68 protein-coding genes and 3 tRNA genes (2 of these 71 cut by a window edge) are annotated in these 54115 nt (G+C 65.3%); 48 read left to right on the top strand and 23 right to left on the bottom strand.

Annotated features, from left to right (window positions below; genetic code table 11):
- From HYG77_RS05140 to HYG77_RS05120, 5 genes are all read right to left on the bottom strand, one after another.
- Positions 1-145: the beginning of a DUF3817 domain-containing protein gene (locus HYG77_RS05140; protein WP_109328772.1), read on the bottom strand. Its footprint begins 221 nt before the window's first position; only the first 145 of its 366 coding nucleotides appear in the window; it begins with the start codon at positions 143-145; its stop codon lies off the left edge, out of view.
- Positions 142-543, bottom strand: coding sequence for a transcriptional regulator (locus tag HYG77_RS05135; protein WP_109328774.1), 402 nt, complete (start codon positions 541-543; stop codon positions 142-144). The genes HYG77_RS05140 and HYG77_RS05135 overlap by 4 nt, the downstream gene beginning before the upstream one ends.
- Positions 544-631: 88 nt before the next feature.
- Positions 632-714 (bottom strand) — tRNA-Leu (locus HYG77_RS05130).
- Between the two features lie 45 nt (positions 715-759).
- A complete protein-coding gene (locus HYG77_RS05125; protein WP_208962029.1) occupies positions 760-1242 on the bottom strand; it encodes an HNH endonuclease in 483 nt (160 codons plus the stop codon).
- The gene (locus HYG77_RS05120) at positions 1239-1898 is read right to left on the bottom strand and encodes a hypothetical protein (RefSeq protein ID WP_109328777.1); all 660 of its coding nucleotides are present in this window, start codon (positions 1896-1898) and stop codon (positions 1239-1241) included. The genes HYG77_RS05125 and HYG77_RS05120 overlap by 4 nt, the downstream gene beginning before the upstream one ends.
- 454 nt (positions 1899-2352) lie before the next feature.
- On the opposite strand from HYG77_RS05120, the gene HYG77_RS05115 reads away from it, so the two are divergent.
- Both HYG77_RS05115 and HYG77_RS05110 read left to right on the top strand, forming a co-directional pair.
- Positions 2353-11670 (top strand): type I polyketide synthase, encoded by a 9318-nt coding sequence (locus tag HYG77_RS05115; protein ID WP_208962028.1) that lies wholly within the window; start codon positions 2353-2355, stop codon positions 11668-11670.
- 11 nt (positions 11671-11681) lie between these two features.
- Complete coding sequence (locus HYG77_RS05110) at positions 11682-12074, top strand: holo-ACP synthase (protein ID WP_109328781.1); 393 nt, start codon at positions 11682-11684, stop codon at positions 12072-12074.
- A 66-nt stretch (positions 12075-12140) separates the two neighbouring features.
- Here HYG77_RS05110 and HYG77_RS05105 read toward each other — a convergent pair whose 3' ends face one another.
- Both HYG77_RS05105 and bcp read right to left on the bottom strand, forming a co-directional pair.
- Positions 12141-12842, bottom strand: coding sequence for a TetR family transcriptional regulator (locus tag HYG77_RS05105; RefSeq protein ID WP_109328783.1), 702 nt, complete (start codon positions 12840-12842; stop codon positions 12141-12143).
- Between the two features lie 277 nt (positions 12843-13119).
- Positions 13120-13593, bottom strand: a complete 474-nt coding sequence (bcp, locus tag HYG77_RS05100; protein WP_109328785.1) for a thioredoxin-dependent thiol peroxidase — start codon at positions 13591-13593, stop codon at positions 13120-13122.
- 160 nt (positions 13594-13753) lie between these two features.
- Here bcp and HYG77_RS05095 point away from each other — a divergent pair, with 160 nt between their 5' ends.
- Positions 13754-13975 carry a DUF3618 domain-containing protein gene (locus tag HYG77_RS05095; RefSeq protein ID WP_109334997.1) on the top strand — a complete coding sequence of 74 codons (222 nt, stop codon included), beginning with the start codon at positions 13754-13756 and terminating at the stop codon, positions 13973-13975.
- A 128-nt stretch (positions 13976-14103) separates the two neighbouring features.
- Here HYG77_RS05095 and HYG77_RS05090 read toward each other — a convergent pair.
- Positions 14104-14176: transfer RNA gene (locus HYG77_RS05090), tRNA-Lys, on the bottom strand.
- 289 nt (positions 14177-14465) lie between these two features.
- Here HYG77_RS05090 and HYG77_RS05085 point away from each other — a divergent pair.
- Positions 14466-15695, top strand: a complete 1230-nt coding sequence (locus HYG77_RS05085; RefSeq protein ID WP_208963284.1) for an Ig-like domain-containing protein — start codon at positions 14466-14468, stop codon at positions 15693-15695.
- Between the two features lie 57 nt (positions 15696-15752).
- Here the strand turns inward: HYG77_RS05085 and HYG77_RS05080 are convergent.
- A tRNA-His gene (locus HYG77_RS05080) sits at positions 15753-15828 on the bottom strand.
- 86 nt (positions 15829-15914) lie between these two features.
- Positions 15915-16514, bottom strand: coding sequence for an oligoribonuclease (orn, locus tag HYG77_RS05075; RefSeq protein ID WP_109334998.1), 600 nt, complete (start codon positions 16512-16514; stop codon positions 15915-15917).
- An 86-nt stretch (positions 16515-16600) separates the two neighbouring features.
- Between orn and HYG77_RS05070 the strand changes: the two genes are divergently transcribed.
- A complete protein-coding gene (locus HYG77_RS05070) occupies positions 16601-18325 on the top strand; it encodes a helicase HerA-like domain-containing protein (RefSeq protein ID WP_208962027.1) in 1725 nt (574 codons plus the stop codon).
- A 70-nt stretch (positions 18326-18395) separates the two neighbouring features.
- Here HYG77_RS05070 and cmrA read toward each other — a convergent pair whose 3' ends face one another.
- From cmrA to HYG77_RS05055, 3 genes are read right to left on the bottom strand one after another with little or no spacing between them, the layout of a single operon-like run.
- Positions 18396-19199 (bottom strand): mycolate reductase, encoded by an 804-nt coding sequence (gene cmrA / locus HYG77_RS05065; protein WP_208962026.1) that lies wholly within the window; start codon positions 19197-19199, stop codon positions 18396-18398.
- 19 nt (positions 19200-19218) lie between these two features.
- On the bottom strand, positions 19219-21243 hold the full coding sequence (locus tag HYG77_RS05060; RefSeq protein ID WP_208962025.1) for an NADPH-dependent 2,4-dienoyl-CoA reductase: 2025 nt from the start codon (positions 21241-21243) through the stop codon (positions 19219-19221).
- Between the two features lie 11 nt (positions 21244-21254).
- Positions 21255-21788 (bottom strand): PadR family transcriptional regulator, encoded by a 534-nt coding sequence (locus tag HYG77_RS05055; RefSeq protein WP_109328795.1) that lies wholly within the window; start codon positions 21786-21788, stop codon positions 21255-21257.
- 117 nt (positions 21789-21905) lie between these two features.
- Here HYG77_RS05055 and HYG77_RS05050 point away from each other — a divergent pair, with 117 nt between their 5' ends.
- Positions 21906-23231, top strand: a complete 1326-nt coding sequence (locus tag HYG77_RS05050; protein WP_208962024.1) for an MFS transporter — start codon at positions 21906-21908, stop codon at positions 23229-23231.
- Between the two features lie 9 nt (positions 23232-23240).
- Here the strand turns inward: HYG77_RS05050 and HYG77_RS05045 are convergent, their stop codons facing one another.
- Together HYG77_RS05045 and HYG77_RS05040 are read right to left on the bottom strand one after the other, a co-directional pair.
- The gene (locus HYG77_RS05045; RefSeq protein ID WP_208962023.1) at positions 23241-24092 is read right to left on the bottom strand and encodes an alpha/beta hydrolase; all 852 of its coding nucleotides are present in this window, start codon (positions 24090-24092) and stop codon (positions 23241-23243) included.
- A 23-nt stretch (positions 24093-24115) separates the two neighbouring features.
- Entirely contained in the window at positions 24116-24856 is a 741-nt protein-coding gene (locus HYG77_RS05040) for a TetR family transcriptional regulator (protein WP_208962022.1), read from the bottom strand.
- 132 nt (positions 24857-24988) lie between these two features.
- Between HYG77_RS05040 and HYG77_RS05035 the strand changes: the two genes are divergently transcribed.
- The 3 genes from HYG77_RS05035 to HYG77_RS05025 are packed head-to-tail and all read left to right on the top strand — an operon-like array spanning position 24989 to position 27527.
- The gene (locus HYG77_RS05035; RefSeq protein WP_109334999.1) at positions 24989-26098 is read left to right on the top strand and encodes an FAD-binding oxidoreductase; all 1110 of its coding nucleotides are present in this window, start codon (positions 24989-24991) and stop codon (positions 26096-26098) included.
- A gap of 31 nt (positions 26099-26129) precedes the next feature.
- Complete coding sequence (locus tag HYG77_RS05030; RefSeq protein WP_109328803.1) at positions 26130-27302, top strand: acyl-CoA desaturase; 1173 nt, start codon at positions 26130-26132, stop codon at positions 27300-27302.
- A 12-nt stretch (positions 27303-27314) separates the two neighbouring features.
- Positions 27315-27527: a hypothetical protein gene (locus HYG77_RS05025; protein ID WP_109328805.1), complete on the top strand. Its 213-nt coding sequence runs from the start codon at positions 27315-27317 to the stop codon at positions 27525-27527.
- A 62-nt stretch (positions 27528-27589) separates the two neighbouring features.
- On the opposite strand, the gene gdhA is transcribed toward HYG77_RS05025, so the two are convergent.
- Together gdhA and HYG77_RS05015 are read right to left on the bottom strand one after the other, a co-directional pair.
- Entirely contained in the window at positions 27590-28933 is a 1344-nt protein-coding gene (gene gdhA, locus HYG77_RS05020) for an NADP-specific glutamate dehydrogenase (RefSeq protein WP_208962021.1), read from the bottom strand.
- A 95-nt stretch (positions 28934-29028) separates the two neighbouring features.
- Entirely contained in the window at positions 29029-29520 is a 492-nt protein-coding gene (locus tag HYG77_RS05015; protein ID WP_208962020.1) for a helix-turn-helix domain-containing protein, read from the bottom strand.
- A gap of 95 nt (positions 29521-29615) precedes the next feature.
- On the opposite strand from HYG77_RS05015, the gene HYG77_RS05010 reads away from it, so the two are divergent.
- Positions 29616-30332, top strand: coding sequence for an SDR family oxidoreductase (locus HYG77_RS05010; RefSeq protein ID WP_208962019.1), 717 nt, complete (start codon positions 29616-29618; stop codon positions 30330-30332).
- A 436-nt stretch (positions 30333-30768) separates the two neighbouring features.
- Here the strand turns inward: HYG77_RS05010 and HYG77_RS05005 are convergent, their stop codons facing one another.
- The 3 genes from HYG77_RS05005 to HYG77_RS04995 form a co-directional block, all read right to left on the bottom strand.
- The gene (locus HYG77_RS05005) at positions 30769-32034 is read right to left on the bottom strand and encodes a site-specific integrase (protein WP_208962018.1); all 1266 of its coding nucleotides are present in this window, start codon (positions 32032-32034) and stop codon (positions 30769-30771) included.
- Positions 32035-32150: 116 nt separating this feature from the next.
- Entirely contained in the window at positions 32151-32582 is a 432-nt protein-coding gene (locus tag HYG77_RS05000) for a hypothetical protein (RefSeq protein ID WP_208962017.1), read from the bottom strand.
- A gap of 129 nt (positions 32583-32711) precedes the next feature.
- Positions 32712-33875: a hypothetical protein gene (locus HYG77_RS04995; protein WP_208962016.1), complete on the bottom strand. Its 1164-nt coding sequence runs from the start codon at positions 33873-33875 to the stop codon at positions 32712-32714.
- 303 nt (positions 33876-34178) lie between these two features.
- On the opposite strand from HYG77_RS04995, the gene HYG77_RS04990 reads away from it, so the two are divergent.
- The 4 genes from HYG77_RS04990 to HYG77_RS04975 all read left to right on the top strand — a co-directional run bounded on the left by HYG77_RS04990 (position 34179) and on the right by HYG77_RS04975 (position 35775).
- Entirely contained in the window at positions 34179-34445 is a 267-nt protein-coding gene (locus tag HYG77_RS04990; RefSeq protein ID WP_208962015.1) for a helix-turn-helix transcriptional regulator, read from the top strand.
- A gap of 237 nt (positions 34446-34682) precedes the next feature.
- On the top strand, positions 34683-35267 hold the full coding sequence (locus HYG77_RS04985; protein ID WP_208962014.1) for a hypothetical protein: 585 nt from the start codon (positions 34683-34685) through the stop codon (positions 35265-35267).
- Positions 35264-35545 carry a hypothetical protein gene (locus tag HYG77_RS04980; protein WP_208962013.1) on the top strand — a complete coding sequence of 94 codons (282 nt, stop codon included), beginning with the start codon at positions 35264-35266 and terminating at the stop codon, positions 35543-35545. Before HYG77_RS04985 ends, HYG77_RS04980 begins: the two co-directional genes overlap by 4 nt.
- Complete coding sequence (locus HYG77_RS04975) at positions 35542-35775, top strand: hypothetical protein (protein WP_208962012.1); 234 nt, start codon at positions 35542-35544, stop codon at positions 35773-35775. The genes HYG77_RS04980 and HYG77_RS04975 overlap by 4 nt, the downstream gene beginning before the upstream one ends.
- A gap of 128 nt (positions 35776-35903) precedes the next feature.
- Here HYG77_RS04975 and HYG77_RS04970 read toward each other — a convergent pair whose 3' ends face one another.
- Entirely contained in the window at positions 35904-36089 is a 186-nt protein-coding gene (locus HYG77_RS04970) for a hypothetical protein (protein ID WP_208962011.1), read from the bottom strand.
- A 153-nt stretch (positions 36090-36242) separates the two neighbouring features.
- On the bottom strand, positions 36243-36455 hold the full coding sequence (locus HYG77_RS04965) for a hypothetical protein (RefSeq protein ID WP_208962010.1): 213 nt from the start codon (positions 36453-36455) through the stop codon (positions 36243-36245).
- Positions 36456-36513: 58 nt separating this feature from the next.
- Between HYG77_RS04965 and HYG77_RS04960 the strand changes: the two genes are divergently transcribed.
- From HYG77_RS04960 to HYG77_RS04880, 17 genes are all read left to right on the top strand, one after another.
- Positions 36514-36768, top strand: coding sequence for a hypothetical protein (locus tag HYG77_RS04960; protein WP_208962009.1), 255 nt, complete (start codon positions 36514-36516; stop codon positions 36766-36768).
- A complete protein-coding gene (locus tag HYG77_RS04955; RefSeq protein WP_208962008.1) occupies positions 36765-37136 on the top strand; it encodes a hypothetical protein in 372 nt (123 codons plus the stop codon). Before HYG77_RS04960 ends, HYG77_RS04955 begins: the two co-directional genes overlap by 4 nt.
- The gene (locus tag HYG77_RS04950) at positions 37133-37519 is read left to right on the top strand and encodes a hypothetical protein (RefSeq protein ID WP_208962007.1); all 387 of its coding nucleotides are present in this window, start codon (positions 37133-37135) and stop codon (positions 37517-37519) included. Before HYG77_RS04955 ends, HYG77_RS04950 begins: the two co-directional genes overlap by 4 nt.
- Positions 37519-38100 (top strand): hypothetical protein, encoded by a 582-nt coding sequence (locus HYG77_RS04945; RefSeq protein ID WP_208962006.1) that lies wholly within the window; start codon positions 37519-37521, stop codon positions 38098-38100. The genes HYG77_RS04950 and HYG77_RS04945 overlap by 1 nt, the downstream gene beginning before the upstream one ends.
- Positions 38090-38428 carry a hypothetical protein gene (locus HYG77_RS04940; RefSeq protein WP_208962005.1) on the top strand — a complete coding sequence of 113 codons (339 nt, stop codon included), beginning with the start codon at positions 38090-38092 and terminating at the stop codon, positions 38426-38428. Before HYG77_RS04945 ends, HYG77_RS04940 begins: the two co-directional genes overlap by 11 nt.
- Positions 38425-39315, top strand: coding sequence for a hypothetical protein (locus HYG77_RS04935; protein WP_244373470.1), 891 nt, complete (start codon positions 38425-38427; stop codon positions 39313-39315). Before HYG77_RS04940 ends, HYG77_RS04935 begins: the two co-directional genes overlap by 4 nt.
- The gene (locus HYG77_RS04930; RefSeq protein ID WP_208962004.1) at positions 39312-40292 is read left to right on the top strand and encodes a recombinase RecT; all 981 of its coding nucleotides are present in this window, start codon (positions 39312-39314) and stop codon (positions 40290-40292) included. The genes HYG77_RS04935 and HYG77_RS04930 overlap by 4 nt, the downstream gene beginning before the upstream one ends.
- Before the next feature lie 46 nt (positions 40293-40338).
- A complete protein-coding gene (locus tag HYG77_RS04925; RefSeq protein WP_208962003.1) occupies positions 40339-40824 on the top strand; it encodes a hypothetical protein in 486 nt (161 codons plus the stop codon).
- A 112-nt stretch (positions 40825-40936) separates the two neighbouring features.
- Complete coding sequence (locus tag HYG77_RS04920; protein WP_208962002.1) at positions 40937-41269, top strand: hypothetical protein; 333 nt, start codon at positions 40937-40939, stop codon at positions 41267-41269.
- On the top strand, positions 41266-41598 hold the full coding sequence (locus HYG77_RS04915) for a hypothetical protein (protein WP_208962001.1): 333 nt from the start codon (positions 41266-41268) through the stop codon (positions 41596-41598). Before HYG77_RS04920 ends, HYG77_RS04915 begins: the two co-directional genes overlap by 4 nt.
- Entirely contained in the window at positions 41595-42056 is a 462-nt protein-coding gene (locus HYG77_RS04910; RefSeq protein WP_208962000.1) for a hypothetical protein, read from the top strand. The genes HYG77_RS04915 and HYG77_RS04910 overlap by 4 nt, the downstream gene beginning before the upstream one ends.
- A complete protein-coding gene (locus HYG77_RS04905; RefSeq protein ID WP_208961999.1) occupies positions 42056-42403 on the top strand; it encodes a hypothetical protein in 348 nt (115 codons plus the stop codon). Before HYG77_RS04910 ends, HYG77_RS04905 begins: the two co-directional genes overlap by 1 nt.
- The gene (locus tag HYG77_RS04900; RefSeq protein WP_208961998.1) at positions 42403-42669 is read left to right on the top strand and encodes a hypothetical protein; all 267 of its coding nucleotides are present in this window, start codon (positions 42403-42405) and stop codon (positions 42667-42669) included. The genes HYG77_RS04905 and HYG77_RS04900 overlap by 1 nt, the downstream gene beginning before the upstream one ends.
- Positions 42666-43424: a hypothetical protein gene (locus HYG77_RS04895; RefSeq protein WP_208961997.1), complete on the top strand. Its 759-nt coding sequence runs from the start codon at positions 42666-42668 to the stop codon at positions 43422-43424. The genes HYG77_RS04900 and HYG77_RS04895 overlap by 4 nt, the downstream gene beginning before the upstream one ends.
- A 2-nt stretch (positions 43425-43426) precedes the next feature.
- Positions 43427-43741, top strand: a complete 315-nt coding sequence (locus tag HYG77_RS04890) for a hypothetical protein (protein WP_208961996.1) — start codon at positions 43427-43429, stop codon at positions 43739-43741.
- On the top strand, positions 43738-44100 hold the full coding sequence (locus tag HYG77_RS04885) for a hypothetical protein (protein WP_208961995.1): 363 nt from the start codon (positions 43738-43740) through the stop codon (positions 44098-44100). The genes HYG77_RS04890 and HYG77_RS04885 overlap by 4 nt, the downstream gene beginning before the upstream one ends.
- Positions 44097-44507, top strand: coding sequence for a hypothetical protein (locus HYG77_RS04880; protein ID WP_208961994.1), 411 nt, complete (start codon positions 44097-44099; stop codon positions 44505-44507). Before HYG77_RS04885 ends, HYG77_RS04880 begins: the two co-directional genes overlap by 4 nt.
- Positions 44508-44512: 5 nt before the next feature.
- Here HYG77_RS04880 and HYG77_RS04875 read toward each other — a convergent pair whose 3' ends face one another.
- On the bottom strand, positions 44513-44710 hold the full coding sequence (locus HYG77_RS04875) for a hypothetical protein (RefSeq protein WP_208961993.1): 198 nt from the start codon (positions 44708-44710) through the stop codon (positions 44513-44515).
- A 97-nt stretch (positions 44711-44807) separates the two neighbouring features.
- On the opposite strand from HYG77_RS04875, the gene HYG77_RS04870 reads away from it, so the two are divergent.
- From HYG77_RS04870 to HYG77_RS04790, 17 genes are all read left to right on the top strand, one after another.
- The gene (locus tag HYG77_RS04870; RefSeq protein ID WP_208961992.1) at positions 44808-45167 is read left to right on the top strand and encodes a hypothetical protein; all 360 of its coding nucleotides are present in this window, start codon (positions 44808-44810) and stop codon (positions 45165-45167) included.
- Between the two features lie 244 nt (positions 45168-45411).
- On the top strand, positions 45412-45651 hold the full coding sequence (locus HYG77_RS04865) for a hypothetical protein (RefSeq protein WP_208961991.1): 240 nt from the start codon (positions 45412-45414) through the stop codon (positions 45649-45651).
- Positions 45648-46046: a hypothetical protein gene (locus HYG77_RS04860; protein WP_208961990.1), complete on the top strand. Its 399-nt coding sequence runs from the start codon at positions 45648-45650 to the stop codon at positions 46044-46046. Before HYG77_RS04865 ends, HYG77_RS04860 begins: the two co-directional genes overlap by 4 nt.
- Positions 46043-46324, top strand: a complete 282-nt coding sequence (locus tag HYG77_RS04855) for a glutaredoxin domain-containing protein (protein WP_208961989.1) — start codon at positions 46043-46045, stop codon at positions 46322-46324. The genes HYG77_RS04860 and HYG77_RS04855 overlap by 4 nt, the downstream gene beginning before the upstream one ends.
- The gene (locus tag HYG77_RS04850) at positions 46321-47076 is read left to right on the top strand and encodes a hypothetical protein (protein ID WP_208961988.1); all 756 of its coding nucleotides are present in this window, start codon (positions 46321-46323) and stop codon (positions 47074-47076) included. The genes HYG77_RS04855 and HYG77_RS04850 overlap by 4 nt, the downstream gene beginning before the upstream one ends.
- Positions 47073-47441 (top strand): DUF6221 family protein, encoded by a 369-nt coding sequence (locus tag HYG77_RS04845; protein ID WP_208961987.1) that lies wholly within the window; start codon positions 47073-47075, stop codon positions 47439-47441. The genes HYG77_RS04850 and HYG77_RS04845 overlap by 4 nt, the downstream gene beginning before the upstream one ends.
- Before the next feature lie 212 nt (positions 47442-47653).
- The gene (locus tag HYG77_RS04840; RefSeq protein ID WP_208961986.1) at positions 47654-47944 is read left to right on the top strand and encodes a hypothetical protein; all 291 of its coding nucleotides are present in this window, start codon (positions 47654-47656) and stop codon (positions 47942-47944) included.
- On the top strand, positions 47941-48243 hold the full coding sequence (locus HYG77_RS04835; protein ID WP_208961985.1) for a hypothetical protein: 303 nt from the start codon (positions 47941-47943) through the stop codon (positions 48241-48243). Before HYG77_RS04840 ends, HYG77_RS04835 begins: the two co-directional genes overlap by 4 nt.
- Positions 48244-48256: 13 nt before the next feature.
- The gene (locus tag HYG77_RS04830; protein ID WP_208961984.1) at positions 48257-48460 is read left to right on the top strand and encodes a hypothetical protein; all 204 of its coding nucleotides are present in this window, start codon (positions 48257-48259) and stop codon (positions 48458-48460) included.
- A gap of 1 nt (position 48461) precedes the next feature.
- Positions 48462-48605: a hypothetical protein gene (locus HYG77_RS04825; protein WP_208961983.1), complete on the top strand. Its 144-nt coding sequence runs from the start codon at positions 48462-48464 to the stop codon at positions 48603-48605.
- A complete protein-coding gene (locus HYG77_RS39440) occupies positions 48605-48949 on the top strand; it encodes an HNH endonuclease signature motif containing protein (protein WP_244373468.1) in 345 nt (114 codons plus the stop codon). The genes HYG77_RS04825 and HYG77_RS39440 overlap by 1 nt, the downstream gene beginning before the upstream one ends.
- 51 nt (positions 48950-49000) lie before the next feature.
- A complete protein-coding gene (locus tag HYG77_RS04815; RefSeq protein WP_244373466.1) occupies positions 49001-49522 on the top strand; it encodes a phage terminase small subunit P27 family in 522 nt (173 codons plus the stop codon).
- Complete coding sequence (locus HYG77_RS04810) at positions 49500-51236, top strand: terminase TerL endonuclease subunit (RefSeq protein ID WP_208961982.1); 1737 nt, start codon at positions 49500-49502, stop codon at positions 51234-51236. Before HYG77_RS04815 ends, HYG77_RS04810 begins: the two co-directional genes overlap by 23 nt.
- Positions 51233-51397 carry a hypothetical protein gene (locus HYG77_RS04805; RefSeq protein WP_208961981.1) on the top strand — a complete coding sequence of 55 codons (165 nt, stop codon included), beginning with the start codon at positions 51233-51235 and terminating at the stop codon, positions 51395-51397. Before HYG77_RS04810 ends, HYG77_RS04805 begins: the two co-directional genes overlap by 4 nt.
- Positions 51394-52794, top strand: coding sequence for a phage portal protein (locus tag HYG77_RS04800; protein ID WP_208961980.1), 1401 nt, complete (start codon positions 51394-51396; stop codon positions 52792-52794). The genes HYG77_RS04805 and HYG77_RS04800 overlap by 4 nt, the downstream gene beginning before the upstream one ends.
- A complete protein-coding gene (locus HYG77_RS04795; protein WP_208961979.1) occupies positions 52775-53701 on the top strand; it encodes an HK97 family phage prohead protease in 927 nt (308 codons plus the stop codon). Before HYG77_RS04800 ends, HYG77_RS04795 begins: the two co-directional genes overlap by 20 nt.
- Positions 53698-54115: the 5' portion of a phage major capsid protein gene (locus tag HYG77_RS04790; protein WP_208961978.1), read on the top strand. Its footprint extends 1220 nt past the window's final position; the window shows 418 of its 1638 coding nt (coding positions 1-418); it begins with the start codon at positions 53698-53700; the stop codon falls past the right edge of the window. The genes HYG77_RS04795 and HYG77_RS04790 overlap by 4 nt, the downstream gene beginning before the upstream one ends.

The raw sequence follows: 54115 nt of genomic DNA, 5'->3' as shown, positions 1-54115 counted from the left end.
CGACCATTTCCGCTGTGAGGACGAGCAGCCACACACCGGTGGCATAGGCAAGAACCCGGTAGCGCAGCAGCGCGGGAGCGATCTTCTTACGCTTGTCCGCGTCGACGACCGAACCGGACACAGTCTCGTCCTGACCCGTGCTCACGTGGTGCTCCTATCGTTCTCGCGAGCTGCCAGCTCGGCGAGATACTCGTTGTACTGCTGAACTTGGAGAATTTCGAGATCATCCGAAGCGTCTTCGGCGGCGACTGCGTCGACCGTGGGACGAGGAGGAAGCACGTCGGCCGGAATTTCCCGCACCTCGTCGGCTGCCTTCTCTGCCTCCGCCGGATCGGCGTCCTCGAGCTGAACGAAACGCCGATACGCATAGATGAAGAACACCGCGAACAATGGCCACTGGAACGCATACCCGAGGTTCTGACCGTTGCCCCCCACCGCCTCGAAGCGCTCCCACTGCCACCAACCCAGCGCGAGGCACGTCACAGCCCCGGCGACCACCAGCACGACGAGTGCGGGTCGGCTTCGTCTACGGTTTCCGGACACGATGACGACGGTACCCGAAACGGTGATTGCCCTGCTAGGAAAGGTGGGCGGTATGGGCGCGGTCACACGCCCACACCGACCCGAACCGTGCGCGAGGGGGGATTCGAACCCCCACGCCCTTTCGGACATCAGGACCTAAACCTGACGCGTCTTCCCTTCCGCCACTCGCGCGCGAACGACAGAGTACGCCATGGACAAGGCGTCCCCGCACACGCTTCAGCCGGCGCGCTCGCTCCTGTCGCGGCTTTTTCGTCCCGCCCACGTTGCAGTCTGTGTGTGACAGTTGGGACAGAGGAAGCGGACCTCCTCCGGACGGGAGTCGAGCGAGTCCCCACGGATGTGGTCGACGTGCAGAGTTAAAGGGCTTCCGCACCACTCCGCGTCCAGCCCGCAGATTGCGCACTTGTAGGGGACTCCGGCTTCGATCAAGGCGCGGCGCAGAAGATGTGGCTTAACCCGTGCGCTGCCCGGAGGGCGGCGAATCAGGATCTCCTCCCACGTCATTCGGTTCTTTGCCGGTTTGCCTTTCGTGTGTGCGCTACCGGTGAAGTGCGTTGTATCGATGCCGAACTTCCGGATTCGGCGACTCAAATGCGCCTGCATTCCGCCGGACGGGCGTAGCCCGAGAAAACGGATTGCGCCGGCCACGCTCGTCGATTCTGCGACCGCCTGCTCGAGAACCTCCCGGGTGTACTTCACCGTGCACCCGTAAGCCGTCGCTGAGCTCGCTGGTACCGCCAGATCGCGTGGGAGAGGGTGGCCGCGGTGACATCGAAACGGACTGCGGCGGCCGCGAGGAGTTCCTCGGCCATCGCATTCGTCACCTCCACCTCCGGCGCAACAGCGTCGATGACGAAATCCTGGAGGAGGCAACGGCTTTCGGGAGTGTGTAGGCCGAGTTGCACCACGAAGCACTCCCATGTGGCGCTGCCGAAGCCGGCGATCTGGACGAGTGCGGAGCGGAGCACGTCGTCGTCCCGCAACTCGGATGACCGCCTGCATCCGGCGGCGACCAACGAGCGGGCGGCAAGTGCGACGGCCTCCGCCTTGGTGGTGTAGTTGCCCGGGACCCGCTGCCGGTTGCCCAGCACGGCGATCAGCTCCGCTGGGTCGTCGGCGTACTCGGACAGGGCGCCCAGATCGTCGAGCGGCACGCCTCGGTGCGCGCGCCAGCGGCCTATGACGGCACGCACCCCGGAAGCCGGCGTGCCGTAGGTGGCGCGGGCGGAGAACGCCGCGTCGAGCAGACCGGCCTCGATCTCGCGTGGCCAGCCCTCCGTCCAGTGTGGCCATGCGTCCCGAGGTAGTTCCGCGGCGATGTAGTCGATCAGGTCACGAACGTGTGCGGTGCTCATTGTTTCCCCCGGAGAACGATGTGTGTGCGTCGATGGTTCGAACGTTAGTTCGAGGGTCCGACACGGTTCGGGACCGAGTCGATCGGACACGGTGACGTCACGGCGGACGGGCACGACCTAGGCACTTCGTCAAGGTGGTAACAGATTGATAACGATTAATGTGAGGCTTTCCTCAGGTTCTAGGACGTCCTTGCACCGCCGCGTCCAGCGACGACGCGACCTACTCGAGAGTCACTTTTCGAACGCTCTGTGATCGACATCACGCGCATGTGGCGCCATGTCGAGCTCGTGTCGCTGCACTCTCCGTGAACGTGAGGAATTCCTCATGATTCTGTGTCAACCTTGTACAGCCCGGAAGTGCTGATCAGAGCCGATGCAGCAGGCACACGATGCCGAGGGCGGCAGACCAGCAATCCCCACCTCCCCGTAGAGGTGACCAGGAGAGGACTTACGCGTGACGATTGACGACACGACACCCGCAGGAAATGGAAGAAACTCGAAGGGTTCGCGGCGCATCGGCGTAGACCGGGACGACACTCGGTCGTCGAGCAAGACCACACTCGCCGACCGTCTGGTCGGCGGCGAACCGTATGCCCTCGCCTTCGGTGGCCAGGGTGCGCCCTGGCTGAGCTCGCTCGAGGAGCTGAGCCGCGACAACGGTCTCGAGCCGGCTTTGACCAAGCTCGTGAACGAGGCCGCCGAGTACCTCGCCCCGGTGGCGCAGGAGCTGCTCGTCGTGCGTCCGGTCGGATTCGACCCCATCGCGTGGATCCTCGAGCAGGAACTCGCCGACGAAGAAGACGGTGCCCCGGCGGCCGGACCTTCTGCCGCTGCTCTCACGTCTGCAGCAGTCTCCCTTCCCGGTGTCTTCCTGACACAGATCGCCGCGCTGCGTGCGCTGGCGGCTCAGGGCCTCGATCCCACCGTGACGGCACCCGTGTCGGTGATCGGCCACTCCCAAGGACTTCTCGCTGCGGAGGCCGTTGCGACCTCCGGCAACAAGGACGGCGAACTTCTCGCCCTCGCTCAGCTGATCGGTGCCGCTGCCGGACTGGTGGGTCGTCGTCGCGGAGTGATCTCTGCGGCCGACTCCACCCCGATGCTTGCCGTGTCCAACGTCGACCCGGCGCGCCTGCATCAGATCGTCGAGGAGCTCGCCGAGGGCCTCGAGCCCGAGCGCGCCGCTGTACTCGGCATCCGTAACGCCCGGCGCCGCGTCGTGCTGTCCGGCCCGCCGGCCCAGCTGGCGCGGGTGCAGCAGCGCTGCGAGCAGATCGAGGCCGACGAAGCCCGTGAGCGCGACGCCAAGAAGCGTGGCGGCTCCATCTTCTCGCCCGTGTTCGAGCCGCTCCCGGTCGAGATCGGCTTCCACCACCCGGCTCTCGCGGAGACCGTCGATATCGTCGGCCAGTGGGCCGCCCGTTGCGGTCTCGACGAAGACAAGGCTCGCGCCCTCACAAGTGCCTGCCTCGTCGACCCCGTCGACTGGGTCGAGGCCGTCGACAGCACCATCGACGCCGGCGCATCCTGGATCCTCGATCTCGGACCCGGTGACCTTCTCACCCGTATGACGTCGGCCAGCGTGCGCGGGCAGGGCGTCGGCATCGTCGCCGCTGCCACCCGCGGCGGCCACCGCAACCTGCTCACTCCGGGTGCGGCACCCGAGGTGCCCGCTGCGTGGACCGAATTCCTTCCGAAGCCGGTCGCGCTGCCCGGCGGACGTATCGGCGTCGAGACCGCATTCACCAAGCTGACCGGTCGTTCGCCGATCCTGCTCGCCGGCATGACCCCCACCACGGTCGACCCGAAGATCGTCGCCGCAGCTGCCAACGCAGGCCACTGGGCCGAGCTCGCCGGTGGTGGCCAGGTGACCGAGCAGATCTTCGCCGACCACGTCGAGGAGCTCACGGGGCTGCTCGAGCCGGGTCGGGCCGTGCAGTTCAACTCGATGTTCCTCGACCCCTACCTGTGGAAGCTCCACGTCGGTGGCAAGCGCCTCGTCCCCAAGGCCCGCGCCGCCGGTGCCCCGTTCGACGGCGTCGTCGTCACCGCCGGCATCCCGGAGCTCGAGGATGCCGTCTCGATCATCGAGGACCTCACCGAGGCCGGATTCAGCTACGTCGCGTTCAAGCCGGGCACGGTCGCGCAGATCCGTTCGGTGATCCGCATCGCCAACGAGGTTCCCTCGTTCCCCGTCATCGCCCACATCGAGGGCGGCCGCGCCGGTGGTCACCACTCGTGGGAAGACCTCGACGACCTGCTCCTCGACACCTACGCCGAGCTGCGTACCCGACCGAACCTGGTCCTCTGCGTAGGTGGCGGCATCGGCACGCCGGAGCGGGCTGCCGACTACCTGACAGGCCGCTGGTCCGTCGCGCACGGCTTCCCGGCGATGCCGCTGGACGGCATCCTGGTCGGTACCGCCGCCATGGCCACCCTCGAGGCGACCACGTCTCCCGAGGTGAAGCAGCTCCTCGTCGACACCCCCGGTACCGCGGACTGGGTCGGTGCGGGCACCGCCGAGGGCGGTATGGCCTCCGGTCGTAGCCAGCTCGGCGCCGACATCCACGAGATCGACAACGCCGCGTCCCGCACGGGCCGCCTGCTGGACGAGGTCGCCGGTGACGCCGACGCCGTTGCCGCGCGTCGCGACGAGATCATCGAGGCACTGAACGTCACGGCGAAGCCGTATTTCGGCGACGTCGAGACGATGACGTACGAGCAGTGGCTGCGCCGCTACCTCGAACTGGCCGTCGGCATCGACGCCGCGAAGGCATTCGACTGCGGTTCCGACCTGCAGGACGCCATCGACGAGGCCACCACCAGCCCCTGGCTCGACATCACCTGGCGCAAGCGTTTCGGTGAGATGCTGCAGCGCACCGAGTCGCGTCTGCACCCGGTCGACCGCGGACCGATCCCCACCCTGTTCGCCGAAGACGCGATCCTGGAGCGTCCCGAGGCTGCTATCTGCGCACTGCAGGCTCAGTACCCGGACTACGCGACCACGGTTCTGCACCCCGCCGACGTGTCGTTCTTCGTCTCGCTGTGCAAGACGCCCGGCAAGCCGGTCAACTTCGTTCCCGTGGTGGATGGTGACGTCCGCCGCTGGTGGCGCTCCGATTCGCTGTGGCAGGCACACGACCCCCGCTACACCGCGGACCAGGTCTGCGTCATCCCCGGCACCGTCGCCGTCGCCGGCATCACGCGCGTCGACGAGCCCGTCGGTGAGCTGCTCGACCGCTTCGAGAAGGCCACCTACGACGAGCTGGTCACCGCCGGTGCGTCGCCGCTGTCGCTGCTCGCGCGCCGTCACGCCGACATCGCGCGGGGCCTCCTCGACACAGTCCTGTCGGCTCCCGACATCCAGTGGGCCTCGCGTCTGACTCTGAACCCGGTTCGCCGGCTCGGTGACCTCGACAAGTGGTCGGTCGAATCCGACACCCGCGCGGTGCACGAGACCACCGGTGCCGAGCTCTCCGTGATCGGCGACCAGCAGGTGCTCCTCACTGTTCCGCTGGTGACAGGCAAGTCCGTCCAGATCACCATCACCGTTCCGGCCTCCGTCGCGGACGGTGGCGCACCCCTGGTCACCGAGGCCGATGCCGAGAAATCGATGACCGCACTCCTCGCGGTCGCGGCCGGTCAGGAACTGCCGGCCGTCAAGAACGGTGTCGCTCGCCTCAACCTGGCCTGGACCCCGGATTTGATCGCCGACCACGCCGGTGTCACCGGTTCGGGCCTGCCCACGACGCTGAGCGTCAGTGGCAAGGCGGTCCCGGACGTGGTCGTCGGCGCCTGCTGGCCGGCCGTGTTCGCCGTGCTCGGTGCCGCGAAGACCGAAGACTCGCTCTCGGTCATCGAAGGCATGCTCGACTTGGTCCACCTCGATCACAGCGTCGACTTCGTGGGTGAATTGCCTTCGGAGACCAGCATTCTCGTCGTCAAGGCCGAGGTCGCCTCGGTGCTCGACACCGACCTGGGTCGCGTCGTCGAGGTCAAAGCCGAGGTCGGCGCGATGCTCGGTGAGGGCCTCGACGCCCCCGCCGTCGTCACCCTCTCGGAGCGCTTCGCCATCCGCGGCCGCACCGGCAAGGGCGAGCTGTCCGATCCGGCCCGCGCCGGTGGTTCGCTCAGTGACGAGGTCGTGGACACCCCGCGTCGTCGTCGCCGCGACACCACCATCGTCGCGCCCCGCAACATGGGCTCCTTCGCTCAGGTGTCGGGTGACCACAACCCGATCCACACCTCCGACAACGCCGCGCTCCTCGCCGGACTCGGCAGCCCGATCGTGCACGGCATGTGGCTCTCGGCCGCAGCCCAGCAGGTCGTCGCCGCCGTGGACCCGGGCGAGACCAAGACGCCGCCGCGCCGTCTCACCGCCTGGACCGCCCGCTTCCTCGGGATGGTCCGCCCCGGCGCCGAGATCGACGTCCGCGTCGACCGCGTCGCCGTGGACCGTGGCGCCGAGATCGTCGAGGTCGGGTGCCGCATCGACGGTGAACTGGTGATGGTCGCAACGGGTCGCACCGCGGCTCCGAAGACCGTCTACGCGTTCCCCGGACAGGGCATCCAGCGTCCCGGCATGGGCCTCGACGCCCGCGCCCGCTCCAAGGCCGCCCGCGAGATCTGGGACCGCGCCGACAAGCACACCCGCAAGGCTCTCGGCTTCTCGATCCTCGCCGTGGTCCGCGACAACCCGACGGTCGTCAAGGCCCGGGGCGTCGAGCACAAGCACCCGGACGGTGTCCTGCACCTGACCCAGTTCACCCAGGTCGCGATGGCGACGCTCGGTGTGGCTCAGGTCGCCGAGCTCCGCGAGTCCGGTGCCTTCGTCGAGGGTGCCTTGCTCGCCGGCCACTCGGTAGGTGAATACAACGCCCTCGCGGCGGTTGCCGGTGTACTTCCCCTGGAAGCCGTTCTCGAGGTGGTCTTCCAGCGTGGTTCCGCCATGCACGCCCTCGTGCCGCGCGACGAGGCCGGGCGCTCCGACTACCGGATGGCCGCTATCCGGCCGTCGCAGATCGGTCTCGCGGACGAGGACGTCGAGTCGTTCATCGGTGAGATCGCCGCGGCAACAGGCGAATTCCTGCAGGTTGTGAACCTGAACCTGCGTGGCTCGCAGTACGCCATCGCGGGCACGGTGGCCGGACTCGACGCGCTCGAGAAGGAAATCGACGTCCGCCGTGAGGCTTTCGGCGGCAAGCGCGCCTACATCATGGTCCCGGGCATCGACGTCCCGTTCCACTCGACGGTTCTGCGCGGCGGTGTCGACGACTTCCGTGGTCGCCTCGAAGAACTGCTTCCGCAGGACATCGACCCGGCCATCCTGATCGGGCGTTACATTCCGAACCTCGTGCCGAAGCCGTTCTCGCTGAAGCGTGAGTTCGTGCAGGAGATCGCGGACCTCGTGCCGTCGAAGCCGCTGCAGAAGGTCTTGAAGGACTTCGACTCGTGGGCCGCACAGCCGTCGCAGCTCACGCGCATCGTGCTCACCGAGCTTCTGGCCTGGCAGTTCGCGAGCCCGGTCCGGTGGATCGAGACGCAGGACCTGCTGTTCGCCGACGAGTCCGAAGGTGGACTGGGTGTCGAGCGCTTCGTCGAGATCGGTCTGGGCTCCGTCCCGACCGTCGCGAACCTCGCCTCGCAGACCCTCAAATTGCCGGGACGCTTCGGCTACCCGGTCGAGGTCCTCAACATCGAGCGTGAAGCCGCCATCGTGTACTCCACCGACGTGGATCCGGCGCCGGTCGAAGACGACGAGCCGGCAGCACCGGCAGCCGAGGCGCCCGCCGCGTCGGCAGCCCCCGCTGCCGCTCCGGCCCCCGCGGCAGCCCCCTCGGGTGGTCCGCGTCCCGACGACATCGCCTTCAAGGCAGCCGACGCCACCAAGGTTCTGATCAGCCTGTGGACCAAGCTGCGTCCCGATCAGGTCGGCCCCGTCGACACGATCGAGGCTCTGTGCGACGGCGTGTCCTCGCGGCGTAACCAGCTGCTCGTCGACCTCGGTTCCGAGCTCTCGCTCGGCGCCATCGACGGTGCCGCCGACGCCGACATGGGTTCGCTGGCTGCCACGGTCGACTCGCTGGCCCGTACGTACAAGCCCTTCGGCCCGGTGCTGTCGGACTCGATCAACGATCACCTTCGCAAGGTCTTCGGCCCGTCGGGTCGACGTCCCGCGGCCATCGCGGACCGAGTCAAGAAGGTCTGGGAGCTGGGTGACGGCTGGGCGCACCACGTCACCGCGGAGGTGGCGCTCGGAACCCGCGACGGTTCCAGCATCCGCGGCGGTGACCTCGGTGGTCTCGCAGGCGGCGGTCTCGCCGACGGCGCCGCAGTAGACGCTGTCATCGACAGCGCAGTCGCCGCAGTGGCCTCGCGCCGTGGGATCAGCGTTTCGCTCCCGGCAACGGGTGGCGGAGCCGGTGGCACCGTCGACGCCGCGGCACTGGGTGAGTTCACCGAGCACATCACGGGCCGCGACGGCGTGCTGGCCTCGGCAGCCCGCCTCGTGCTCGAGCAGCTCGGTTTCGCCGGTGACACGGCGACGGCAGCGGCGCCGACCGACACCGAACTCGTCGACCTCGTGTCCGCGGAACTCGGTTCGGACTGGCCGCGACTGGTGGCTCCCGCATTCGACGGAAAGCGGGCGGTCCTGCTCGACGACCGCTGGGCATCCGCCCGGGAGGATCTGGCCCGACTGTGGATCGACGCGGCCGGCTCCGAATCGCTCGAGATCGAAAGCTTCGCCGGTGCAGGCAAGTCCGTTGCGGCGCAGGCCGCATGGTGGCAAGCCCGCGCAACCGACGAGGGTCGTGCGGCTCTGGCCGAGAAGTACGGGCGTATCGCCGCGGCGGCAGCTGTCGTCACCGACGAGACGCCGGAATGGGCAGACCAGGTCGCCGTCGTCACCGGTGCCAGCAAGGGGTCCATCGCGGCCGCGGTCGCAGGCAAGCTCCTCGCGGGCGGCGCGACGGTCTTCGTGACCACCTCGCGTCTCGACGACAAGCGACTCGGCTTCTACCGCGACCTCTACCGCCGCAATGCTCGCGCCGGTGCCGCCCTGTGGGTGGTTCCCGCGAACATGGCGTCGTACACGGACATCGACGCGCTCATCGAGTGGATCGGTGAGGCCCAGTACGAAACTGCCGGTGGATCGAAGAAGCTCGTCAAGGAAGCGGTCACCCCGACCTTGCTGTTCCCGTTCGCCGCGCCCCGCGTGGCCGGTGACCTGGCCGACGCCGGCGCCCGCGCCGAAATGGAGATGCGAGTTCTCCTGTGGTCGGTGGAACGCCTGATCGGCGGGCTGTCGAAGATCGGCTACGACCGTGACGTCGACACTCACCTGCACGTAGTTCTGCCCGGCTCCCCGAACCGCGGTCTGTTCGGTGGCGACGGCGCGTACGGCGAGGCCAAGGCCGCGCTCGACGCAGTGGTCGGCCGCTGGAAGGCCGAGCGCAACTGGGCCGAACGCGTCACCCTGGTGCACGCTCTCATCGGCTGGGTCCGCGGAACCGGACTGATGGGCGGCAACGACCCGCTCGTCGAGGCCGTCGAAGGTGCCGGAGTCCGTACCTGGTCCACCCAGGAAATGGCCACCGAGCTGCTGCAGTTGTGCGAGCCCGAGGCACGTCGCCTCGCGTCCGCCGAGCCGCTCGCCGCCGATCTGACCGGTGGACTCGCCCAGGCGAACCTGGACCTGCCCGCGCTGGCGAAGCAGGCTCAGGAAGCTGCTGCTGCCGAGGCCGAGGAGGACACGGCCGAGCTCGACACCATCGCGGCTCTGCCCGCCCCGCCGCGGGTCTCGGAGTCGGCGGCACCGGCCTGGTCGGGAGTCACTGCGGCCCCGGAGGACCTCGTGGTCATCGTCGGTGCCGGTGAGCTCGGACCGTTCGGCTCCTCGCGTACCCGCTTCGAGATGGAGGTCGACGAAGAACTTTCGGCGGCAGGCGTTCTCGAACTCGCGTGGAACACCGGACTGATCGTGTGGGAGACCACACCGTCGCCCGGGTGGTACGACGCCGAGACCGGGGAACTGGTTCCGGAAGCCGAGATCGCGGACCGGTACCACGACACCGTCGTCGAACGGTGCGGCATCCGCCGCTACGTGGACGAAGGCGCGATGGTCGATAACACCGCACCGCTGCTCACGTCGGTCTTCCTCGACAAGGACCTGAGCTTCGTCGTCGGCACCGAGGCGGAGGCACTGGCCTTCGTCGAGGCCGATCCGGACAACACGGTCGCGACGCCGGTCCCGGACAGTGGGGACTGGCAGGTCACCCGCCGGGCCGGTACCGAAATCCGCGTGCCGCGCAAGATGAAGCTCACGCGCAGCGTGGGCGGTCAGATCCCGACCGGATTCGACGTCACGAAGTGGGGCATCCCCGCCGACATGGCCGACTCCGTCGACCGGGTGGGCCTGTGGAACATCGTCGCCACGGTGGACGCGTTCCTCACCGGTGGATTCACGCCCAGCGAACTGCTGCGGTGGGTGCACCCCTCGCTGGTCGCCAACACCCAGGGCACCGGCATGGGCGGCATGAGCTCGATGAGGTCGCTGTACATCGACACGCTGCTCGGTGAGAACCGGCCGAACGACATCCTGCAGGAAGCTCTGCCGAATGTTATTGCGGCGCACGTCGTCCAGTCCTACGTCGGCGGTTACGGCGCCATGGTCCACCCAGTTGCGGCGTGCGCCACGGCTGCGGTGTCCGTCGAAGAGGGCGTCGACAAGATCAAGCTCGGCAAGGCGCAGCTGGTCGTTGCCGGTGGATACGACGACCTCGGCACGGAAGGCATCATCGGATTCGGTGACATGTCCGCCACTGCCAAGACCGACGACATGCGAGCCAAGGGCATCGAGGATCGCCGCTTCTCGCGGGCCAACGATCGTCGACGCGGCGGGTTCGTAGAGTCGGCCGGCGGTGGCACCATCCTCCTCGCTCGCGGTGACGTGGCACTCGAGATGGGTCTGCCCGTCCTCGGTGTGGTTGCCTACGCCAGCTCGTTCGCGGATGGTGTCCACACATCGATCCCGGCTCCCGGAATCGGTGCGCTCGGTGCAGGTCGTGGGGGAGCGGATTCGCAGCTCGCTCAGTCTCTCCGCCGGCTCGGTCTCGGTGCCGACGACATCTCGGTGATTTCCAAGCACGACACCTCCACCGCGGCCAACGATCCCAACGAGGCGGAGCTGCACGAGCGCCTCGCCGGGGCCCTCGGCCGCAGCGAAGGTGCGCCGCTCTTCATCGTCTCGCAGAAGAGCCTCACCGGACACTCCAAGGGTGGTGCCGCAGCATTCCAGCTGATCGGTCTCTGCCAGGTGCTGGATCAAGGTGTCGTCCCGCCTAACCGCAGCCTCGACTGCGTCGACGAGAAGATGGCCGAGTTCGAACACCTCGTGTGGGCTCGGGAGCCGCTGCGCTTCGGTGAGCAGTTCCCGCTGAAGGCTGGTCTGCTGACGAGCCTCGGCTTCGGTCACGTCTCCGGACTGATCGCGGTCGTCCACCCGCAGGCGTTCATCGAGTCGCTGCCGGCAGACAGGCGGGAGGCGTACCTCGCGCAGGCACGCAAGCGCACCGTCGAGGGTCAGCGTCGTCTGGTGAAGGCCATGGTCGGTGGCGGCAGCCTGTACGAGCGTCCGGCGGATCGTCGCTTCGGCGGCGACAGTGTGCCGGCCGCAGCGTCCCGTCAGCTGGAGGCGGACGTCCTGCTCACCGAGGCAGCACGCCTCGGAGCGGACGACGTATACAGCTCGGGTCTGCCCGGCTGCAAGTAGGAACAGGATCGATGGGAGTTCTGGGAATCGGCTTCGACCTCGTCACGGTGTCGGAGTTCGCCGAGCAGCTGGACCGGCCAGGTACGGCAATGCTCGACAACTTCACACCGGGCGAACGTCGAGACGCCGTGACCCGGAGCTCCGATCCGGCTCGGCATTTCGCGGCCCGATGGGCGGCGAAGGAGGCAGTGATCAAAGCATGGTCCACGGCCAACTTCGCCAGCCCGCCGGTGCTCCCCGAAATGATCCACCACCTGATCGAGGTGGTGACGGATGCGTGGGGACGGCCGAGCATCCGCCTACGCGGAGACGTCGCCGAGCATCTGACGGACGTGAAGATTCATATCTCGCTCACGCACGACGGCGACACCGCCGGTGCATTCGCGGTGATCGAAGCGGCGTAGGCGCTCCGCGCCCGTGCGCCTTTCTGGTAGCAGGAGCAACCAGAAAGGCGCACGGGACCGGAGGTCCTAGCCGGTGGTCGTAGTGGTGCGAGATTCCTTTTCGGCGACGAGCAGGTACGCCACCATCAACCGTTTCAGCTCTGCGACGGCATCGGCGTGGCTTTGGTCGTCCTGCACCGAGAAGTTCAGCATCGAGTAGACGACGTGAACGAGAACCTCGGCCATCATCGTGCGCCGCTCCCGCGTGGTTTGCGGGGTGAGCGGTGCGAGCATTCGTGAGACCTGCTCCGCGAACGCCTTCTCATGGATGGCCCCCGTGGCGCGGGTCGACGGGGTCGACTGCATCGCCAGCCACACCTCGCGTCGTGACGGATCCGACATCCACAAACCGGCCATGTGGTCGACGAAGGCGTTGAGGAAGCGTAGCCAGTCGAGAGACGGAACCTCACCGTTGAACTGCGCGAGCTCGTGTTGAACGCCGACGAGGTCCTGCCTGTTGAGCTCGCACACGATCACATACTTGTTCGCGAAGAATTGGTAGAGCGTGCCGATCGGCACATCGGCACGAGCGGCGACCTCCTCGCAGGTGAACGACTCGAATCCCACATCCACCAGCAATTCCCGCGACGCTGCGAGTAGCGCATCGAACTTGCGGCGACTACGTTCCTGGGTCGGACGTCGGCGGGGCAGGAGCTCCTGCGGGTCCGACTGCAGCTCCAGCGCCGGGTCCACACGGCGCGGTGCTTGCTTGCTGGCTGAAGACTCCACCGCCCCAGGCTATCGGTCTTTGCTCCGGATTCCGAAGACCCGTCCCGGTGGCTCGTCGGGTTTTGCCAGGACGTGGCCACCGATCGGGTGGTTTCCCGGGCGAACAATGTGATGGCCCACAAATAGCCGACGGCAGGAATTCCGCCACATCACCACCTGGCGACGAGAGCGGCTGAGACCGGTTGGTGGGCGGCGTTCGACGTCCCCTGAAAGTCGCACCCGGCCCGCGGAGGAGTTCGGGCGTACTGCGCCGAAGGCCGGGTGGGACGGAATGCGCTCAGACGGAAAGGTCCCGTCGCAGCTTGGCCACATGGCCGGTGGCGCGAACGTTGTACTGCGCGACCTCGATCTTGCCCTCCTCGTCGACGAGGAAGGTGGAACGGATGACGCCCTGAACGGTCTTGCCGTACATCTTCTTCTCCCCGAATGCGCCCCACGCCTCGAGTGTGGACTTGTCCGGGTCCGACAGGAGCGGGAACGTCAGTTCCTCGGTGTCGCGGAACTTGGCCAGCTTGGCCGGCTTGTCGGGGGAGATGCCGATCACGTCGATGCCGGCTCCGTTGAGTTCCGCCAGATTGTCGCGGAAGTCGCACGCCTGCTTGGTGCAACCGGGGGTGCTGGCGGCCGGGTAGAAGTACACGACGACCTTGCGTCCGCGGTAATCGGCGAGAGACACCTCGTTGCCGTCGGCATCGGGGAGGGTGAAGGCGGGTGGAGTGTCTCCGGGAGAGAGTCTGCTGTTGTCGGTCACGACACGTCACGCTACCGGGACGGCCCGACACCGGCGGTACATCCAATGGGGAGACGGAGTCGCGGGTGGCGTGTTCTCGGTTACGGTTGACGCAAGTGTGAGATCTTCGCGATAGCGTCGCTCTCGCTGATCGAACCATTCGAACAAGTTGGAGGATACGTTGCCCAGGGACACCGACAGCATCGAGCGTGAAATCGAGAACGCGCGCAATCAGCTCGCAAGCACACTCGACGAATTGACGGTCCGCACCAACCCGAAGCGTCTCGTGGAGAACACGAAGCAGACGCTGATCGCGAAGTTCAACGAGCCGGCGGTCAAGTACGGACTGATCGCCGTAGGTGCGGTGGTGGGGCTCCTGGTGCTCCGCAAGGCGCTGCGCTGACCGATTCGTGGTGACGCCGCCGGGACTGTGACCGCACATCCCGGCGGCTGTTCGCTGTTCGGGCGGAACGACAAGCGCAAGAAGAAAGGCCCTCACCTTCCAAAGAAGGTGAGGGCCTTTCCTGCAAGTGCGCCCACAGGGACTCGAACCCCGGACCCAGTGATTAAGAGTCACTTGCTCTACCAACTGAGCTATAGGCGCTCGCTCTTGCGAGACAGAACAGTAGCGGACCGCTTCTCGGGAATGCAAATCGCCTGGTCGACGCCTCGCTCACCTCCCCGGCAGGAGATACAACCCGTAACAACGGCACCGCTGGTCACGATTGATATTCGAACGTTACTGGCACGCCCGGCGCTTGGTTGGAACCGGTCTCCGGCGGCTGGCATCATTGGAGACCACACGGTCTCGACGTGCTGATTCGTCTCGCGATGGCGAGGGGCGTGCCGGCTTGAACGTGACATCGGAGCGAGGACGTGAAGTGGGGTTAACCATGGGTGTGGGGCGCGGTAGGCGCATGCGTGCGCGATCGGTCTCGAAGACCGCGACAATTGTGGCGGCATCACTCGTATTCGCATTGTCGATCGCGGGATGCACGGTGTCCGACGCCGGCACCGTCACCTCGGAAGGGGAGGCGCCGATCGACTCCAATCCGGTCACCGAGTTGATCAAACCGAAGGTGACCGCATCGGCCACCGACGGAGCTGTCGGCTTCTCGCCGGGCCAGCCGGTCATCGTGTCGGTCGCAGACGGGACGCTGGCCGAGGTCACGATGTACAACCCCGACGGTGTGCCGGTCGACGGCGCGATCGCACCCGACGGTCTGTCGTGGGTCAATACGGAACCACTGGGCTACGACAAGGAATACCGGCTCGAAGCCAAAGCGAACGGACTCGGCGGCGCGACCACGTCGACGTCGGTGTTCACCACCAGCGCGCCCGGTAACGTCACCAAGCCTTACGTGATGCCGGGCGATGGTGACGTGGTGGGCGTCGGCCAGCCGCTCGCCGTGCAGTTCGACGAAAACATCCCCGACCGACGGGCTGCCGAGGCTGCCATCACCGTCACGACGAATCCGCCCGTGGAGGGCGCGTTCTTCTGGGTCAACAACCGTGAAGTGCGGTGGCGTCCGGAAAACTTCTGGGCGCCCGGCACGACCGTCGATGTCAAGGTCGCCGTGTACGGCCGAGATCTCGGAGACGGACTGTTCGGACAGGAAGACGTCCACACCACGTTCACGATCGGTGACGCTCTGATCGCGACAGCCGATGACAACACCAAGCAGGTGACCTTCGAACGCAACGGTGAGGTGATCATGACGATGCCCACATCGATGGGTAAGGACGACACACCCACCGACAACGGCGTCTACATCATCGGCGACCGGTTCGCGAACCTCGTGATGGACTCGTCTACCTACGGAGTGCCCGTCAACTCTCCGCAGGGGTACAAGACGCCCGTCGACTGGGCCACGCGAATGTCCTACAGCGGCATCTTCTTCCACTCGGCGCCGTGGTCGGTGGGACAGCAGGGCTATTCCAACGTCAGTCACGGTTGCCTCAACCTCAGTCCCGCCAACGCGAAGTGGGTGTACGACAACACCAAGCGGGGAGACATCGTCGTCGTGAAGAACACGGTCGGCGGCACTCTGTCGGGCACCGACGGCCTCGGCGACTGGAACATTCCCTGGAACGTGTGGAAGGCAGGCAACGCCAGCGACTGAGTCCCTGGGACTGAACGCATACAAGAAAGCCCCCGGCCGAGGCCGGGGGCTTTCTGTTGGGGTGAGTGACGGGACTCGAACCCGCGACAGCCAGGATCACAACCTGGTGCTCTACCAACTGAACTACACTCACCATGCGCTTTCGGCAGCCACCCGGAGGCGGTTACTTCGGCGAGGAAGATACTAGCGCGTCCGATGCCCGAGAAGCCAATCGGTATGTCAGGCGGGCCCGAGTTCTTCGACGATGGCAGCGATGTCGCTGGTAGACGGGCCGGGGTCAGGCACGAAGGCCGTTTTCCGGTAGTACCGCAGTTCGCGGATCGACTCCTTGATGTCGGCAAGGGCCCGGTGGGCGAGACCCTTTTCGGGTTGCCCGAAGTAGATCCGGGGATACCAACGACGGCACAGCTCCTTGATGGAGCTCACATCGATCATCCGGTAGTGCAGGTAGGTGTCGAGGTCGGGCATGTCGCGCGCGATGAATCCGCGATCCGTCGCAATGGAGTTACCGGCGAGCGGTGCGGTGCCCGCCACGGGAACATGCTCGCGAATGTAGGCGAGCACCTGCTGCTCGGCGTCGGCGAGCGTGACCGTCGACTTACGGACTTCCTCGGTCAGTCCCGAAGTCTGATGCATCTTGGTCACGACATCCGGCATGGCGGCGAGCGCTTCGTCGTCGGCGTGGATGACGATGTCGACACCCTCACCGAGAACGTTCAGCTCGCTGTCCGTGACCAGAGCGGCGATCTCGATCAGCTTGTCGGTACCGAGCCGGAGGCCCGTCATTTCACAGTCGATCCACACAAGTTTGTCCTGCACCAGGAACACAGTAGTCACGTGGGTCACGGGCTAAGGTCTGCGGTGGACACTTTCTCCCGACGTTCGTGTATCCGAGGAGGGCTTCGATGACCCAGCAATCGCAGAACGGCGGGGCCGCCCCGACTCCCGCGCAGAAGGCGGAGGCGGCCAGAGCTGCCGCGGTCGAAGCGGCGAGGATTGCCGCCGAGGCCGCGGCCGCCGCGGAGGCGGCGGAGAAGGAAGCACGGGAGGCGGCGGCGCACGGCGCGACTGCCGCACCGCCTCTGTCGAGGCCTGCCGCAGAAATCGCGACGGGATACTCGTCGGCCGGTGTAGCGCTCGAGCTCGGTACCGTCCTCGTCGACGGAGTTGTCGATCCCGCGGCCAGGGTCCGGATACCGCTCGCGACGATCAACCGGCACGGCTTGGTGGCCGGTGCCACCGGGACCGGTAAGACCAAGACCCTGCAGGGAATAGCCGAGCAGCTGTCGGCGGCAGGGGTTCCCGTGGTGATGGCCGATGTGAAGGGCGACCTCTCCGGCTTGTCGAGGCCGGGAGAGACGAACGAGAAGATCACCGCGCGCGCCGCCGAAACCGGCGACGGTGACTGGGCGCCGGCGGGTTCGCCAGTGGAGTTCCTCTCCTTGGGTACGGAGGGTGTCGGCATCCCCGTGCGGGCCACCATCACTGCGTTCGGCCCGATCCTGCTCAGTAAGGTGCTGGGGCTCAACGCCACTCAGGAATCGACTCTCGGGCTCATCTTCCACTGGGCCGACACTCGGGGTCTGGCGTTGCTCGATCTCAAGGATTTGAGGTCGGTCATCGCTAACCTCACCAGCGACGACGGCAAGGCCGACCTGGCGGGCATCGGCGGAGTGTCGCCGGCCACGGCGGGTGTGATCCTCAGGGCGCTGGTCAATCTCGAGGCGGAGGGCGGTGACACCTTCTTCGGTGAACCCGAGTTCGCCACCGAAGATCTGCTCCGATTCGACAGTGACGGGCGAGGCGTCATCACGCTGTTCGAACTGGGCGCGCAGGCCGCCCGCCCCGCCCTCTTCTCCACCTTCCTGATGTGGGTACTGGCCGATCTGTTTCAAACGTTGCCCGAGGAAGGAGATCTGGACAAGCCGAAGCTCGTCTTCATCTTCGACGAGGCGCATCTCCTGTTCACCGACGCGTCGAAGGCATTCCTGCAGCAGGTGGAGCAGACGGTCAAGCTGATCCGCTCCAAAGGTGTCGGCGTCTTCTTCTGCACCCAACTACCGACGGACGTCCCCAATGCGGTGCTGTCCCAACTGGGTGCGCGCATCCAACATGCGTTGCGAGCGTTCACGCCGGACGATCAGAAGGCGCTGAACAAAACGGTACGCACGTACCCGAAGACGCAATTCTATGATCTGGAGAAGGCGCTCACATCCCTCGGGATCGGCGAGGCGATCGTGACGGTGCTCTCCGAGAAGGGTGCGCCGACGCCTGTGGCGTGGACCAGGATGCGGCCACCACGTTCACTCATGGACACCATTGGCAACGACGCCATTCGGGACGCGGCGGCGTCGAGCCCGCTGGCGCAGAGATACGGTCGGACCGTCGACCGGGAATCGGCGTACGAGCAGCTGACCGCGAAGGTTGCGGGAGCGCCTGCGACCGATGAGGACATCGATTTGCCATCGCTGCCGGACCTCACCCCGCCTGTGGAGCCCGACGGGCCGAACATGGCCGAGCAGATTCTGGGAAGTCCGGCGGTCAAGAGTTTCCTGAGGTCGGCGGCCTCGGCCGCAGGACGGGAGATCTCGCGCAGCATCTTCGGCACGGGGCGCCGCCGGCGGCGCTGACATCGGCTGCGCTCGGGGCGAATGTACCGTTCAGCGCGGTGGAAGCGTCGAACGGTACATTCGCCGCCGTCTAGTTGCCCAACTTCTTGTAGAAGCTTCCCACGATCGGCGCCACGACTGCGCGCGGACTGTACTGTCCCGCAACGGACATCGCCTTACTGATGACGCCCGGCACCACACGCATCTTGTTGTCGGCCAAGCCGTCGAGCGACACCTTGGCGGTGTATTCGCTGGAGATCCACAGGAAGTCGGGGACCAGCTTGTCGACGATGGACGCGTCCGCGGGGTCGGGTTCCTCGGTGCGGACCGGTCCCGGGGCGAGCAGAGTCACGCTGACCCCGGAGCCCTTGAGTTCGCCGCGCAGCGATTCGGAGAAGGTGTTGACGAAGGCCTTCGTAGCCGCGTAGGTGGCGTTGTGGGGGATGGGCATATTGCCTGCCGCTGATCCGACCATCAGGATCGCACCGGACTTGCGTTCCAGCATGCCCGGAAGTACGGCGAGGGTGAGATCATGAACGGCAACGGCATTCAGTTCGACCTGCGCCCGTTCGTAGGCGGGATCGAGGTCGGCGACCGAGCCGAACGTTGCGATGCCGGCGTTGTTGCACAGCACGCTGATCTCCCGACCGGCCATCTCGTCGAACAGGGCGGAACGTGCGTCACGATCGGACAGGTCGCACGCCCGCACGTCCACCTCGACACCGTGTTCGGCGCGGAGCGTCGCCGCCAACGACTCCATGACCTCGCCGCGCCGGGCGACGAGGATGAGGGAATGACCACGGGAGGCGAGATCCGTGGCCAGCGCCTCGCCGATACCGGACGAGGCGCCGGTGACGACGGCACGGGCACTGGGGGTGGGGTTCGGCAAACTCACGGTCAGTCAGCGTAGTGCGTCAGATGCGCGCCGCGAGCCGGGTGCCCTGTTCGATGGCGCGTTTGGCATCGAGTTCGGCTGCGACGTCGGCGCCGCCGATGACGTGGGTGCTGACCCCGGCGACGGTCAGCTCGTCGACCAGGTCGCGCACGGACTCCTGACCTGCGCAGATCACCACGTTGTCGACGGCAAGGGTGCGGGGCTTCTCGCGTTTGTCGCCGAAGGTGATGTGGAGTCCCTCGTCGTCGATGCGCTCGTAGTTGACGCCGGACAACTCGTGCACGCCCTTGTTCTTCAGGGCGGCGCGGTGCACCCAGCCCGTCGTTTTCGCGAGCCCCGCCCCGATCCGCCCGCTTTTACGCTGGAGGAGGTACACCTCACGAGGCGACGGCTCGGGGATGGGCGTGGTGAGGGCGCCGGCAGCGGCCTCGGGCTCGGTGACCCCCCACTCCTGCTTCCATTCCTTCAGGTCGAGGGTCGGTGAGTGCTCGTGGGTGAGAAACTCGCTGACGTCGACGCCGATGCCGCCGGCGCCGATCACGGCAACCGACTTTCCGACCGACTTACCGCCGCGCACCACCTCGGGGTACGTGAGCACTGTGGGATGGTCGATGCCGGGAATCGACGGAAGGCGCGGGGTGACGCCGGTGGCGATCACCACCTCGTCGTAGCGGCCGACGAGATCGACCGCTGCGACGCGAGTGTCGAGCCGGACATCCACACCGGCGAGTGCGAGTTGCCGGTTGTAGTAGCGAATGGTCTCCGCGAACTCCTCCTTGCCGGGGATCTTGCGGGCGATGCCGAACTGGCCACCGATTTCGGAGTCCGCCTCGAACAGCGTCACCGTGTGGCCCCGCTGCGCTAGGCCGAGCGCCGCGGACAATCCCGCGGGGCCGGCGCCCACGACCGCGACGCGCTTCGCGGTCCGGGTGGGGGAGAGCGTCAGTTCCGTTTCCCGGCCCGCACGCGGATTCAGCAGGCAGGACACGTGCTTGCGGACGAAGGCGTGGTCGAGGCACGCCTGGTTGCACGCGATACAGGTGTTGATCTCGTCCGAATTTCCGGCTTCGGCTTTGCGAACCCAGTCGGGGTCGGCGAGCATCGGGCGGGCCATCGAGATCAGCTGAGCATCACCGCGGGTGAGTATTTCCTCCGCGACCTCGGGCATGTTGATCCGGTTGGACGCGGCGACCGGAATGTTCACGTGCTTCTCGAGCTTGCCAGTGATGTCGGCGAACGCCGCGCGCGGCACCGACGTGACGATGGTGGGGACGCGGGATTCGTGCCAGCCGATGTCGGTGTTGATGATCGTGGCACCGGCAGCTTCCACGTCCTTGGCCAGAGCGACGATGTCGTCCCACGTCTGACCGCCTTCCACGAGATCAGCCATCGACAGGCGGAAGATGATGATGAAGTCGCGGCCCACGGCGGCCCGGGTGCGGCGAACTATCTCGACGGCGATCCGGCGGCGGTTCTCGGGCGTGCCACCCCACTCGTCGGTCCGCTTGTTGGTGCGTTCGCACAGGAACTGATTGATGAAGTATCCCTCACCCGCCATGATCTCGACGCCGTCGTAGTTCGCCCGCTGTGCCAGCCGCGCACACCGCACGAAGTTGCGGATCTGCCAGCGGACGCCCCGGCCGGTGAGTTTTCGGGGGCGGAACGGATTGATCGGGGCCTTGATGGAGGAGGCGGAGACGCTGAACGGCTGATAGCTGTAGCGGCCTGCGTGCAGGATCTGCAGGGCGATCATGCCGCCCTCGTCGTGCACGGCCTTGGTAATCGCACGGTGCCGCCGGGCCTCCACGCGGTTGGTGAGCTTGGCACCGAAAGGCAGCAGCCAGCCGGTGCGGTTGGGGGCGTACCCACCGGTGACGATCAGGGCGACACCACCGCGGGCGCGCTCGGCGAAGTACGCCGCCAGTCGAGGTACGTCCTTGGCGCGGTCTTCGAGACCGGTGTGAATCGAACCCATGATCACCCGGTTCTTCAAAGTCGTGAAGCCGAGGTCCAGCGGGGCGAGGAGCTGGGGAAACTGTGTCATGCGGCGTGTCCTTACTGCGAGAGGGCGTCGAGTACTTCTTGGCACCAGCCGGCGAACCCCTCTTCGACGCGGATGCCGCCGCGCAGGACGAGGTACTGGTGAAGGGCGGTGCCGGAGAGTTGGTCCGGCGCCGGGAAGTCACGTTTTTCGATCATGCGGTAGATCTCGAGCCGGGCAGCGTGGCCGTCGCGGTGCCGGGCGACTTCGGCGGCCAGTGCGGGAATATCGCCTTGCTGGGCGGCGCGGATCTTGACCGCAAGCTCGTTACGCAGGTGATTCGGTTCGGTGGGCTCGGCGATCCAACGCTGCAACTCGGCGCGACCTGCCGCGCTGACCCGATATACCTTCTTGTCCGGCCTGCTGTCCTGCGCTACGACTTCGGCATCCACCCACCCGGCTTCGTCCATGCGCTTGAGCAGCCGATAGATCTGCTGGTGGGTGGCGCTCTGGAAGAAGCCGATCGATTTGTCGAATCGGCGTGCCAATTCATACCCCGACCCGGAATGTTCGGTGAGGGAGACGAGAAGCGCATGTTCGAGTGCCACGCAGAAAGTATGTATGCAACGAAGTGCCTATGCAACTAAGTGCACATAATCCGCTCGGTGCGAGTGGGTCGTTGCGTCGGAGAGTACGAACGACCTTCGCTCACATAGGCTCGCGACATGAGCACCGAAGTTCGTCCGCCCGCCGGGATCGGTGAGGCTGCGACGCGCAAACAGGTCGTCGCGTGGGGTCTGTGGGACTGGGGGTCAGCCGCCTTCAATGCGGTGATCCTCACGTTCGTCTTTTCCGTTTACCTCACCGATGCAGTGGGGGAGGACCTCGAAGGATCGATCTCTGCGAGCACCTGGCTCGGGTGGTCGCTGGGGATCGCCGGATTCCTCATCGCGGTGCTGGCGCCGGTCACAGGGCAGCGATTCGACGCCGCAGGACGGCGCAAGCGCGCGCTCGGTGTTCTCACCTTCGCGACCGTGGCCTGCATGGCCAGCATGTTCTTCGTCCGCGACTCTGTCGAGTACCTCTGGCTCGGTCTGGCGTTGCTCGCTGCCGGTTCGGTGATCTTCGAGCTCGCCGGTGTGCCGTACAACGCGATGTTGCGGCAGGTGTCGACGCCGTCGAATATAGGTCGGGTGTCCGGCTTCGGTTGGGCAATGGGCTATTTCGGCGGGATCGTGCTTCTTCTGTTGTGCTACTTCGGCTTCATCGCCGGTGACGGGGACACCCGCGGAGCACTGGGGTTCACCACGGACGGTGGCCTGAACATCCGGATGGTGGCGCTGCTCGCGGCGATCTGGTTCGCCGTCTTCGCGATACCTGTGCTGCTGAAGGTTCCCGAACTGCCGCGGCCCCAGGTCGATCCGGGCGCCGACAAGGCCGGTTTCGTGGAGTCGTATCGGATTCTCTGGCGAGATCTGCGCAGCCTCTGGTCTGCCGACCGCCGCACCGTGTACTTTCTCGGCGCCAGTGCGCTCTTCCGCGACGGACTGGCCGGGGTCTTCACGTTCGGTGCTGTCCTCGCCGTCAATGTGTATGGCATCAGTGCCGGAGATGTGCTGCTGTTCGGTGTCGCGGCAAATATCGTCTCCGCCGTCGGTGCACTCACGGCAGGCCGCTTCGACGACCGGGTGGGTCCCAAGACGGTCATCGCGGCGTCGCTGGGGGCGATGATCGTCGTCGGCATCATCTTGACGGCTGTGTCCGGACCGGGAATGTTCTGGATCTTCGGTCTCCTGCTGTGCCTTTTCGTGGGACCCGCGCAGTCCTCGTCGCGCACGTTCCTTGCACGGATCACGCCGCCCGGCCGCGAAGGGCAGATGTTCGGTCTGTACGCGACGACCGGACGCGCGGTGTCGTTCCTGTCGCCGACGCTGTTCGGACTCTTCGCGTGGTGGTTCGGCGCGGACCGGGCCGGGATCCTCGGTCTCCTGATCGTGCTGGCCCTCGGACTCGCGGCCCTGACCGTGGTGCGTGCTCCGGAGCGAAGCTGACGCCGCTTATCAGCCAGTGGCCATTCCGGCCCGCCGAAGTATCGCCTTGGCGAGGTCGTCGGGGCACTGCTCGGGGATCCAGTGCGTCGCGTCGTCGAGGACGACGAACTCGTACGGTGCGTCGACGAATTCGGCGCACTTCTCGGCTCCGGCGCGGCCCAGCGCTGTGTCGCCGGTGCTCCAGACGTAGGTGGTGGGGACGGTGACGGCGGGGGTCTGGTCGAAATCTCGTGTCATTGCCCGGTACCAGTTCAGGGCCCCGGTGAGCGCCCCCGGTTCGGTGAGGAGCGCGACGTGCCGGTCGACGAGTTCCGGCGGGACCACATCGCCGAACATCGCCCGCAGCGACTGTGCGTTCTCGCGCAGGAGCACATGTTCGGCCTTGCCCTCCATCCGCAGCAGGCGAATGTAGGACGACCGTTCTTTCTGGTCGGCGTCCTCGCGCAGCGCCCAGCCGAAGGCGCCCGGATGGGGCACCGAAACGGTCGTGAGTGAGGTAATGCGGCCGGGGTGTCGCGCCGCCACGACCCACGCAACGATGGCGCCCCAGTCATGGCCTACGAGATGCGCCGTCTCGAGGCCGAATGCGTCCAGGAGAGCGATGACGTCCCCGACGAGGTGGTCGATGCGGTAGGCGTCGGTACCCTCTGGCCGCGCACCAGCCGAATATCCACGCTGATTCGGTGCATAGGTTCGCATACCGGACTGTGCCAGGAGGGCGGCGACAGGCGTCCACGACGCAGCGCTTTCCGGAAACCCGTGGAGGAGAACGGCTGCTTCGCCGTCGGAAGGGCCGTTGACGGTGACGTCGAAGGTCAGGTCGCCAATGGGGATGGACACGTGTTCGGAGGTTGGCAGCATGCCCCCACCGTACGGCGGGAGGGTCAGCTCCTCGGGGGATTCCACGCCGTCATGCCGAGCATGATGAGCCGTAGCTGACGTTCGGCGCGGGCGACCACCTCGGCTTCGGTACGCACGCCGGGACGGTCGGCTTCGAGGAGGTCGACGACGACGGCGAACATCGTGGAGACGATCAGGTCGGCCGCCATCTCGAGGTCGTCGGCGTCCCACGACTCGAGCCCGCCGATTCGCGTGAGATCCACGGTCAGCTCGCTGACGAACAATCGCATCTCGGTGGCGATGGCGCGGCGGATCTCGGGAACACCGCCGTAGCGCTCACGACTGAGGAAGCGGAACTGTGCCTCGTGAGTGCGGACTTGGCGGACGAGGATGTCGAGAGACGCGCCCGCGCTCTTGGTACTCGGGTTGCGGCGGGCATCGCGCAGCATTTGTCGCAGCATTCGCATGCTCTCCTCGACGAGAACGACGCCGAGTTCCTCGATGGACGCGAAGTGTCGATAGAACGCAGTGGGCACGATTCCTGCATGGCGGGCGATCTCCCGCAGGCTCACACCCGCGAAGCTCCGGTCCGCCATGAGGTCGAGGGTGCCGTCCAGGAGGGCCTTTCGGGTGCGCTCTTTACGTGCTGCCCTGCTCTCGGGTTCCGCTCCGGTCGACTGACTCACGGCACCGAGTCTATTCGTGGGGATGGGAGCGTCGATCACGAGGACGTCGGCTGCCGCACCGCCCGTAACCACGGGATGACCGTGCTGCTCGTCCGTCATGTGTTTCCGATCTGTGCGAGGTGACGGCACTCGCGTGTGTGCCTGCCGTCACATTTCGATTGACAACTACCTGTCTGCACCTGTCACACTATTGTCAGTGTACAACCGTGCACTCAAATGGAGGAGGCTGCCGTGTCAGTTGCTCACACCAGTCGTCCGGCGGAGGGACGCAGGTTCTCGCTGCTGTCGTTGTTCGAGGCGATGGCCACTCCGCATCAGCTCGACCGTTACCTCGAACTCGTCACGCCGATGGTCACCGTGCGTGATCTGCGGGCCGAGGTGCTCGCGGTCGATCGGTCGACCGCGGACACCGTCACGCTCACGCTGCGCCCGACCCGTCAGTGGCGCGGATTCCGCGCCGGACAGTTTGTGCAGGTAGGGGTAGTGATCGACGGAGTTCGCCACACTCGTTGCTACTCGCCGGCCAACGCTCAGTCGTCCCCGGACGGCACCATCGAGTTGACGATCAAGGCGCACCCCGACGGCCTCGTGTCGCAGTATCTTCACGAAAACGCCCGGCCCGGACTGATCCTCGACCTGTCGCAGGCGGCGGGGGAATTCGTTCTGCCGACCACCCGGCCGCGCCGAGTTCTCCTCGTGAGTGGTGGCAGCGGGATCACCCCGGTCCTCTCGATGCTTCGTACTCTCGTCGAGGAGAAGCATGCGGGAAGCGTGACTTTTCTGCACTACGCGTACACCGAAAACGACGTCGCCTATCTGGACGAGCTCCGCGAGCTTGCCGATGCCAACCCCAACGTCAACCTCGTGCTGGCGTACACCGATCAGGAGACCGGCGGACATCTGCACGGTTTCTTCGGGCAGAAGCATCTCGACGCGGTCGCGCCCTGGTACGCCGAGGCCGAGACCTTTCTCTGCGGTCCCCCCGGCCTGATGCGTGGTGTTCGGGAGGTGTACCGGGAACTCGGCATCGAGGACCGGCTCCACACCGAGGAGTTCGCTCCCGCCGCGACGCCGGTCGAGGGTGAGGCCGGTGGTGAGCTGTCCTTCACGGCCAGTCGAGTCACGGCCGACAACTCCGGTGGGACCCTGCTGGAACAGGCCGAGGCCGCCGGACTTCATCCCGAGTACGGCTGCCGGATGGGCATCTGCTTCTCCTGTACCGCGGTGAAGAAATCGGGATGCACCAAGAACGTACGTACCGGCGACACCGATACCGATCCGGACAAGGCCATTCAGTTGTGTGTCTCGGTCCCCGTCGGCGACGTCGCCCTCGACATCTGACTCACTCGACATCACACACTTGGAGACCGACATGTTTGGACTCTCACTCTCGTTCCTGCCCTTCGTCGACGGCTCGGACGACACACGATCGACAGCCCCCGTCGTGCTCACACACGACCAGGTCGAGGAAATCGGCCGGGAACTCGACGCACTTCGTGATCGCACCGTTGCCGATCTCGGCGCAGAGGACCGCGAGTACATCTACAAGATCATCAAAGCCCAGAGGGGCTTCGAGGTCGCCGGCCGCGGGCTGATGTACCTCGGATTCTTCCCGCCCGCCTGGATCGCGGGCGTCGGTGCCCTCGGGATCTCGAAGATCCTCGACAACATGGAAATCGGCCACAACGTCATGCACGGCCAGTACGACTGGATGCGTGAACCGGGACTGAACTCGCGGGTCTTCGAATGGGACACTGTGTGCCCGGCCGACCAGTGGAAGCACTCCCACAACTACATGCATCACACGTACACGAACATCCTGGGGCGCGACCGGGACATCGGTTACGGCATCTTGCGGATCGACGAGGCCCAGAAGTGGAATCCGTACTACCTCGGCAACCCCGTCTACGCCTTCCTGTTGATGATGCTGTTCGAGTGGGGCGTCATGTTGCATGACCTCGAGGCCGAGAACGTCATTCAGGGCAAGCGGAAGTGGCACGACGTCAAGCCGCTACTCAAAGGGTGGTGGAACAAGGCCGGGCGTCAGGTGCTCAAGGACTACGCGATCTTCCCTGCACTGACCGGACCGTTGTTCATTCCCACGCTGCTCGGCAACGTCACCGCCAACCTGATCCGCAACGTGTGGGCGTACTCGATCATCTTCTGCGGCCACTTCCCCAGCGGTGTGCAGAGTTTCACCGAGGACGAGACCGCGGAGGAGACACGCGGCGAGTGGTACGTGCGGCAGATGCTCGGCAGCGCCAATATCGAGGGCAGCCCGCTGTTCCACATCATGTCGGGCAACCTTTCTCACCAGATCGAGCATCACCTGTTCCCGGACCTGCCGGCCCACCGCTACCCGGAGCTGGCCCCCCAGGTGAAGGCGCTGTGCGAGAAGCACGGACTTCCCTACAACACCGGTGGCTTTTTCAAGCAGATCGGCTCCGTGTGGGGGAAGATCTTCAAGCTGGCGCTCCCGCCCGGCCTCCTCTCGTCCGACACCCCTCCCGGTGTTATCGTCGAGCGGCAGAAGACTGCAGCCTGAGAGGCGAAACACATGGTGGGGAAGTTCGAACGGCGCAAGGACACCGTGCAGGAACTGACGGAATCCGCGGCCACGCACGTGGGACACATCGCGACCATCATCGCCGGCGCGGTTCGCGATGTCACCCGGGAGATCGGTGACTGGGTGTCGGACGGAATCGAGATGCGGGAGGCCGCGAAGAAGGCCCGCGAGGATGAAGGCTTGGACGACAAGCCGATCGACTGATGACGAGGCAGGAGGGCACGGCCGATGCGGCCGTGCCCTCCTGTCGTCTCGGGACCGTTCGGTCAGATGACGCCGAGTGAGATCATCGCGTCGGCCACCTTGACGAAGCCGGCGATGTTCGCGCCGTGGACGTAATCGCCGGGCATCCCGTACTCGTCGGCGGTGGCGACGGTGCGGTCGTGGATGCCGCGCATGATCCCGGCCAGTCGCTCGTCGGTGTACTCGAAGCTCCACGAGTCGCGGGACGCGTTCTGCTGCATCTCGAGTGCCGACGTTGCGACACCGCCGGCGTTGGCGGCCTTGCCTGGTGCGAAGGCCACGCCGGCGTCGCGAAACACCTGTACTCCCTGAGGGGTGGTCGGCATGTTCGCGCCTTCGGCGACGGCCTGGACGCCATTGGCCACCAATGTTTTGGCAGCTGCTTCGTCGAGTTCGTTCTGGGTGGCGCACGGAAGTGCGACATCACATCGGACGTCCCAGATCGACCCGTTCGGAACGAATCTCGCGTGTGGCACGGTATCGGCGTATTCGCCGATGCGCCCGCGCTGCACCTCCTTGATCTCCTTCAGGAGACCGACGTCGAGGCCCTTGTCGTCGACGACATATCCCGACGAATCCGAGCACGCAACCGCAACGCCGCCGAGCTGGTGGATCTTCTCGATGGCATGGATGGCGACGTTTCCGGAGCCGGAGATCACCACCGTCTTCCCGTCCAACACGGTGCGTGCTGCGTGCAACATCTCGGTGACGAAGTAGGCCACTCCGTAACCGGTGGCCTCGCGCCGCACCTGTGAACCGCCCCAGGTGAGGCCTTTGCCGGTAAGTACACCGGACTCGTAGGAATTGGTCAGGCGTTTGTACTGACCGAACAGATAGCCGATCTCGCGTCCACCGACACCGATGTCACCGGCAGGGACGTCGATGTACTCGCCGATGTGGCGGTGCAGTTCGGTCATGAAGGACTGGCAGAAGCGCATGATCTCGGCGTCCGAACGGCCCTTGGGGTCGAAGTCGGACCCCCCTTTGCCACCGCCGATCGGGAGTCCGGTGAGTGCGTTCTTGAAGATTTGCTCGAAACCGAGGAATTTCACAATTCCGAGGTTCACGCTCGGGTGGAATCGGAGACCGCCCTTGTAGGGGCCGAGCACACTGTTGTACTGCACCCGAAATCCGCGATTGACGTGCACACTTCCGGCGTCGTCCACCCAGGGCACTCGGAAGATGATTTGTCGTTCGGGCTCGCACAGGCGCTCGATCAGCCCGGAATCCGCATAGTGCGGGTGATGATCGAGAACGATCTGAAGCGACTCGAACACTTCTGCCGCCGCCTGATGGAACTCCGGTTCGCCCGCATTGCGCAGGCGGACCTGTTCATAGATTTCGGCTACTCGGTCGCGCGTTGACACCCACATCCACCCATCTGCCGCTGTGAGGCTTTCTTTACCTTATATTTAGGCGAACTATAGACGTCGGTGAGAAAGTGCAGGTGCGGGCGCCGGGATCAGGTGGTTTGGGTGTGTGATCGAGCCCGCATCGCGACGGCGGCTTGGTCGACCTCGCCGCCGCAATGCCGGCAGCGATGTTCGAGTTCGAGCACATGTCCGCAGTCGTGCAGTAGCTCGGAGGCCGGCTCCTCCACCGCCCACTTGCTACCCCACTCGAACAGTGACAGCAGTAGCGGCCGAAGCTCCTCCCCGGCCTGGGTCAGGTGGTACTCGAACCTGGGAGGCCGCTCGGAATACTGCCGGCGTTCGATGACGCCTACCTCTTCAAGCTTGCGAAGGCGTGCGGTGAGGATGTCACGCGAGACGCCGATGTAGCCGGCGATCTTGTCGAAGCGATGCACTTCATAGCTCAGCTCGCGGATCACCAGCATGGACCAACGGTCGCCGATGAGTTCCATGGTGGCGGCGATCGCGCAGGGGCGCGGCGCCAGCGGCATGCGGTCCATGGCCGTCTTCGGCGTCGTTCGATCGGCTCGACCCTCGTTCATGTCTCCATCATAGAGGGTTGTGTTTTCCAACTCATGGCGAATACGCTGACCCGACACAGTCAGTTGGATATCCAGACTTACTCGAAGGGGTCGTCATGACCAAGATTCACGACCGATCTGTCCTCGTCACCGGAGCCAATCGCGGCCTCGGCCGCGCTTTCGTCGCCGAGGCGCTCTCGCGCGGGGCGCGAACTGTCTACGCGGCCGCACGCGATGCGTCGACGATTGTCGACCACCCTCAGGTGGTGCCGGTGACCCTGGATGTGACCGATCCCGAATCCGTCTACGCTGCAGCGCAATACGTGGGCGACGTTGGCGTGTTGATCAACAATGCCGGAATCTATCTCGGCGAGTCACCACTCACCGGTGACCTCGGCAAGATGCGCCGCGAACTCGAAACCAACCTCTTCGGCCCCCTGAATGTGACCAGGGCGTTCGCCCCCACCATCGCCGCCAACGGTGGCGGTGCGGTTCTCAACGTCCACTCGGTGCTGTCGTGGCTGGCGGTGGGTGGGTCGTACAGCGTCTCCAAGGCGGCGATGTGGAGTGCGACCAACGCGATGCGCCTGGAGCTTGCGGAGCAGAACATTCAGGTGGTCGGGCTGCATCTGGGGTACATGGACACCGACATGACCGCGGGCCTCGACGTCCCCAAGATCTCGGCACCCGAGGTTGCCCGGTTGGCGTTCGACGGCGTGGAGTCGGGTGCCACAGAGGTGCTGGCCGACGATGTCAGCCGTACTGTAAAGGCAGCACTCGCCGGGGAACTCGAGGCCCTGTATCCGCAGCTCGCGGCTCAGGTCGTTGGGTAGGACGTGAAGTAAGGAAACCCGCCACTCGCGGAGGCAGGTGACGGGTTCCCGAGCATCCGTCCTGTCGGGTGGGACGGTGCGACAACAGACTAGACGGTCTGTTTGCTACGCGCGAGTATCGGGCGCTGGGTTCGGAAGCGGGATGCAATACCTACCAGGCGCCTGCGGCCTTTCGGGTGAACAGAGACATCGATTCGCACCTGTTCCTACGGCGTCGCGCGCCTACTGCGCAGCGCGATCTGGACGGAAACGCCACGGATCGTGGGTTCGATCGTGCTCGGTGCACAAGCCACATCCGGTTTCCCGGACGGCGGGAAACCGGATGTGTGCTTATGCGGGTGGCGCACTTGTGTCATAAGTGCCCCCGGCAGGATTCGAACCTGCGACCAAGAGAGTCGCAGGTTCAAATCGTCGTTTGTGCAGGTGAGAATGAGCGCTACGACCCCGTCGAACCGTCCACTCTCCGCTTACTCTCCACTTTGACCGCGGCATCGAGGATCGCCGCCACCTCCGGCCGCACCTTCCCTCGGGACATGTACTTGTCCATCGTCATCGACGGGCTCGCGTGCCCCAGCTGGTCCGCCGTGATCCGCGGGCCCATCTTCGACTCGTCCAGCAGCGACGCCACCGTCCGCCGGAACGTGTGCGCCGTGACCCAGTCCAACCCCAGCGCTGCGCGCACCCGCCGCCACTGCACGTTCAGGGCGTCCGCGTCCCTGATCGTCCCCGTAGAGGACGGGAACAGCACCTGATGGGTGTTCGGTGGCATCGCTAGCTTCCGCGCCCGCAGCATCGTCACCGCGAAGTCCGGCAACGCCAACGTCCGGTTCGTGTTCTTCGGGTCGTCGTCGCGGCTGACCAACACCAGCCCCACGCCGGGCACCCTGGCCGCCTTCTCCGACAGCGAGATCGTCTTTGCCTGCAGATCCAGGCCCGGCCACGTCATGCCGATCAGCTCCGACATCCGCACGCCGGTCGCCGCGAACATCGTGATCACGTCGACCAGGTCCACACTCGCGCAGTACTCCGCCACGGTCGGCACCCGATACTTCGACGGCACAGGCACGCCGCCCTTCCCGACCGCGGGGCACGGGATCGTCGACTGCCGCAGATCCACGAGTAGCTTTGCCAGCTGCTCAGGTTCAAGCGACCGCGGCTGCTTCGTCGACTTCGACGTGGGCGGCTTCGTGTCCCGCACCGGATTCGCCTTCACCACACCCAGGCGAGTCGCCATCGAGAACATCCCCGACAGCACCGACCGGGTCGACTTCGCGTTGCCGGCGCCGTTCACCTCGGCCACCGACCGCAGAAAGGTCTCGAGCCGTTGCGTCGACACCTCCTGCAGGCGCAGCCCACCGAGCTGCGCCCCGATGAACTTCGCGACGTCGTCGTACCGCGTCAACGTGCGCGGCGCTCTGCCGCTCTCCACGAGTTCCACCCGGTAAGTCGTCCAGAGCTCGTCGATGGTGGTCGTACCGTCGAGGTCACCGGTCGACTCGCATGCCGCCTTTATCGCCTCGACAAGGACCCGCTCGGCGGCGGCCCCTTCGCGGTCGAAGACACCCTCGGGGGAGTAGCGGCGCATGCGGCGGGTCCGCCCGTTCTGCGCGCGGTACCGGCCGTCGGCGTACCACCGGCCTTTGTCCACCTTCGTGCGCTTGATGTGCCCCCACGTGCCGAGAGGCATAGGCGGGCGGGCCATCAGGCCACCACCGCGGGATCGTCGTTCGTCACGACTAGACTCCTTGCTGAAACTGTTCGGGTTTCGCCTCAACCCCCGCGCTCACCACCTATGAGCGCGGGGGTTTCTCGTGTTGATCATGCCCTGCGTTCGAGTTCCTGATCGATGTACCGGCGCTCGCCGTCCGTGAGATCGCGGACTCGGTGCTCCAGTGTGGGCAGATCGACCCAGAGTTCCTCGGCCAGCTCGTCGTCGACTCGCAGCCGATTCCACACCAGGGCGTCGATGAGCGTCTCGAGGCTGATCAGCCTACGCGCCGTGATGCATTCGACGACGCGTTCCTCCCGGACGGCGAGATGCGGATCGTTGGGCACAGGACCCCGTTCGATATGCACAATCTCGTGGGTAAGTGTGCACCGTCGCTCACGCTGGTTCGAGGTGCTGTCGATCTCGATGCCGGCGGCGGTCCATTCACCGAGGCAGCCGAACTTCAGGCAGCTCGGAAAGGTGACTTCGAGGTGCGGGTAGCACCGCTGAAGATGCCGCCATGGATGCCATCGGTGAGCCATACGCCCCGTCCAAACGTGTCGGTGTCCTGTGGTAGGCCCACAATCTACTCGAACATCAGTTCGAAAGACGAGTTACTGGTCGGTAATCGAGCGACCCACGTCACAGCAGAGGTTGACTGAAACCTGTTCTTACGCACCGGTCTCCGGCCCTTCGGGATCAGCGTGATCCCACGGCTCACCCTCAATCCTCCGCCGCCGGCGCTCCTCGGTCTCACCCTCGCGGCGCGCCAGGGCGTAATCGTCCTGCCGGTCGGATGACGAACGAGTACGGTCCTCGCCGTCCTCGTCCTCTGAATCAAGCTTTGGACCTTGATCCGAGGCAGTCAAGGAACCAGCCATGACGGCCATTGCTTCAGCGAGGAAGGAGCCTGAACCTGCGGATGGATCGGCGGGATCTGGGAAACTCCATTCTCCCAGTGAAACCACCTTCTCAAGTTCTGACGTGGCGTTCTGGAGCGCCAGCTCGCTCGCTCCATCTGTCGCGCCCTGGGTTCGCATTTTGCCGAAAAGCACCAGCTCTGCGAACTCGCGACGCCAGCGCCGATTAGCCATCCGCATGTCATCCTCGGAGAGTGGGGCTAGGGAACGGTCGCTGGCCCGACTGAGAAATCGACGCCAAGCGAGGTATTGCACGTATACCCCATCATCGATCTCCGGGGCGATGACCGAATCGATGTCCACCCCCGGATTGCCGGGCTCAGTCAGTAGTACGTTCCGCGCCTGCTCCGTCAACATGCGGAGCTGCGAGTGTTCAACTGCCTTCCCGCGTACCCACTCATAGTGTCCGATGAGCGATTCTCGCCGGATACGCCAAATCATGTCGTCGTCATTCATGGTGGGCGTTCGGACTTCCGAGCCGCTGCTTGTGCCGAGCTGCTTCTCGCTGCCCGTTTCCGTCCGCGATTCCGTGATTTGTGCATCTGCTTCTCCATCCGCCTCGTGTTGGGATGTGAGCTTGATGAACTCTCGTGCCACGGTCGTCAAGGTCTCCTTCGCCGAATCGGGAAGGGTTCCGGCACCGCCGATGGATAGTGCGCTCGGATCGTTGCCCGTATAGACGGGCAGGTCGAGGGAGCGCGCGGCTGCCATGACGATGTCGGTGACCGTAACGCCGAGTCCGTTCGCCATTCCCCGAATGCTGTCGGGGTCCGGGAAATTCTTCAGCGGTCGAGTTGCCATCTGATGAAGCCGGCCAGAGCTGGGCGTCCCGCCGCAGTCTTCGGCGAGACGGTCATAGGACCGCGTGCCCTTCCTGTCGGCGATCAGCGCTGCAAGGTTCAGTTCATCACTCACGGCAATCACCGTCTCGTGTCACTCGATGGCGTGTCCACTTCGCAATGTTAGGCACTGCGCAACCATACCGTTCGAACAAAGCCGCAGGTGGCAGGTAATGCCGCCTAACAACTGGTGCGAAATATTTCCGTCGTTGCGCGCAACCAGCGGGAAGTTGCGCATCTAGCCCTTGCCAGGGTGCCTAGCTTTACTGCATAATTCCCATTGTCTTGCTTGACGAAATGCCTAACCAGGGGTGAGGATATGGGTGCACGAACGGATACACGCCGACATCGCTCCAACCGAAGGAGGTGGCCCAGTGGCATGAGAATGCAACTCGTTGCTCGCGATGCCCTGATCGATCGAATGGACCGCAAGGGATTCTCGAATCGGCGGCTTGCGAAGTATGCGGAGTGCGCGCCGGGGACGGTTGACAACCTGATCTCCGGTCGCACGCAGGCGGTCAACAAGCCGCGCACAGCCGAACTGATCTGCGAGGCGCTGGATGTTCCATTGGACATCTTTTTTGTGCCCGAAATATCTCGCAAAGCAATGCATCATCCATCGCGTCGCAGGATTTCTGCGGCATGAAAAAGCCCCCAGCTGCACCACCAGCTGAGGGCCACGACACAGATTGGAGAACCAATGTCTGAGGTTCAGACTACGGCAGCCTCGCCAACGTTCGACGACGAGCGCCGGATCCGACCAGACGGATCAGAGTTCTGGTCGGCGCGCAGGCTCGCCCAGCTGACCGAGTATGAGACCTGGCGCAACTTCGCCGCCGCGATTGACCGAGCCAGAGTGGCGATCGCAAACAGCGGAGAGTCTGTGACCAGCCACGTTGTCGACGCCAGCAAGCTGGTCGAGCGACCTCAGGGCGGATCGGTCATGCAGGAAGACTTCGAGTTGTCCCGGTTCGGTGCCTACCTCACCGTTATGAATGGCGATCCCCGCAAGCCTGCAATCGCGGCGGCACAGGCATATTTCGCGATCCGCACGCGGCAGGCCGAGGTCGTCGAAAAGACGCTCTCACAGCTCGATCGCGCGAAAGGGCACCTCTCGCTGATCCAGATGGCGCAGGGCCTGATCGACCCGAAGCATCTCGAGGCGAAAGCCCGGCTCGTGCTCGCTCGTGGGCTCGGCGAGGCACCCGAACTCGACGCGTCCACCACGCCGCTTTACGCGCAGTCCTTCCTTGAGGAGAAGGGTCTGTCGAAGGCGGAGATCAAGTCGACATCGCCGGTCTTCGGCAAGCGCATCAAGGCCGCGTTTATCCTCGAGCACGGCGAAGAGCCGAAACAGTACCCCCTCGAAACCGGTTCAGGACAGATCAGGAACGTCAACGCGTACACCGAGTCCGACCGCCCGCTCTTCGACGACGTCTGGAACAAGTACTACGGCGGTGCCGCATGAGCCGCTTTCCTGTTCTCGACTTCGACCGTGATAGCCACCCCGAGATGAGCAACGGACGGCACGTCCTCCTCGAACGCGTCATCGAGCCGACAGTCGACGAGACCGATGAGTTCGTGACGATGCCGGTTCGCGTGATCATTAACTCGATGAGCCCGGCCGTCGAGATCGGGCCATACAGCCTGTGTGAAACGGACATCGCAGCGCTGCAACAGGCCCTGACTCACTTCATCTGCAACTTCCCCGAAGGCTTCAAGCGAGTCCCGGGTGGTGCAGCATGAGCGACCGGTCTCTCAACATTCGTGAGGTCTCGAACCTCACCGGGCATTCACCGCAAACGATCCGGAAGATGCGCACCCAGGGCTGGATGGCGTCGCACGGCCCGCACCCGTTGTATTCCAAGGGTTTCAAGGCGGGGGAGGGCATCACTTCCGCGCTGCACTGGCGGGCATCTGACGTCGACGAATTCATGGACAGCGTGATGGCCGACGCCGCGAGGTGGTCCGCGTGATCCTCTACGAATGCGAGCGTTGCAGCTTCGGAATCGGTGGCTCCCAACCGGAGACCGCTGAGGACGAGTACGAGCTACGGCAGGACATCGAGGCGCACGAGCAGTTTCACCGCCGCGAGGACGCTGCCCTACTCGATCAGCGTGATAGGCGCGCCCGGGGTGATGAACAGGTGGTGTCGTGCCCCGTCGTGGGCGAGGGACATGACGACACCCATGGTCTTGCCCTCGGCAAATCGCTGGAGCAGCTCGCGGGTCGCATCGAGCCTCGTTTGGCTGATGTCGTAAGTGACGCCATTGAAGATGATGCGGGCCACGATGCGCCTCCTCCTTCTGCTGGGGGAAGCGTAAACGACGCGTACCTGCGTCGACTGACAGAGGAGGGTCTGGCGGTTCTGCCGAACCGGTCGGGGCCGAAGCGACTCACGCGTGCCGACGTCCGTGCCATCGTGCGTGAGGAACTCGTGGTCCTACTTCGCGTCGCTCTCGCTGGAGGCGAGTCGCTCGTCGAGCTCGTCGAGCCCCTTGGTCATGGCGTCGATCATCTCGGCGGCAGTGGCGGGTCGAGAGTTGTTCGACGCGAGGGTATGGAAGGCCTGGTAGATCGACTTCACGCTGGGGAGCGAGTCAGGGACCGCGTCGATTCTGCGAGCGAGGTCATCAAGTCGAGCGTCGGCTGCCATTCAGTTTCCCCTCCGTGTGTTGATTCTGGCGTCACCACCCTAAGTGAAGGCGGCGGCAATGGCTGACCTGTATGAGGGCGACCTCGAATCAGTGCTCACCAACGTCGCGCACACCGAGCGGGCCCGCGTCCTGGTCGACACGCACTCCCGTGTCGCCGAGCGGTTTGTTGCCGAGTTCGAGGCAGGCCTGCTGACACACGCCGAAGCCCTCGAACCGGTCCGTGTCCCGGCTGATTCCGGTGATGTGCCTGCGGAACCCAGCCGTACGAACTCCAGCCATCCACAGCATGTGAATGAAACGAGACTGCCATGACAGCAACGTTCGACGCCCGCATCGACGGTGACGATCTCGGCGACCACTACTTGTCGACCCCGATTCACGACCAGCTCGACCGCGACCTCCGCGCGACCTGGCTCCAGCAGCCCGGGCCTCCGGTATCCGACGCCGACTTCGACCAGGCCGCCGCCGAGGCAGCGGAACTGACGAAGTCGTACCCGGCGACACCCGACCTGTTCGACGGGCTTGCCGCAGCGATCGACGAGGCACCCGAGCCAACGGTGTGGGACAAGCTCGAGGACTGGCTCACATTCGAGTGGCGATCCTGGATGGCGTGGGCGGTGTGCCTTCTCCTCGGAGGCGCCCTGAGTGTCATCGGCTGGCTGTCCCTGGTGAACGCGTGAAGGCGCCGCAAGGACTGATTGAGTCCATCAACTGGGAACGCTCTGCTGCGGCATCCGAGTACTTCGCGCAGGGCGACAACCTCCGCGAGTCGGTTACCGACATTCTCGAACAGGTAGACGAACTCGGTTACGCCGTCGTCAAACTCGCCGAGAAGCACACCACCGACCCTGACTGGCGGATGGATTTCCTCAATGAACTTTCCGACTACCAGGCGTGGTTCGTGTCCGGAATGTTCGCGGGGCGCTGGTCCGACGAGGAGTTCAAGAAGATCCTCGAACTCGCCAGGATCACGTTCCCGGACGAACCCGAGGAACCGGACGTTGGTGACGCTGCCGACCGTGCTCGTGACGCCGCAATCGATCAGCAGAACGGAGTGCTTTGATGAACGACCCGAAGGCCCAGTTCGACGCCGAGACCACCGAGCACGTCATGACCGTGCTCCGCGACGACGGCGTGTACCGGCACCTTGTTTTCGCCCGACCAGGGACGGGCATCTGGCGCTTCGACCTGATTACCTGGCCAGGCAACCTCGTAATTACTGGGGATCTCGAGTCGTACCACTTCGCCCGCGAGCACGACATGGTCGACTTCTTCGCCGCTGGCCGCGGCATCAACCCTGACTACTGGGGCGAGAAGGTCCGCGGCCGCACCAAGCTGAAGCGCTATTCGCCGGAGCAGTTCAAGCAGCAGGTGATCGCGCAATTCATGGAGGACCGCCATTACCTCCCCGGCCCGAACCTTCCGCTGTGGCAGGCGATCCGATCCGAGGTCCTGGCGTACGCAGATGACGGCGAGCACGAGGCCCGCCGCGCCCTCGACAACTTCCGGCGCCAGAACTACACGTTCTACGACGTGTGGGAGTGGGACTTCCGGGACTGGGACCACCACTACCTGCTGTGCTGCCACGCGATCCGTTGGGGTGTCGCGAAGTACCGGGCGGAGGTGACCGCTCGTGCCGCATGACGATGGTCAGGCCGCAATCCTCGACGTTGCGGACCCTGACAGTGCCGTTGCGCGGGCCATTGCGCAACGCGCCCGACTCACCGTGTGCAACGCCGCAACGGATGTCGACGACGCCCGCAATCTGCTGGCGATGCTCGGCCTGATCGACGTCGACACCGAGGTCGCGCAGCGTTGCGCCGTCTGCAACCACCAGATGGTGAACCGCAACGGATCCGACCTCCGACCCCGACCACCCGGTGTGAAGACCGTTGGCGCGAAGGGGATGTGCAACACCTGCTATCAGGTCACGTTGCGACCAGACCGACCACAGGTGGGTGGTGTTGCGTGAGTGACCCAGACCCATTGCGGCCGGGTGGGGAGGAGTGGCGTCGCATGCTCAGCCCGAGCAAGGGTGCCGCGGTCCTCAGGGTCTCGCGCTTCGACTCGGAGTATGCGCTGTGGCATCGCACGAAGGGGTTGATCGCACCCGAGCCGGACAAGGACATCTTCAAGGCTGGGCACGCGTACGAGCACACACTCGCCTACCTGTGGCGTGATGCCAACCCTGGTTGGCATCTGTCCCCGGGGGAGGTGCGGTTCCAGCGGGACGACCTCGGTGTGCCTGCGCTGGCGACGATCGACCGAAGGGCTTCACGTGGTCGGGCTCGCCGGGTGGTGGAGTTCAAGATCGCTCGCTCCCTGGAGGAGTGGGGCGACGACTTCACCGATGACGCGCCCGCCGACTATTTGGTGCAGGTGACGCTGCAGCAGTTGATCACGGGGTATACGAAATACCCCGCCCACCTGATGGTCATGGGCCCATATTTCAAGTCACACATCTACGAGATTCCCTTCAGCCGGGAACTCGCGGACGTCATCCTCGAGCGCTGCGTCTCGTTCTGGAAGTCGCTCGACTCCGATGTGCCACCGCCCCTCGACGATACGAAAGCGACGTACGAGTGCGTTCGTGAGCTTCACCCGGACATCGACGGGCGCGAGGTGCAACTCGACCCGGAGTTGGCGGCCGAGTATCTCACGGTCGACGGCCAGTACAAGGCGCTCGAGAAGCGCCTCCGCGGCTTGAAGTCCCGGGTCCTCGCAGCCATGGAGAAGGGCCAGCGGGCGGTGGTCGTCGACCAGAAGATCGCCGACCGGCGCCCGAACGGCAAGGGGAGCGTCTCGCTCTACGCCAACACCAAGCTCGACCCCACCACAATCGAAGGAATTGCAGCATGACCAACGAAATCGCAGTACGACCGGCAACCACCGACCTCGTCATCGAGCCTGAACAGGCCGGGTTCACTGACCAACAGCTCGCTGTACTGCGGCAGCTCGGCGTCGAGGACGCATCCCAGGGTGACCTCGACCTGTTCTTCCACCAGGCCAAGCGGACTGGCCTTGATCCGTTCGCGAAGCAGATCTACATGATCGGTCGCCGCACGAAGGTCAAGGAATGGAACCCGAACACCCGCAAGCAGGACGAGAAGTGGGTGATGAAGTGGACCATCCAGACCGGGATCGACGGGTATCGGCTCAACGGCCGGCGTGCAGCCGCGAGGTTGGGGGAGAAGATCCAAACCGAGGGCCCGTTCTGGCAGGGCGCGGATGGCGGCGGCTGGACTGACGTTTGGCTTGACCCGAAGAACCCGCCGGCGGCGGCGAAGTTCACCGTCATCCGCGATGGTGAGCCGTTCACCGGAATCGCGATGTACTCGGAGTACGTCCAGACGTACACAGTGGACAGCAAGCAGGTGCCGAACTCGATGTGGGCGAAGATGCCCGCGAACCAGATCGCGAAGTGCGCGGAGGCCGCGGCGTGGCGGCGCGCCTACCCGGAGGACTTCTCCGGCCTGGTCCTCGAGGACGCCGCACAGGGAGCGATCATTGACGGCGAGGTCGACCAGCCGCGGCGAGCGACCACCGAACGCGTCCGCGGTCCGCGCGGCACTGCAGGTCTCGCTGAGCACCTGGGCGTCACCGCCGGCAAGCCAGCCGATGAACCGGCGCAGCCGCAGAAGGCCAGCGCTGACGACGTCAATAGGGTCCTCGCCGCCCTCGACAAGCACAAGGTGGCGCTCGACGAACGACCATCGTTCTTCGCGACCCTCCTCGGCCGTCAGCTCAACGGCCTCGAAGACCTCACCCCCGATGAGGTCACCACCACCCTGAACCACCTCGAGGCGAACACTGCACCTGCCGGTGACCCCGCGTGACCCGCGCGATCGCAGCCAACATCACCAGCCAGAAGGGAACACACGAATGAAGCTCCGGGTCGCCGACCTCATCACCACCGCCGAGCAGGGCATCGAACGCGCCAAGCTGCAACAGATCGAGTGGGACACCAATGTCGATGCCGCGGAGCAGGAGTGGGAGCGGCGCTGGAAGGAAGAGATCGTCCCGAACTGGCGTCCCTTCCGTGACCACCTCACCCTCGCGCTGAAGAAGGGGCTGCCGATCACCAAGGATCAGCTCCCGGTCACGTTCGACCGCTACAACGACGAAAAGGCCACCGGGTTCTATCGACCGTTCAACCGCGGTCGCCGGCGGCACGGCTACGGCAACGAGTGGCAGGCCGATCATGAGTTCGGGCAGCGGCCCGTCTTGAAGATCACCGCGTTCGAAACGTTGATCGACTTCCTCGGCACCGTCGACGACGAGACGGTCACGACCGCGCAGCTCGAACGCGTCGGATTCCGCAGCCTCAACAAGCTGTTCGAGGCCGCAGCGAACGGCTACTGGGAGTGACCCGCACCCTCGCGTCCCTCGCCCTCGCCGTCGCCCTCACGGCGGCGGGGGCGGGGATGGGCGCGGTCCTCGCATTCGGCTGGCTGGCACACGGATTCGAAAAGAGGTTGGCATGAACAACCCGAAGAACATGCACGAAGTCAAGATCACAGGCACGCCGGACGCTCCGAAGATCGAGTTCGTCTGCCACGGAGACAACACCGCAATCTGCCACCAGTACCCCGATTGCGACTGCGAGAGCTGGTCGGAGGGGCATCCGCACCCCATGGCATCGCACGACCGCTGCTGGATGCAGGACTGGTTCGACAACGACGGCATCAGCCCGATGAGTGAGACGCTGGTCGACTGCGAATACACCGTCGGCATGTCCGGTCCGATCGAGACCGCCTTCTGCCATGACTACATCGAGTGGGAGTTCGCGCCAGCGGACGGAGCCGCCGCGTGAACCATCACATCATCGATCAGCGGTGGACGCGCACCGTCCAGGTACGTGTAGACGACGAACCGCCGATGCCCGACCCGAAGACCACGTACAGCATCTTCCCTGCGAGCCTCGTTCTCGAATACGCCAGCATCGACGGCAGTATCTGGAATCTCACCTCCGCCCGCGTCAGCGGCTCCCGGGTCCTCAAGACGGGGGAGGCCGGCAGCACCCTCGCCGTTCAGTACCTGCTTCGCGGCACCGACACCGTCGACCCGCAGCTGCACCCCGACACACCAGGCGCGGTGCTCGAGCTGGCGCAGCGGCACCAACCGCAGGAGGTCACAGCATGAGCGGCGACCGCAAACTGCACGTACTCGTGAAGAAGTTCGACCCGGAACTTGAGGGCGCTGACATCGAATTCGACTACGACCTCGAGTGCCCCGGGCAGCCGCACTGCAATGGCTGGATGGAGTGCGAAAAGCCGCACGAGTTCGACGGATTCGACGCCGCGAACGGGCCGGACGACTGCATCGACGGCTGCGGAGACGATGAGGACGCCCCGTGCGACTGCGAGAACCTCCCATGGTCAGGACTCTTCGAGTTCGAGTTCCACGGCGTCGTTCACACGTGGCGCCACGGCTACGGCTGGACCGTCCCCTATCGAGGCTGCGTCGTTCTCGACAACGACGGGCTGGAAACCGCGGACGAGATCACCATCGACCAGCCCCCGGGCCGCTACCTCGTCAATGACGACTGGCAGGACGAACACCACGTGTATCTCGAACTCGTTGGACCGGAGGTGAAGTGATGGGCACCGAACCGATCGACCTCGAAGACCTCCAGGCGCTCGCCGAGCTGTCACGGGTCTCGTGGGAACCGCAGCCGCAGTGGAGCCACCACTCCGGGAAGAACTGGTACACCCGCGACGATCTCCGCGAGCTGGGACACGACGTTGCCGACGCGGACTACTTGGTCGCGCTGCGTCCCCACGCCGTCCTCGCGCTCATCGCGGAGTTACGAGACGCCACCGAAGCGATCGCGCGGGCGCACGCTCTCGCCGACAGATGGGAGCACGGCGCACTGCGATGGGAAGACCCGTTGCCGGTCCCACCCGCGGTCGGACAGCTTCGCGATGCGCTCAAGGGTGGTCAGTGATGCCCGACCACACCCTGAGACCAACCGAGCCGTGCGGTTCGTGCCGCGCCCCGATCGTGTGGGCGAAGACGAAGCAGCCGACACCGATGCCGATCGACCCTGAGCCGAGCGAGAACGGCAACATCGCGCTCTACCTCGAAGGCGGTGTGCTGCACGCGAACGTCATCTTGAAGGCGCAACGGCAAGCGTTGAAGGCAGCAGGGAAGCCGCTCTACCTCGCACATTTCGTCAGTTGCCCGCACGCGGGCGATTGGAGGAAGCGGTGATCACCGTAGTGGAGTGCCGAGGCATAGGCGAACGTGTTCCGTCGCCGATGCTGTCGAACGTCACCAGACTGCTCGACCCGGCGCGGTTCCGTGTCGTCGGCGTGCCGTGGCTGGCGTCATATGGTCCGGTGCCCTTGCCGCTGGGTCCATCATTCGACGAGTCGCTGAGACATGGCCGACCGCTTGTCATCGACGCGATCCGGCGCGACCCGAACCCAGTTATCCTGCTCGGGTACTCGGGCGGGGCCGGTTTGGCCGGCGACGTTGCCGCGGAGATCGCGCGAGGGGAGCATCCCGATCTGGACGTGCGTGGTGTGGGACTGATCTCCGACCCATGTGCTCCCTGGTACGGGTCATCAGGCGAGATCGGCTCCCATGGCATTACGGGCCCGCGACCAATCCTTCGCGCGTTTCCCCGCTGGTGGATCTCGGACCCGGCAGATGTCATCTGCTGCTGCCCAGGGGATTCACCCCTCCGCACGATCGCCGACCAGACCGCGTCGATGAGCCTGGCCAACCTCATCGGCTGGGGTGCCGACCTCACCCGACGGTTGCTGGTGAAGGAGTGGCAGGACGTTGCCATCGACTGGCGTAACCGCGACGCCGTCAGGGCCCTCTACACCCAGGCACGCCACGACGCCGAGGGCTACCTCTCCCGCGGCGATCACACGTCGTACGCCACCCGCCTCTACCCCGGCAGCACTCGCACCTACTGCGAATGGCTCGCTGACCGAATCAACGAAATCAGGGAATGATCATGCCCAACCCCTACTCGAAATCTATTCACCGACAGACGATTCCGATCACCGACCAGATCGACCTCACCGCCCCCGGATTCATCCGCGTCCTTCATGTGGCCGCTTCTCGAGAAACGCCCAACACTGAGCTCGAGGTCTGGTACGAATGCGCACCTGACCTCGGCGAAGAGATCACCTTCCGAATCCACGTGGAGGGCACCGGGCATCGGTACCACCACCGCGGAACCTACGTCGGAACCGTCTCGACCAGTGGCGGAATGTTCATCTGGCACCTCTTCGCCGAGTACCCGATCGAGCGCGAGGCTCGACCATGAGCCTCGGAATCGAACGGGCCCGCGAGCAGTGTGACCGCGGCATCGCCCAGGCCGTCCGCGAGATCGACGAGATACGGGCCGAGAACACGAAGCTGCTCGGCATCGTCGACCGGTATCGGCGGGAACGGGACGCGGAGCGAGAGAAGGTCGCGGCTCTGACCAAGGAGCTGCACGACTACCGCTTGGAAGCGTCCTTCGATGAGGAGTGGAACCGGCGCCTCGCCGTCGACAACGTCCGGTGCCAGTACTGCGACCTCAGGTACGGCGAGCGAGAGCAGTACGGCTGCACCGACAGCAATAGCCCACACAGCTACTCGGAGGCCGAGCTGCGCGCCGCACGGGAAGGCGGTGCGTCATGACCGCCCTCTCGTCGGCCCAGCTGCGACTCCTGCGCGAGCTGGACCCGTGGATGATCCTCGGGCTCGCCGACGCGCCTGAGTACTGGTGCAAGAACATCCGCGACATGCAGGGTGTCGGCACCACCCTCGACCAGGAGTGGCGTGCCGCTGGCCTGTGGCGCACCACGTACCCCTGGGGTCTCGCGATGACCGCGGTCGGCGACTACATGCGTGAGCGCAAGCGGGACGACCCGGCGCACGTTGTAGCCCTCACGTGGGCGGAGATCACCCGATGGATCGAGTCCATGCCGCCCGAGCTGCGGGCCGAGGCGCGTCGCCAGCGCAAGGCTGGAGCTGTCTCTGTCTCGCTCGTCGTCGACCAGCTCCTGGCGCACGGCATCGCGGCCGAGCAGGGGGCGCTGTGGTGAACGAATCAATAGATCGCCAGTGCCTCGGCTGCGGTGGCGAACAGGGCGTGATGACGCCGTGGCGCGACGCAGATGGCGAGGGTCACTGGATGCACCCTCGGTGCCGACCGGACGGCGAGTGCGGGCACTGGGTCGGCCCGGTCTGGAAGGACGGCGGCGAGACGTGTGTATGCGTTCTCCCGACCGGCCACGACGGCGCGCATGAGTGCAGCTGCGGCGCATGGTTCGAGGGTTGCGGGCAACCGAAGGGGGTGGCGTGATGCCAGACGACCCATCCGGTCCACCAGTCAGGAGGAGTGTGTGAGCCTTTCATGGGCACGGACAGACACCAATTTGCCTACCCACGACAAGATTCTCGATCTCCTCGGAATGAGCCCGAAAGGTAAGGGAGCGGCGTTCGTTTACGTCGCTTCCTACCTTTACGCGGCCGATAACGGCACAGACGGATTGATCAAGAAAGCCGTTCTCCCGTTCATTCATTGCACACCGGCCGAGGCGAAATTGCTCGTCGCGGTGGGCCTGTGGGAGGTCGAACCACCCAGCAACTACCGCATCAAGAACTACGGCACGAAACAGGCAGTTGGGTTCGTTCAGCAGGCATTACACGAAACACGATCAGCGGCAGGCAGGAAGGGGGCGGAGTCCCGATGGAACGACTGAGGGCACTTTTGCCATATGGCAAAACTCATGGCAAATCGATGGCAAAAGTTCGTTTGCCATTTCGGTTTGACAATGGCATTACCCTACGTACGAACGTACGAACGGACGTAGATAACTACTTGCGGAAAATCTCTTCGTCTTACGTAAGCAACGTGCGCGAATTTCGGGCAGGATTCATCGCTCGGGGTCACCAGAATGCCGCCGCTTCGCGCGGCCGAACCCCAGTTATCCACAGGGGTCGACCATGAACCCATACGAATTCGCGGCCACCGTCGTGTGCCCTCACTGCCACGCAGAAATCGGGCGAAGGTGCGTCACCCCTGACGGGTACGAACGCAAGATGCCGTGCCTCGACCGCGTCCGACTCGTCGAATGGCCCGACACCGCCCAGCTGCACGACACCACACCGCCTGACGGTCGTCCACCACGCGCACCACGACCCGACTACGTGTCAGGCATCGACCGGCAGGTGGGGGAGCAGTGACCACCCACACCATCGTCCTCAGCGGGACCAAGCCGCCGCTATCGATGAACCAGCGCCTCCACCATCAGGTCAAGGCGCGAATCACCCGACAGCTCCGCGACGAGGTTCACATCGAAGCGAAGCGGCAGCGACTCCCACGCGGCGTCCCACACGTCACCGTCACGCTCCACTACCGGTCCGCCCGCAACGGAGTCCGCGACACCGACAACCTCGTCGCCACCCTCAAGCCCTGCTGCGACGCCCTCGCCAAAGGCACACCGAAATATCCCGGCTACGGACTCGTCGAAGACGACACCCCGCAGTGGATGACCAAACCCATGCCCGTGATCCACCCCGCCGAGAAGGGCGAACCCGGATCACTGTGGCTCGAAATCAAACTCCAGGAGCAACCATGAGCGTCACCGTCTACAGTTCACCGGCCTGCATGCCCTGCCGGGCCACCAAGCGGAAACTCGACGACCTCGGAGTCGAATACACCAGCGTCGACCTCGCCGAGGACCCGGACGCCGCCGACGACCTCAAGAAGCTCGGCCACCTCGAAACCCCCGTCGTCATCGTCCGACTCGCCACCGGCACCGAGCACTGGTCCGGACACAGGCCCGACCGGCTCACACAGCTCGCCGGCGACCTCGCCGCCATCGCCTACCTCGCCGAGAACGGAGACCCAGCGTGAGCGTCGACCACCTGTACATCCCACGCCACACCCTCAAGCTGATCAGCACCACCCTCCGCGAGATCCCCGAACTGTGCATCGACCTCGAGATCGCACTCACCAAGCAGGATCGGCTCAGCATGCGCGGCGGCAACCGACGACCGAAACGGCCATCCGAGCAACCACTTCCGTACAGCGAGGACGCCTCTGAGGCAGGGGAGACCCTTCACCACGTGCTCGGCACATGGGTCCGCGCCGTCTGCGAGCAACGCGACCTCGAATACATGCCCATCGGATACACACACTGGCACGGCGAGTTCTTCGGCCCACTCCGGCCGGACGAGAAGCGGATCCCCCCGGGATACAACCTCGATAACACACCCGACCTCTCGAAATGGCTCAACCGCCACCTCATCTCGCTCGGCATGACCGAAGGAGCCGACACAGCCGTCAACGACATCCTCGACGCCGTCGAAGTCATCCGACGCATCGTCTGGCCGAGATTCCGGGAGCCCGACAACACCGCGCGCACAGAAGCCGCCCGAGCAACCGTCCTCAACCAGGCCGGAATCACCGCAGTCGCCCGCGAACTCGGCGACGAATACCGGCACCTCGGCGCCCGACGGGTCAAGTACCTCTGCGAACAGGGCTACGCCCGACCAGCACCCGGTCCATGGCGACCAGACTGGCCAACCATGTACGTTGTCGGCGACGTCATGGACGCCCACCTCGCACACCCCATCCGGCCGCGACACACCAAGGAGAGCGCGTGAACGACCTCGTCGACTTCCTCAATGCACGACTCGACGAGGACGAAGCGATCGCGAAAGCCGTCTACGTCGACCCGACGTGGGAGTACGACGGGACCAGCGGTGTCGGCGGGATCGTGTTTGAGTGCAGCGACGGTGCATGGGTTGCCGACAAGGTCGGGCCGCGCAATGGAGCGCACATCACGCGCCACGATCCCGCCCACGTCCTCCGCGATGTCGCCGCAAAGCGATGCATCATCAGCACGCTCCAGCACTGGCCCAGCTGGGCAGTGCCTGGCGACGACGGGAACCTGCCCGTCCGGATCGCACTGCGCCACATGGCCGCCGTATACGCCGCCCACCCCGATTACGATCCGACCTGGGCTTAAGTCTCAGCACTCGAGTTTCGGCCTGGTTGTTTGATACGCTGCGCTTGCGCGCGTCGTGTGAATACTCCACGAGCGCAGCTCCCCAACTTCCCGCTCGTCAACGTCACCGCCCGCGATACGTACCCCAGCGGGACCACGGAATCGAAAGCGCGCAGCATGTTGTGTGTATTGGCGCAGCTGCGAGCGGGACTCAACCTCGTCGAGGAGGTCACATGCCTGACACCAACCCCCTCGACCAACGCACCGGCCACGGCCAATGGACCGCCATCATGCGCCCCGCTATCGGAATCCTCTGGGTCTCCGACAGCGGGGCCATCGGCTTCCAACCCACCAAGAACGTCGACCCCACACCAGTCACCACACTCATCGAGACCTACCAAGCCGCCGGCAAAGACGCAGCAGCCACGTTCGCCGATCTCGCCGTCGCCATCGGATCCCGCATCGAGACTGGACGACTCGACGACTGGCGAGCAGAACGCGGACGCTACCGGAGCAAAGCATGAGCGCCACCGACCAGATCGGCCGCACACTCTCGTTCATCCTCAAGGTCGCCGCGGCACGGCAAGACGCCACACCCGACCAGCTCCACCAACTGCAAACCCGCCTCGTACCCCGACTGCGTGAGTTCCAGGCCACCGGCGACACATCGCTGTGTGAGGCCATGCTCCGCGACATCATGGGCGCCCACTGGCAACCCAGCGGACAGTTCGCCCTCGGGCCCGGCGCAGCACTCGGCCACTTCACCGACGAGATGCGCGCACGCGGCCACGACCCCAACACCATCCTCGGCCCACCCCGCTGACACAGGAGCCGCAATGGACCTCTACCGCCACGTCGTCAAGTCCATCGCCAAGCTCACCGCCGGTGTCATGCACGAACTCGCCAACGGCATCGACAGCGAACAACAGCCGCAGCACACCACCATCCACATCGCAGCCGTGCACATCCACTGCGACCACAGCCAGCGCGACGACGTCACACCCCGCTTCCCAATCTGGTACCGCGGCAAGCGGGGATGAGATGCCCAGCCTCGAAGACCAGATCTACGACCTCGAGACCAAGCTCGCCGAAGCCCAACGCTCAGGCACCGAGGTCCAACGGGTACAGCTCACCACCATGCTCGCCAGGTTGCGAGAACAACGAGCCATGACCGTCGGCCGCTGATGCCGAGTAAACCGCCACGCATCTGCACCCGCTGCCGCAAGACCACACCCGTCGGGCAACGATGCCCCTGCACACCAGCCTGGGAAGGGTCGGCGTGGACCGGCGGCAGCGACCGACGCTGGCGCACACTGCGCGCCCAGCAGCTCGCCCGGCACCCGCTCTGCCAATGGCCCGGATGTCACCGCCTCGCCGTCACCGTCGACCACATCACCAACCTGGGCGCTGGTGGCCGCAAGTACGACCCCACCAACGTCCAATCGCTGTGCGAGCCACACCACCAGGAGAAGACGCAGGCGGAGGCAGCCGCACCCCGGGGGGTGGGGGGCCCGCGAGAGGCACCCTAGGGGCGGACACCGGCTGGGGAGCTTTGAATTTGCACGCTCAGAATCGGCCCCATGGGGGGTCGCCCGACCCAGGGGGAGGTGGTCGCGATGGGACGCACTGCGGCGCCGGCCACACTTCGCCTGCTCAACGGTCGCTCGGAGGGCCGTGATTCGGGCGGTCGGGTCGTCGCCCCGGCGCCGGACTTCCGACGGATCGCCCCGAATCCGCCGACGTGGCTATCGCGGGAGGCGAAGGCCGAGTGGAAGCGGGTTGTTCCGGGGCTCACCCGGCTCGACCTGCTCAAGTCGGAGGATCGTGCGGCGCTGACGGTGTACTGCGAGACGTGGGCCAGGTGGGTCGACGCGTCGCGGGATATTCAACGCAACGGGTTCACGGTGGAGAACACGTCGACCCGCAAGGACGGCACCGAGTCGACGTGGGTGACGAAGAACCCGGCGGTGGCTGTCGCGGAAACGGCGGCATCGCAGCTGCGGGCGTTCGCACAGGAATTCGGCCTGACGCCGTCTGCTGAGTCGAAGGTGACACGGCGGCCGGCAGACGAGCCTGGTGATGACAACCCCTTCGGAGACTGACGGTCTCACCTGGGATGACCTGGACGAGCACGATCTCGACCGGCTGAAGCTGAGTCCAGAGGTCGCCTGGTATTTGGAGGATCGCGGTTTCGCGGTCCCGGACTGCCCTCCACTGATCAAGACCCCTGAGCCGCGTGAGGTGTCGGGAGCCCGGTTCGACCCGGACCGCGTGGATCGGGCGCTGAAGGCGTTTCTGCATTTGCGGCACACCAAGGGCCGACTCGCTGGCCAGGCGCTGAAGCCGGATCCGTGGCAGATGGCGTACATCCTGGCGCCGACGTTCGGCTGGGTGGCGAAGGACCCGGACACCGGCGAGTACGCCCGGATCATCTCCACGTTGTATGTGGAGCTGCCCCGCAAGAACGGGAAGACGACGATCGCCGGCGGCATCGGCATGTACATGACCGCGGCCGACGGCGAGCCGGGCGCGCAGGTGGTTGCTGCTGCGACGAACAAGGATCAGGCCAGGTTCGCGTTCGACCCGATCCGTCAACTCGCAGAGTCGTCGCCGTCGCTGAAAGGTCACGTCAAGCCGTACAAGTCGCGGGTTGTGCATCCACGCAGCGGCTCGTACTTCCAGCCGGTCGCGAATGTCGGAGACGCCCAGCACGGTGCGGACCTGCATTGCGGGATCGTCGACGAGCTGCACCTACACAAGGACGGCGAGCTCGTCGAGGCACTGGAGACGGGTACGGGTTCGCGCCGGCAGCCGCTGATCGTGTTCATCACGACGGCGGACGCGGGCAAGCGGAACACCCCGTACGACCAGAAGCGGACTCGCGTCGAGCAGCTCGCCCGCGGGGCGCTGTCCGATCCGAGCATGTTCGGGGTGGTGTTCGCCGCCGAGGACGGCGACGACCCGTTCGTGGAGGCGACATGGCGGAAGGCGAACCCCGGGTTCGGGATCTCGCCGACGCGACGGTTCATGGTCAGTGCGGCGGCGAAAGCGAAGGACTCACCCGCCGAGCTGGCGTCGTTCCTGCGCCTGCACCTGGGCATCCGAACACGGCAGTTGACCCGCTACCTCGACCTGGACGCGTGGGACCGCAACGCGTCGATGGTGGATGAGACAAGGTTGGAAGGCCGCGACTGCTTCGGTGGCCTCGACCTGGGATCGACGAGCGACCTCACGGCACTGTGCTGGGTATTCCCGGACACAGAGCGTGGCGGCTTCGACATCCTGTGGCGGCTGTGGACGCCGGAGGACAACCTGCCCGCCCTCGACAAGCGCACCGCCGGTGCGGCAACCGCGTGGGTTCGGAACAGGTGGCTGTCGACGACACCGGGCAACGTCACCGACTACGACTTCATCGAGGCCGTCGTTGCAGCGGACCGAGAGAAGTTCGGTGTCCGGGAAGTCGCCTACGACCGGTGGAACGCGACACAGCTGGCGACGAACCTGACGAACGACGGCGCACCGATGGTGACGATGGGCCAAGGGTTCCGGTCCATGTCCGCGCCGACGAAGGAACTCCAGCGCCTCGTGCTGATGGGAACGGTCGAGACTCCGATCCTGCGGCACGGCGGCAACCCGGCCGCCCGGTGGATGGCCGACAACTTCGCGGTCGCGATGGACCCGGCCGGGAACGTCAAGCCGGACAAGGCGAACGCCGCAGACAAGATCGACGCAATCGCTGCCCTGATCATGGCCCTGTCCCGGGCGATCGAGGCAGCGCCGCAACAAGATACAGAGGTTTGGGGGTTCTGGACATGACATCGACACGCCTGTCCGCGTACGCCGCCATCGTGGGTGTCGTCGCACTGCTGAGTGGCACGACACTGTTGTGGGGTTCGGCCGTCGCACTGCTGGTGGCCGGCGGTCTGGCGCTCGCGGTGGCGGTCGCCCTCTACGACCCTGCTGATCGGCGCCGATGAATCTCCTGGACCGACTCAAAGGCCGCGGCGCCGAGTCGCGTGAGGCGATGTCGATCGACGACTACGCCCGGCTGTACAACTCGTTCGCGTTCAACGGCATCGGCTACGGCGTCGGCGGCATCCAGCAGACGCTCACGGGTCAGACGACGGAGCGGGTCGCGAATAACTTCGCAGGTCTAGCGCAGCAGGCGTACGCCGCCAATGGGGTCGTCTTCTCCTGCATGCTGGTCCGTCAGTTGGTGTTCAGCTCGGTGCGTTTCCGTTGGCAGCGCTTGCGGGACGGGAAGCCGTCGGACACCTTCGGTACAACTGACCTTCGTGTCCTCGAGCGGCCCTGGGTCGGTGGCACGACGCAGGATCTGCTGTCGCGGATGATTCAGGACGCGGACCTGGCGGGCAACTCGTACTGGATCCGCGAGCCGGGCGCCGGCGGCGAGCTGGTCCGGCTGCGACCGGACTGGGTGGACGTCGTGGTCGAGCCGCGCATGCTCCGCGATGGCCGCGGGCAGATCGGCTGGCGCAAGGTCGGATACGTGTACACCCCGGATGGACCTGGCTCAGGCGAGGATCCGGTGGGGCTCCTGGCGGACGAGGTCGTTCACTTTGCCCCGATCCCCGACCCTCTGGCCAACTACCGCGGCATGTCCTGGCTGACACCGATTCTCCGGGAGATTCAGGCAGACCAGTCGATGTCGCACCATCAGCGCAAGTTCTTCGACAACGGCGCGACCGTGAACATGGTCGTCAAGCACCCCGAAGGTGCGTCCGAGGAGAAGGTCCAGAAGTGGGCCGAGATGATGCAGGACAAGCACGGCGGGATCCGGAACGCGTACAAGACGCTGAACCTGTACCCGGGCGCCGATGCCACACCCGTCGGCTCGAACCTCAAGGACATCGACTTCAAAAGCGTTCGCGGTGGCGGAGAAACCCGCATCGCCGCCGCCGCCGGTGTGCCGCCGGTGATCGTCGGCCTCTCTGAGGGCTTGGCTGCCGCCACCTACTCGAACTACGGGCAGGCCCGGCGCAGACTCGCTGACGGCACCGCACACCCACTGTGGCAGAACGCGGCCAGCTCGATGGAGCTGATCATCCCCAGCCCCGGCAACGATGTCCGGCTTTGGTACGACGCCTCCGACGTGCCGTTCCTCCGTGAAGACGAGGGCGACGCTGCGAACATCGCGAAGGTCCGCGCCGAAACGATCAACTCGTACATCACCGCCGGATACGAACCGAAGTCGGTGGTCGCGGCAGTCGAGGCCGGCGATCTGCGCCTCCTCGAGCACACCGGCCTCTACAGCGTCCAACTCCAAAAGCCCGGCAAAGAAGACCAGCCGGGCACATCACCTGCAGTTCAACCACCCGAGGAAGGGACGCCCAGTGGCGACAACGGCGAATAAGGTCGAACGTCCACCGACCGAGAGCGTGTTGCGCGAGGCTCCGTTCTCACTGCGCGCATCAGATGACGACGGCGGTGAGAACGACGGCCTCACCCTCGACGGGTACGGCGCAGTGTTCAACCGCGAGACGATCATCGACTCCTGGGAGGGCAAGTTCCGCGAGAAGATCGCACCTGGGTCGATGAAGAAGTCGTTCCGTGAGACGCCGCCGAAGATCCAGTTCGACCACGGCCGGCACCCGATGATCGGGTCGGTGCCGATCGCGAAACTGGAACGTATCGCCGAGGAGTCCGACCCGGAGCTCGCGCCGGAAGGCGGCGCCCACATCGTCGGCCGCGTGTTCGACAACTGGTTGACGGAACCGATTCGCGACGCGATCGCGGCGGGCGCGATCGACGGCATGTCGTTTCGGTTCTCAGTGGTCAAGGAACAGTGGCAGGACAGCACCGGCAAGGTCATTCGCGACGAAGACGAACTGATGACGGTCCTCCGCGCCACCTGGTACGACGACGTCCCCGACGACGAGCTCCCAATACGAACCCTCCAGCAACTGAAGGTCCCTGAGATGGGACCCGTGACGTGGCCGGCCTACTCCGACACGTCCGTCTCTGTCCGCTCCCAGGTCATTGACCTGGGGCGGCTCCATGAACCCGGGCAGCGAAAGCTGCTCGCACAGGCCGTGTTCATCGCGGACATGGCCGAATCGGACGACGACGCGCAGCAACCCACCCCGGTGGTAGGGACGCACCCGCCGAAGTCCGCGAACGACGCGCAGCGATCCACGAGCCCTCGACGGCCCGCAGGCAAGCACTCGTCACCTACACGCGGTAACCGCCCCATCGACGTGATGGTGCGTAAGGCGCGGGACACAGTCCTGTCTATCAACACTGAAAGGCGATCGCTATGAGAAGCGACCTTCCCAAGCATCCGATCACCGGGCTCACCGCTCTGGGACTTACCAAGCGCGGCGCCCCCATCTGGCCGATCCTGGGTGGTGACGGCACCAAAGACGGCCGTACCACCGATGACACCCGTTCGGCTCCGACGCTCACGCACAGCCAGGCTGTGCGCCGACTCGAAGAGATCCTGCCCGAACTCGAACGGCTCGGCGAGGTCGACGAACTGACCGCCGACGACGAGCAGCTGTTCGCCGAACTCACCCGCGAGTGGAATGAAACCGACGAGCACCGCAAGCGCCTCGAGCGTGCCGCAGACCTCGCGGCTGTCCGCACCGCGGCGACTCAGGTGACGAGCTCCCGCCGACTGCGCACCGAGCGCGGCAGCGCCGGAGGGTCCTCGCGCGAGGACTACGACCGAGATC

Source organism: Rhodococcus sp. ZPP (genome assembly GCF_017656075.1).
In the GTDB taxonomy this organism is placed as follows: Bacteria; Actinomycetota; Actinomycetes; order Mycobacteriales; family Mycobacteriaceae; genus Rhodococcus_F; species Rhodococcus_F oxybenzonivorans.
Note: the sequence above shows the minus strand (reverse complement) of the source record. Positions and strands in the feature narration are given on the sequence as shown.

Coding starts and splice junctions, on each gene's coding strand:
- HYG77_RS05025 (WP_109328805.1), top strand. CDS start 27,315: ATGGTGGGGAAGTTCGAACGGCGCAAGGACACCGTGCAGGAACTGACG.
- HYG77_RS05060 (WP_208962025.1), bottom strand. CDS start 21,243: ATGACACAGTTTCCCCAGCTCCTCGCCCCGCTGGACCTCGGCTTCACG.
- HYG77_RS04885 (WP_208961995.1), top strand. CDS start 43,738: ATGAGCCTCGGAATCGAACGGGCCCGCGAGCAGTGTGACCGCGGCATC.
- HYG77_RS04875 (WP_208961993.1), bottom strand. CDS start 44,710: ATGCGCGCCGTCGTGGCCGGTCGGGAGAACGCATACACACGTCTCGCC.
- HYG77_RS05030 (WP_109328803.1), top strand. CDS start 26,130: ATGTTTGGACTCTCACTCTCGTTCCTGCCCTTCGTCGACGGCTCGGAC.
- HYG77_RS05110 (WP_109328781.1), top strand. CDS start 11,682: ATGGGAGTTCTGGGAATCGGCTTCGACCTCGTCACGGTGTCGGAGTTC.
- HYG77_RS05040 (WP_208962022.1), bottom strand. CDS start 24,856: ATGACGGACGAGCAGCACGGTCATCCCGTGGTTACGGGCGGTGCGGCA.
- HYG77_RS04955 (WP_208962008.1), top strand. CDS start 36,765: ATGACAGCAACGTTCGACGCCCGCATCGACGGTGACGATCTCGGCGAC.
- HYG77_RS05085 (WP_208963284.1), top strand. CDS start 14,466: ATGGGTGTGGGGCGCGGTAGGCGCATGCGTGCGCGATCGGTCTCGAAG.
- HYG77_RS04880 (WP_208961994.1), top strand. CDS start 44,097: ATGACCGCCCTCTCGTCGGCCCAGCTGCGACTCCTGCGCGAGCTGGAC.
- HYG77_RS05000 (WP_208962017.1), bottom strand. CDS start 32,582: ATGGCTCACCGATGGCATCCATGGCGGCATCTTCAGCGGTGCTACCCG.
- HYG77_RS04805 (WP_208961981.1), top strand. CDS start 51,233: ATGACATCGACACGCCTGTCCGCGTACGCCGCCATCGTGGGTGTCGTC.
- HYG77_RS04800 (WP_208961980.1), top strand. CDS start 51,394: ATGAATCTCCTGGACCGACTCAAAGGCCGCGGCGCCGAGTCGCGTGAG.
- HYG77_RS04890 (WP_208961996.1), top strand. CDS start 43,427: ATGCCCAACCCCTACTCGAAATCTATTCACCGACAGACGATTCCGATC.
- HYG77_RS05120 (WP_109328777.1), bottom strand. CDS start 1,898: ATGAGCACCGCACACGTTCGTGACCTGATCGACTACATCGCCGCGGAA.
- HYG77_RS04815 (WP_244373466.1), top strand. CDS start 49,001: ATGGGGGGTCGCCCGACCCAGGGGGAGGTGGTCGCGATGGGACGCACT.
- HYG77_RS04920 (WP_208962002.1), top strand. CDS start 40,937: ATGAACAACCCGAAGAACATGCACGAAGTCAAGATCACAGGCACGCCG.
- HYG77_RS05050 (WP_208962024.1), top strand. CDS start 21,906: ATGAGCACCGAAGTTCGTCCGCCCGCCGGGATCGGTGAGGCTGCGACG.
- HYG77_RS39440 (WP_244373468.1), top strand. CDS start 48,605: ATGCCGAGTAAACCGCCACGCATCTGCACCCGCTGCCGCAAGACCACA.
- HYG77_RS04855 (WP_208961989.1), top strand. CDS start 46,043: ATGAGCGTCACCGTCTACAGTTCACCGGCCTGCATGCCCTGCCGGGCC.
- HYG77_RS04975 (WP_208962012.1), top strand. CDS start 35,542: ATGAGCGACCGGTCTCTCAACATTCGTGAGGTCTCGAACCTCACCGGG.
- HYG77_RS05070 (WP_208962027.1), top strand. CDS start 16,601: ATGACCCAGCAATCGCAGAACGGCGGGGCCGCCCCGACTCCCGCGCAG.
- HYG77_RS05005 (WP_208962018.1), bottom strand. CDS start 32,034: ATGGCCCGCCCGCCTATGCCTCTCGGCACGTGGGGGCACATCAAGCGC.
- HYG77_RS04960 (WP_208962009.1), top strand. CDS start 36,514: ATGGCTGACCTGTATGAGGGCGACCTCGAATCAGTGCTCACCAACGTC.
- HYG77_RS04945 (WP_208962006.1), top strand. CDS start 37,519: ATGAACGACCCGAAGGCCCAGTTCGACGCCGAGACCACCGAGCACGTC.
- HYG77_RS04900 (WP_208961998.1), top strand. CDS start 42,403: ATGCCCGACCACACCCTGAGACCAACCGAGCCGTGCGGTTCGTGCCGC.
- HYG77_RS04930 (WP_208962004.1), top strand. CDS start 39,312: ATGACCAACGAAATCGCAGTACGACCGGCAACCACCGACCTCGTCATC.
- HYG77_RS04990 (WP_208962015.1), top strand. CDS start 34,179: ATGAGAATGCAACTCGTTGCTCGCGATGCCCTGATCGATCGAATGGAC.
- HYG77_RS05015 (WP_208962020.1), bottom strand. CDS start 29,520: ATGAACGAGGGTCGAGCCGATCGAACGACGCCGAAGACGGCCATGGAC.
- HYG77_RS04830 (WP_208961984.1), top strand. CDS start 48,257: ATGGACCTCTACCGCCACGTCGTCAAGTCCATCGCCAAGCTCACCGCC.
- HYG77_RS04840 (WP_208961986.1), top strand. CDS start 47,654: ATGCCTGACACCAACCCCCTCGACCAACGCACCGGCCACGGCCAATGG.
- HYG77_RS05010 (WP_208962019.1), top strand. CDS start 29,616: ATGACCAAGATTCACGACCGATCTGTCCTCGTCACCGGAGCCAATCGC.
- HYG77_RS04835 (WP_208961985.1), top strand. CDS start 47,941: ATGAGCGCCACCGACCAGATCGGCCGCACACTCTCGTTCATCCTCAAG.
- HYG77_RS04825 (WP_208961983.1), top strand. CDS start 48,462: ATGCCCAGCCTCGAAGACCAGATCTACGACCTCGAGACCAAGCTCGCC.
- HYG77_RS04965 (WP_208962010.1), bottom strand. CDS start 36,455: ATGGCAGCCGACGCTCGACTTGATGACCTCGCTCGCAGAATCGACGCG.
- HYG77_RS04925 (WP_208962003.1), top strand. CDS start 40,339: ATGAAGCTCCGGGTCGCCGACCTCATCACCACCGCCGAGCAGGGCATC.
- HYG77_RS04905 (WP_208961999.1), top strand. CDS start 42,056: ATGGGCACCGAACCGATCGACCTCGAAGACCTCCAGGCGCTCGCCGAG.
- HYG77_RS04980 (WP_208962013.1), top strand. CDS start 35,264: ATGAGCCGCTTTCCTGTTCTCGACTTCGACCGTGATAGCCACCCCGAG.
- HYG77_RS05045 (WP_208962023.1), bottom strand. CDS start 24,092: ATGCTGCCAACCTCCGAACACGTGTCCATCCCCATTGGCGACCTGACC.
- HYG77_RS04865 (WP_208961991.1), top strand. CDS start 45,412: ATGAACCCATACGAATTCGCGGCCACCGTCGTGTGCCCTCACTGCCAC.
- HYG77_RS04910 (WP_208962000.1), top strand. CDS start 41,595: ATGAGCGGCGACCGCAAACTGCACGTACTCGTGAAGAAGTTCGACCCG.
- HYG77_RS04810 (WP_208961982.1), top strand. CDS start 49,500: ATGACAACCCCTTCGGAGACTGACGGTCTCACCTGGGATGACCTGGAC.